The 57,671-nt window shown below is 40.8% G+C and carries 59 protein-coding genes and 1 other RNA gene (2 of these 60 cut by a window edge); 39 read left to right on the plus strand and 21 right to left on the minus strand.

Annotated elements, in window-relative coordinates; translation table 11 throughout:
• From J7338_RS05625 to J7338_RS05650, 6 genes are all read left to right on the plus strand, one after another.
• Window positions 1-958: the 3' portion of an alkene reductase gene (locus tag J7338_RS05625; RefSeq protein WP_210796138.1), read on the plus strand. Its footprint begins 143 nt before the window's first position; 958 of the gene's 1,101 nt are visible here — the last part of the coding sequence; its start codon lies off the left edge, out of view; its stop codon occupies window positions 956-958.
• 31 nt (window positions 959-989) lie between these two features.
• Window positions 990-1,529 (plus strand): YbhB/YbcL family Raf kinase inhibitor-like protein, encoded by a 540-nt coding sequence (locus tag J7338_RS05630; RefSeq protein WP_210796139.1) that lies wholly within the window; start codon window positions 990-992, stop codon window positions 1,527-1,529.
• 48 nt (window positions 1,530-1,577) lie between these two features.
• A complete protein-coding gene (locus tag J7338_RS05635) occupies window positions 1,578-2,480 on the plus strand; it encodes a polysaccharide deacetylase family protein (protein WP_338052504.1) in 903 nt (300 codons plus the stop codon).
• A gap of 11 nt (window positions 2,481-2,491) precedes the next feature.
• Window positions 2,492-2,713: a DUF3955 domain-containing protein gene (locus J7338_RS05640; RefSeq protein ID WP_145238621.1), complete on the plus strand. Its 222-nt coding sequence runs from the start codon at window positions 2,492-2,494 to the stop codon at window positions 2,711-2,713.
• 89 nt (window positions 2,714-2,802) lie between these two features.
• Window positions 2,803-3,372 (plus strand): DUF2799 domain-containing protein, encoded by a 570-nt coding sequence (locus J7338_RS05645; protein ID WP_210796141.1) that lies wholly within the window; start codon window positions 2,803-2,805, stop codon window positions 3,370-3,372.
• Between the two features lie 30 nt (window positions 3,373-3,402).
• Complete coding sequence (locus tag J7338_RS05650) at window positions 3,403-3,651, plus strand: hypothetical protein (RefSeq protein WP_182767977.1); 249 nt, start codon at window positions 3,403-3,405, stop codon at window positions 3,649-3,651.
• A gap of 71 nt (window positions 3,652-3,722) precedes the next feature.
• On the opposite strand, the gene J7338_RS05655 is transcribed toward J7338_RS05650, so the two are convergent.
• Complete coding sequence (locus J7338_RS05655; RefSeq protein ID WP_210796142.1) at window positions 3,723-4,559, minus strand: mechanosensitive ion channel family protein; 837 nt, start codon at window positions 4,557-4,559, stop codon at window positions 3,723-3,725.
• Window positions 4,560-5,103: 544 nt separating this feature from the next.
• Between J7338_RS05655 and rplM the strand changes: the two genes are divergently transcribed.
• The 7 genes from rplM (at window position 5,104) to J7338_RS05690 (ending at window position 10,233) form a co-directional block, all read left to right on the plus strand.
• Entirely contained in the window at window positions 5,104-5,532 is a 429-nt protein-coding gene (gene rplM / locus J7338_RS05660) for a 50S ribosomal protein L13 (RefSeq protein WP_002957960.1), read from the plus strand.
• 11 nt (window positions 5,533-5,543) lie between these two features.
• Entirely contained in the window at window positions 5,544-5,933 is a 390-nt protein-coding gene (rpsI, locus tag J7338_RS05665) for a 30S ribosomal protein S9 (RefSeq protein WP_016710054.1), read from the plus strand.
• Between the two features lie 558 nt (window positions 5,934-6,491).
• On the plus strand, window positions 6,492-7,082 hold the full coding sequence (gene petA, locus J7338_RS05670) for a ubiquinol-cytochrome c reductase iron-sulfur subunit (RefSeq protein WP_210796143.1): 591 nt from the start codon (window positions 6,492-6,494) through the stop codon (window positions 7,080-7,082).
• A complete protein-coding gene (locus J7338_RS05675) occupies window positions 7,082-8,347 on the plus strand; it encodes a cytochrome b (RefSeq protein ID WP_210796144.1) in 1,266 nt (421 codons plus the stop codon). The genes petA and J7338_RS05675 overlap by 1 nt, the downstream gene beginning before the upstream one ends.
• Window positions 8,344-9,087, plus strand: coding sequence for a cytochrome c1 (locus J7338_RS05680; protein WP_210796145.1), 744 nt, complete (start codon window positions 8,344-8,346; stop codon window positions 9,085-9,087). Before J7338_RS05675 ends, J7338_RS05680 begins: the two co-directional genes overlap by 4 nt.
• 79 nt (window positions 9,088-9,166) lie before the next feature.
• Window positions 9,167-9,793, plus strand: coding sequence for a stringent starvation protein SspA (gene sspA, locus J7338_RS05685; protein WP_210796146.1), 627 nt, complete (start codon window positions 9,167-9,169; stop codon window positions 9,791-9,793).
• A complete protein-coding gene (locus J7338_RS05690; protein ID WP_210796147.1) occupies window positions 9,793-10,233 on the plus strand; it encodes a ClpXP protease specificity-enhancing factor in 441 nt (146 codons plus the stop codon). The genes sspA and J7338_RS05690 overlap by 1 nt, the downstream gene beginning before the upstream one ends.
• 469 nt (window positions 10,234-10,702) lie before the next feature.
• Here the strand turns inward: J7338_RS05690 and dolP are convergent, their stop codons facing one another.
• The 4 genes from dolP to J7338_RS05710 are packed head-to-tail and all read right to left on the minus strand — an operon-like array spanning window position 10,703 to window position 14,137.
• Window positions 10,703-11,269: a division/outer membrane stress-associated lipid-binding lipoprotein gene (dolP, locus tag J7338_RS05695; protein WP_210796148.1), complete on the minus strand. Its 567-nt coding sequence runs from the start codon at window positions 11,267-11,269 to the stop codon at window positions 10,703-10,705.
• Window positions 11,269-11,856, minus strand: coding sequence for an SIS domain-containing protein (locus J7338_RS05700; protein WP_149980605.1), 588 nt, complete (start codon window positions 11,854-11,856; stop codon window positions 11,269-11,271). Before J7338_RS05700 ends, dolP begins: the two co-directional genes overlap by 1 nt.
• Before the next feature lies 1 nt (window position 11,857).
• Window positions 11,858-12,229, minus strand: a complete 372-nt coding sequence (locus J7338_RS05705) for a YraN family protein (RefSeq protein WP_145236829.1) — start codon at window positions 12,227-12,229, stop codon at window positions 11,858-11,860.
• Between the two features lie 30 nt (window positions 12,230-12,259).
• A complete protein-coding gene (locus J7338_RS05710; RefSeq protein ID WP_210796149.1) occupies window positions 12,260-14,137 on the minus strand; it encodes a penicillin-binding protein activator in 1,878 nt (625 codons plus the stop codon).
• Between the two features lie 61 nt (window positions 14,138-14,198).
• Here J7338_RS05710 and rsmI point away from each other — a divergent pair, with 61 nt between their 5' ends.
• The 6 genes from rsmI (at window position 14,199) to J7338_RS05740 (ending at window position 20,645) form a co-directional block, all read left to right on the plus strand.
• Window positions 14,199-15,056: a 16S rRNA (cytidine(1402)-2'-O)-methyltransferase gene (gene rsmI, locus J7338_RS05715; protein ID WP_149980608.1), complete on the plus strand. Its 858-nt coding sequence runs from the start codon at window positions 14,199-14,201 to the stop codon at window positions 15,054-15,056.
• A gap of 43 nt (window positions 15,057-15,099) precedes the next feature.
• Window positions 15,100-15,478, plus strand: an RNA gene (rnpB, locus tag J7338_RS05720) — RNase P RNA component class A.
• A 667-nt stretch (window positions 15,479-16,145) separates the two neighbouring features.
• Window positions 16,146-17,120: an AAA family ATPase gene (locus J7338_RS05725; RefSeq protein ID WP_210796150.1), complete on the plus strand. Its 975-nt coding sequence runs from the start codon at window positions 16,146-16,148 to the stop codon at window positions 17,118-17,120.
• 39 nt (window positions 17,121-17,159) lie between these two features.
• A complete protein-coding gene (locus J7338_RS05730) occupies window positions 17,160-19,520 on the plus strand; it encodes a S8 family peptidase (RefSeq protein WP_210796151.1) in 2,361 nt (786 codons plus the stop codon).
• A 171-nt stretch (window positions 19,521-19,691) separates the two neighbouring features.
• Window positions 19,692-20,231: a Panacea domain-containing protein gene (locus J7338_RS05735; protein ID WP_210796152.1), complete on the plus strand. Its 540-nt coding sequence runs from the start codon at window positions 19,692-19,694 to the stop codon at window positions 20,229-20,231.
• Window positions 20,232-20,240: 9 nt separating this feature from the next.
• A complete protein-coding gene (locus J7338_RS05740; protein ID WP_210796153.1) occupies window positions 20,241-20,645 on the plus strand; it encodes a hypothetical protein in 405 nt (134 codons plus the stop codon).
• A 217-nt stretch (window positions 20,646-20,862) separates the two neighbouring features.
• Here the strand turns inward: J7338_RS05740 and J7338_RS05745 are convergent, their stop codons facing one another.
• The 7 genes from J7338_RS05745 to J7338_RS05775 form a co-directional block, all read right to left on the minus strand.
• Window positions 20,863-21,453, minus strand: coding sequence for a hypothetical protein (locus tag J7338_RS05745; RefSeq protein WP_210796237.1), 591 nt, complete (start codon window positions 21,451-21,453; stop codon window positions 20,863-20,865).
• Window positions 21,438-22,136, minus strand: a complete 699-nt coding sequence (locus J7338_RS05750) for an AHH domain-containing protein (protein WP_210796154.1) — start codon at window positions 22,134-22,136, stop codon at window positions 21,438-21,440. Before J7338_RS05750 ends, J7338_RS05745 begins: the two co-directional genes overlap by 16 nt.
• Window positions 22,137-22,549: 413 nt before the next feature.
• Window positions 22,550-23,218 carry a YoaK family protein gene (locus J7338_RS05755; protein ID WP_210796155.1) on the minus strand — a complete coding sequence of 223 codons (669 nt, stop codon included), beginning with the start codon at window positions 23,216-23,218 and terminating at the stop codon, window positions 22,550-22,552.
• Window positions 23,219-23,324: 106 nt separating this feature from the next.
• Window positions 23,325-26,423: a bifunctional diguanylate cyclase/phosphodiesterase gene (locus tag J7338_RS05760; RefSeq protein WP_210796156.1), complete on the minus strand. Its 3,099-nt coding sequence runs from the start codon at window positions 26,421-26,423 to the stop codon at window positions 23,325-23,327.
• Between the two features lie 137 nt (window positions 26,424-26,560).
• Complete coding sequence (locus J7338_RS05765) at window positions 26,561-26,827, minus strand: hypothetical protein (protein ID WP_210796157.1); 267 nt, start codon at window positions 26,825-26,827, stop codon at window positions 26,561-26,563.
• Complete coding sequence (locus J7338_RS05770; RefSeq protein ID WP_210796158.1) at window positions 26,827-27,276, minus strand: hypothetical protein; 450 nt, start codon at window positions 27,274-27,276, stop codon at window positions 26,827-26,829. The genes J7338_RS05765 and J7338_RS05770 overlap by 1 nt, the downstream gene beginning before the upstream one ends.
• Window positions 27,277-27,282: 6 nt before the next feature.
• Entirely contained in the window at window positions 27,283-27,627 is a 345-nt protein-coding gene (locus tag J7338_RS05775) for a DUF883 domain-containing protein (protein ID WP_210796159.1), read from the minus strand.
• A gap of 506 nt (window positions 27,628-28,133) precedes the next feature.
• Between J7338_RS05775 and mraZ the strand changes: the two genes are divergently transcribed.
• The 16 genes from mraZ to lpxC all read left to right on the plus strand — a co-directional run bounded on the left by mraZ (window position 28,134) and on the right by lpxC (window position 45,918).
• Entirely contained in the window at window positions 28,134-28,592 is a 459-nt protein-coding gene (gene mraZ, locus J7338_RS05780) for a division/cell wall cluster transcriptional repressor MraZ (protein WP_145236856.1), read from the plus strand.
• 29 nt (window positions 28,593-28,621) lie between these two features.
• On the plus strand, window positions 28,622-29,560 hold the full coding sequence (gene rsmH, locus J7338_RS05785; protein ID WP_210796160.1) for a 16S rRNA (cytosine(1402)-N(4))-methyltransferase RsmH: 939 nt from the start codon (window positions 28,622-28,624) through the stop codon (window positions 29,558-29,560).
• The gene (ftsL, locus tag J7338_RS05790) at window positions 29,557-29,883 is read left to right on the plus strand and encodes a cell division protein FtsL (protein WP_210796161.1); all 327 of its coding nucleotides are present in this window, start codon (window positions 29,557-29,559) and stop codon (window positions 29,881-29,883) included. The genes rsmH and ftsL overlap by 4 nt, the downstream gene beginning before the upstream one ends.
• Window positions 29,880-31,697, plus strand: coding sequence for a penicillin-binding transpeptidase domain-containing protein (locus tag J7338_RS05795; protein ID WP_210796162.1), 1,818 nt, complete (start codon window positions 29,880-29,882; stop codon window positions 31,695-31,697). The genes ftsL and J7338_RS05795 overlap by 4 nt, the downstream gene beginning before the upstream one ends.
• Entirely contained in the window at window positions 31,690-33,195 is a 1,506-nt protein-coding gene (murE, locus tag J7338_RS05800) for a UDP-N-acetylmuramoyl-L-alanyl-D-glutamate--2,6-diaminopimelate ligase (RefSeq protein WP_210796232.1), read from the plus strand. The genes J7338_RS05795 and murE overlap by 8 nt, the downstream gene beginning before the upstream one ends.
• Window positions 33,192-34,580 (plus strand): UDP-N-acetylmuramoyl-tripeptide--D-alanyl-D-alanine ligase, encoded by a 1,389-nt coding sequence (locus J7338_RS05805; RefSeq protein ID WP_210796163.1) that lies wholly within the window; start codon window positions 33,192-33,194, stop codon window positions 34,578-34,580. Before murE ends, J7338_RS05805 begins: the two co-directional genes overlap by 4 nt.
• Window positions 34,574-35,656: a phospho-N-acetylmuramoyl-pentapeptide-transferase gene (mraY, locus tag J7338_RS05810; RefSeq protein ID WP_210796164.1), complete on the plus strand. Its 1,083-nt coding sequence runs from the start codon at window positions 34,574-34,576 to the stop codon at window positions 35,654-35,656. The genes J7338_RS05805 and mraY overlap by 7 nt, the downstream gene beginning before the upstream one ends.
• Window positions 35,657-36,982, plus strand: coding sequence for a UDP-N-acetylmuramoyl-L-alanine--D-glutamate ligase (gene murD, locus J7338_RS05815; protein ID WP_210796165.1), 1,326 nt, complete (start codon window positions 35,657-35,659; stop codon window positions 36,980-36,982). It begins immediately after the preceding gene.
• Window positions 36,979-38,154 (plus strand): cell division protein FtsW, encoded by a 1,176-nt coding sequence (gene ftsW, locus J7338_RS05820; protein ID WP_210796166.1) that lies wholly within the window; start codon window positions 36,979-36,981, stop codon window positions 38,152-38,154. The genes murD and ftsW overlap by 4 nt, the downstream gene beginning before the upstream one ends.
• The gene (gene murG / locus J7338_RS05825) at window positions 38,151-39,260 is read left to right on the plus strand and encodes an undecaprenyldiphospho-muramoylpentapeptide beta-N-acetylglucosaminyltransferase (protein ID WP_210796167.1); all 1,110 of its coding nucleotides are present in this window, start codon (window positions 38,151-38,153) and stop codon (window positions 39,258-39,260) included. The genes ftsW and murG overlap by 4 nt, the downstream gene beginning before the upstream one ends.
• 9 nt (window positions 39,261-39,269) lie before the next feature.
• Window positions 39,270-40,709 (plus strand): UDP-N-acetylmuramate--L-alanine ligase, encoded by a 1,440-nt coding sequence (gene murC, locus J7338_RS05830; protein WP_228732926.1) that lies wholly within the window; start codon window positions 39,270-39,272, stop codon window positions 40,707-40,709.
• A complete protein-coding gene (locus J7338_RS05835) occupies window positions 40,706-41,626 on the plus strand; it encodes a D-alanine--D-alanine ligase (RefSeq protein WP_210796169.1) in 921 nt (306 codons plus the stop codon). The genes murC and J7338_RS05835 overlap by 4 nt, the downstream gene beginning before the upstream one ends.
• Window position 41,627: 1 nt before the next feature.
• Window positions 41,628-42,407, plus strand: coding sequence for a cell division protein FtsQ/DivIB (locus J7338_RS05840; RefSeq protein WP_210796170.1), 780 nt, complete (start codon window positions 41,628-41,630; stop codon window positions 42,405-42,407).
• A complete protein-coding gene (gene ftsA / locus J7338_RS05845; protein WP_210796171.1) occupies window positions 42,404-43,636 on the plus strand; it encodes a cell division protein FtsA in 1,233 nt (410 codons plus the stop codon). The genes J7338_RS05840 and ftsA overlap by 4 nt, the downstream gene beginning before the upstream one ends.
• Window positions 43,637-43,657: 21 nt before the next feature.
• A complete protein-coding gene (ftsZ, locus tag J7338_RS05850; protein ID WP_210796172.1) occupies window positions 43,658-44,902 on the plus strand; it encodes a cell division protein FtsZ in 1,245 nt (414 codons plus the stop codon).
• A gap of 104 nt (window positions 44,903-45,006) precedes the next feature.
• On the plus strand, window positions 45,007-45,918 hold the full coding sequence (gene lpxC, locus J7338_RS05855) for a UDP-3-O-acyl-N-acetylglucosamine deacetylase (RefSeq protein WP_210796173.1): 912 nt from the start codon (window positions 45,007-45,009) through the stop codon (window positions 45,916-45,918).
• A 90-nt stretch (window positions 45,919-46,008) separates the two neighbouring features.
• Here the strand turns inward: lpxC and yjjG are convergent, their stop codons facing one another.
• From yjjG to J7338_RS05870, 3 genes are all read right to left on the minus strand, one after another.
• Window positions 46,009-46,683 carry a pyrimidine 5'-nucleotidase gene (gene yjjG, locus J7338_RS05860; RefSeq protein WP_210796174.1) on the minus strand — a complete coding sequence of 225 codons (675 nt, stop codon included), beginning with the start codon at window positions 46,681-46,683 and terminating at the stop codon, window positions 46,009-46,011.
• On the minus strand, window positions 46,683-47,228 hold the full coding sequence (yjjX, locus tag J7338_RS05865; protein WP_210796175.1) for an inosine/xanthosine triphosphatase: 546 nt from the start codon (window positions 47,226-47,228) through the stop codon (window positions 46,683-46,685). Before yjjX ends, yjjG begins: the two co-directional genes overlap by 1 nt.
• Window positions 47,229-47,295: 67 nt before the next feature.
• Window positions 47,296-48,195, minus strand: coding sequence for a phosphoribulokinase (locus tag J7338_RS05870; protein WP_210796176.1), 900 nt, complete (start codon window positions 48,193-48,195; stop codon window positions 47,296-47,298).
• A gap of 137 nt (window positions 48,196-48,332) precedes the next feature.
• Between J7338_RS05870 and J7338_RS05875 the strand changes: the two genes are divergently transcribed.
• Together J7338_RS05875 and J7338_RS05880 are read left to right on the plus strand one after the other, a co-directional pair.
• Window positions 48,333-49,202: a TolB-like translocation protein gene (locus J7338_RS05875; protein ID WP_210796177.1), complete on the plus strand. Its 870-nt coding sequence runs from the start codon at window positions 48,333-48,335 to the stop codon at window positions 49,200-49,202.
• Between the two features lie 77 nt (window positions 49,203-49,279).
• A complete protein-coding gene (locus tag J7338_RS05880; protein WP_145236916.1) occupies window positions 49,280-49,645 on the plus strand; it encodes a hypothetical protein in 366 nt (121 codons plus the stop codon).
• A gap of 50 nt (window positions 49,646-49,695) precedes the next feature.
• On the opposite strand, the gene J7338_RS05885 is transcribed toward J7338_RS05880, so the two are convergent.
• The 6 genes from J7338_RS05885 to J7338_RS05910 all read right to left on the minus strand — a co-directional run bounded on the left by J7338_RS05885 (window position 49,696) and on the right by J7338_RS05910 (window position 55,076).
• Entirely contained in the window at window positions 49,696-52,266 is a 2,571-nt protein-coding gene (locus J7338_RS05885) for a M1 family metallopeptidase (protein ID WP_210796178.1), read from the minus strand.
• 97 nt (window positions 52,267-52,363) lie between these two features.
• Window positions 52,364-53,044: a site-specific integrase gene (locus J7338_RS05890; protein WP_210796179.1), complete on the minus strand. Its 681-nt coding sequence runs from the start codon at window positions 53,042-53,044 to the stop codon at window positions 52,364-52,366.
• 77 nt (window positions 53,045-53,121) lie between these two features.
• Entirely contained in the window at window positions 53,122-53,472 is a 351-nt protein-coding gene (locus tag J7338_RS05895; RefSeq protein WP_145236925.1) for a DUF2750 domain-containing protein, read from the minus strand.
• Between the two features lie 17 nt (window positions 53,473-53,489).
• Window positions 53,490-54,068, minus strand: coding sequence for a glutathione S-transferase family protein (locus J7338_RS05900; RefSeq protein WP_210796180.1), 579 nt, complete (start codon window positions 54,066-54,068; stop codon window positions 53,490-53,492).
• A 68-nt stretch (window positions 54,069-54,136) separates the two neighbouring features.
• Complete coding sequence (locus tag J7338_RS05905; protein WP_145236931.1) at window positions 54,137-54,418, minus strand: peptidylprolyl isomerase; 282 nt, start codon at window positions 54,416-54,418, stop codon at window positions 54,137-54,139.
• A gap of 85 nt (window positions 54,419-54,503) precedes the next feature.
• Window positions 54,504-55,076 (minus strand): glutathione peroxidase, encoded by a 573-nt coding sequence (locus J7338_RS05910; RefSeq protein WP_210796181.1) that lies wholly within the window; start codon window positions 55,074-55,076, stop codon window positions 54,504-54,506.
• 124 nt (window positions 55,077-55,200) lie between these two features.
• Here J7338_RS05910 and J7338_RS05915 point away from each other — a divergent pair, with 124 nt between their 5' ends.
• Window positions 55,201-55,689 carry a GNAT family N-acetyltransferase gene (locus tag J7338_RS05915; protein WP_210796182.1) on the plus strand — a complete coding sequence of 163 codons (489 nt, stop codon included), beginning with the start codon at window positions 55,201-55,203 and terminating at the stop codon, window positions 55,687-55,689.
• Between the two features lie 75 nt (window positions 55,690-55,764).
• On the plus strand, window positions 55,765-57,671 hold the 5' portion of the coding sequence (locus J7338_RS05920; protein ID WP_210796183.1) for an ATP-binding protein. It continues 70 nt past the right edge of the window; 1,907 of the gene's 1,977 nt are visible here — the first part of the coding sequence; its start codon is at window positions 55,765-55,767; the stop codon falls past the right edge of the window.

Genomic DNA, 57,671 nt, shown 5'->3' on the forward strand with positions numbered 1-57,671 from the left:
GCGTGCTACTGCAGGGCTGATTATTTCTGAAGCAACACAAATTTCTGCTCAGGGCAAAGGTTACTCATTTACGCCAGGTATTTACACGCAAGCACAAATTGAAGGTTGGAAGCAAGTAACACAGGCCGTGCACAAAGAAGGTGGTAAAATATTTTTACAACTTTGGCACGTTGGTAGAATGTCGCACTCTTCATTTCATCATGATGGAACGCCAGTTGCCCCATCTGCACTTGCTCCAGATGCACAAGTTTGGGTGGTAGGCGATGATGGAGAAGGACGGATGCTTGACTGCCCAACCCCACGAGCACTAAGTGTTAAAGAAATTAAAGAAATAGTAAATGATTATAAGCAAGCGGCAATTAACGCGATTGAGGCTGGTTTCGATGGCGTTGAAATACATGGAGGTAACGGGTATTTAATTGATCAGTTTTTAAGACGTTCAGCGAATAAGCGCACAGATGAATATGGCGGTAGCCAAGAAAACCGTATTCGTTTTGCCTGTGAAATTATTGGCGCAATTAGTAATGCCATTGGAGCTCATAAAGTGGGTATTAGATTAGCGCCTTTTATCACTCAGCGTGGTATGGGTGATAGTGAAGCAATTGACACTATTTTATTAGCAGCAAAGCAATTTGAGCAAATTGGTATTGCGTATATTCATCTTGCCGAAGCGGACTGGGACGATGCGCCCAGTGTAACACCAGAGTTTAGAGTCGCACTTCGTCAGTATTTTAGTGGCGCGATTATTGTTGCCGGTAATTATACCGAGCATTCAGGTGCGCAGCTTATTGAACAAGGTCTTGCCGATTACATTGCATTCGGTCGTCGTTTTATTGCCAACCCAGACTTACCGTATCGTATTCAAGAGCAACTGCCACTAAACACGATTACCGATGGGAGTACATTGTTTGGCGGTACAGCCAAAGGTTATACCGATTACCCAGCGTATCAAAAGTAACTTTTTTTAACTGAAAATATAAGGGCTAAAAATGGTTAATTTTTCAAACTCAGTAGTTACTTTACTGATCAGCGGGCTGTTTAGTAGTGCCAGTTTTGCGGCTGAATTTAGTTTATCGAGCCCTGATTTACAGCTAGGGCAGGCAATAAAGAGTGAGCAATATTGGAATAGCTTTGGTTGTCAGGGGAGTAATGTTAGGCCACAACTTAAATGGCAAAATGCGCCTAAGAAAGCCAAAAGCTTTGCCGTGACAGTGTATGACAATGACGCACCAACTGGCAGTGGTTTTTGGCACTGGGTAGTACATGATATTCCTCTTACTAGTAACTCACTATCTTCAACGATCTTGCCCAAAGGAGCCATTGAAGGTAATACAGATATGGGGAAGCCCGGATACCTTGGGCCATGTCCACCAGAAGGACGCAAGCATAGCTACACCTATAAAGTGTATGCATTGGATGTAGAAAAATTAGCTGTTCCACAAGGGGCAACAAGTGCACTTACAGGGTTTTTCTTACACCAACACTCTTTGCAAACAGCCGAGATCACAGTAACGGCAGGACCGCGTTAATTAGCTTAGGAGATAAAAATGAAGGCTTTACCTTTACTCATTCTTTTAATGGCACTGTGCAGCAGTAAGCTATTAAATGCAGCCCCACTACCTGAGAAATCAGGTTATTGGCCTGATGATGCACAATTAGTGATTTCTATTTCAATGCAATTTGAGGCCACAGCACAAGATAGCTCTGATGCAGGGCCGTTTCCTCAAATAGAGCAGGGTTATCGCGATACGATTTCGCCTACTTGGTATCAGTATGGGATGAATGAAGGGATCCCGCGATTACTTGATCTATGGGATAAACATAATATTAAAGTTACCTCTCATATGGTGGGCAGGGCTGTGGAATTAAATCCAGCACTTGCTAAAGAAGTGGTTTCGCGAGGGCATGAAGCATCGGGTCACGGCCAAACATGGACACCACAATATTCGATGAGTGTTGAACAAGAGCGCGCTTCATATATTAAAAGTGCAGATATTATCGAAAAAGTGACAGGCATGCGGCCGGTTGGCTTTAATGCATTTTGGATGAGACACTCAAAAAATACACTTACGCTTTTGCAAGAGCTGGGGTTTATTTATCATATTGATGATCTATCGCGTGATGAGCCTTCTTTTACACCAGTAAATAATAAGCCTTTTGTGGTTGTACCTTATACTTTTCGTAATAACGACATTGTGCGCTATTCAGGAAGCACCGCTATGACGGCTCGAGCCTACTTGCAAGAGTTAAAGGATGAGTTTGACGTGTTATACGCTGAAGGAAAACACAGAAGACGAATGATGTCGATAAGTGCTCATGACCGTATTGCAGGAACGCCTGCACGGGTAAAAGCGCTTGATGATTTTATCCAGTATGCAAAACAGCATACTGGTGTTAAGTTCATGCGAAAAGATAACATAGCCCGTTGGATAATGAAGCAAAATAATGTGCCTACTAATCCGGCACGTACATTTAAATAGAGGAGCCTGATATGTGGTCATTTATTAAACGTTATAAATATGTGGTTGGTTGTTTGTTTTTGAGTCTATTGTGCGCTATTAGTTTCTATTTACAAGGTGGTTACATTGATGAGAATGGCATGTTAGTGGAAGCGTTTTTCTTAATACCATTATCTTGGCTTTTTTTTGTACTTTCTGTAATTGTATTTTTAATCATGAAGTTACAAGGAAGGAAAGTGATAATTAAAAGGTAAAACATCTAGTTACACTTATATTGTTCACTTTATTTAAAAAGTGCTACAAAGTAGGTACTTGAATAACCCCTGATACTTTAGGAAGTGAAATGTCTCATCGTTTTTTATGTTTGTTGCTTTTGATATTGTTATCAGGGTGTACTTCTTTATCTCAACAAGAGTGCGCAGAAGCTAATTGGCAGCAGTTAGGTTATAGCCATGGCCAACAAGGCTATACATATGAGCGAGGCAAAGAAATCATAGCCACTTGTCGTGAATTTGGTATTACCGCGCAGTTAAATGAGTATCAGGCAAGTTACCAGCAAGGCCTTGCTGTGTATTGTGAACCTGAAAATGGCTTTACCCTAGGTTTACGAGGCGATGCGTATAACGGGGTTTGTAATGACACACAGTTTAGAAAAGCATGGCAAGAGGGTAACGAGCGTTATCAATTTGAAGCAAGGAAAGCCGAGATAGATGATCGACTTAATAATATTAATTGGCGGTTGCAATCTATTAGTAATGAATTAGCGAGTGATAAACCGTCAAGTAGTCAAAATAAAGAGTTACGCCGAGAAAGAGAACAGTTGGAGAGAGAGCGTCGTGATTTAAGAAAAGAAAAAGCACTTCAGCCATTACTCAACAAGTTTCCTTCATGGCATTTTGAGTATGAACTATAATTTATAACGTATTCTTTTACGGTGATTAATATGAAAGTAATGTCAATTTTAATAACACTTCTGCTCCTCAGTGGGTGTGCGTCACAGGAAATGCCAGACGGATATAGCAATGAGGTGTTTGCTGAGCATGAGTGCTTAGGTGGTGAAGTTGAGACTGACTACAACTATACAATCTTTAGTTCTGACGAAGATGAAAGTAATAAGAGCACGGTTCAATCAACTTGTCAGCCAGTAAAAACTGAAACTGAGTTTGAGCGAGATATTAGATCGGGAGGCTAGCGTTAAAAGCTTAACTCACTTCAGTTTTAATCAAGTGAGTTAAACTATGTCCATATAGTGGCATATTCTTATTATATGTGAGAGTTACTGCTTTGTTGTTTTGCAGCTTCACAGTACCAAAGCTCCATAAAAAAGGCAGTTAGCTTATGCTCTATTCCCAGCGCCTTGTCAGTGGGACAGAATAAAGTGAAGCTGGCTTTAAACTCGCCTAATTCGGTGGTGCTAAAGTGTATTTCAGGCTCAGGGCCAGATATTTTTGCATCTAGCTTTCTTTCGATAATCGAATTATAACGACCAGCCACATCTTGAAACTCTTCACAATACTGTTTCGCTTTCGTGGTCAAAGTTTCGTAAATTGGATACGGATTAAAACTTTCTTTACGCACAATACTAAAGTGATGTGTGGTAAAGCGTTTTACAAAGTTCAAGTTTTTAATAGGACTAGTGATCAGCTTATTATTCGGAATATAAATGGTTTTGCGAGAAAATTGATAAGTGTGCATGTCAATTTCATGCATGGTGGTTTTGATCCAATCTGTTTCAGCAATTTCACCATAGTACTCACCAACCTGTACCCAGTCACCAACCCGAAACGGGCGCGTGGTAACTAAATAGAAAAAGCCAATTATACATTGAATAAACTCTCTGGTCGCAAATACAATAGCCACTGCAAATGCTGCGATCGACAGCGCAAAGTTCTGGATTTCAGTAGACCATACAAATAGCAGTAATAGCACTGTTGCTAAGTTAATAAAGTGCTTAATATTGTGCGAAATATAGCGAATATCTTTTTCTTTTTTTTCTGCTTTATGGCGCGCAAATTTGTCAACCAGCGCTTTAAGAGTAAACGCAATAGTGATCATTGCTAATGAAATAAGTACCGGATGGAGCAGTAAATCTTTGTTCATAAATTCCTAATTGATGGAGCGTTAATAAAAAATAACACCCGCCCATATTAGCTAAATTTTGTAGATTTAACCACGACAGAAAAGTAATAAAGTAGCATGACTGTGATGATGGCAATAAAAAACCGTAATAAGGTGATCGCTAATATCGCTAAGGTGGACACATGAAGCACATTATCATCCGCTAGTTTAATACAGTGTCGAGTTTTTACGGAAAGTGGGGTCGAACCGTGATCTGCAAGTTATACAAATTCATAGCTTAATTTTTTACTATTAGCCCATGAATAATATAGAAAGGAAACTTGTGTATAAGTGATAAGCAGAACACTGAAACTTTCTTGTGGAAAAAACAACCGTCGAGTAGCAATATGATAAAAGTGCTGGTATACTCCCGCGTCTGCCACGTTGCGTTCTATTGCCTTCATTAGATTAGCCTCTTTTGAATGGCGCAAAAGTCTTAAACTCGAAGGGGTTGGAGCAAACATTTAGAGCGGTAATTAATAATAATTACCTGTGGTTTTAATTGAAAAACATTGGATTTTTATAAATGAAAACGTTTGTTGCTAAACCAGAAACAGTAAAACGTGACTGGTACGTAGTTGACGCTGAAGGTAAAACTTTAGGTCGCATCGCTACTGAAATCGCTCATCGCCTACGCGGTAAGCACAAAGCTGAATACACTCCACACGTAGATACTGGTGATTACATCATCGTTATCAACGCGGAGAAAGTTACTGTAACTGGTAACAAATTCAAAGATAAAGTGTACTATGCACACTCTGGTTTCCCAGGTGGTCTTAAGTCTACTACTTTTGATAAACTTCAAGCTGCAAAGCCTGAAATGATCATCGAGAAAGCTGTTAAGGGCATGTTGCCACGTGGTCCTTTAGGCCGCGCAATGTACCGTAAACTTAAAGTTTACGCAGGTACTGAGCACAACCATGCTGCACAACAGCCTCAGGTTCTAGACATTTAAGGAGCACTACCATGGCAAATCAATACTACGGTACAGGTCGTCGTAAAAGTTCAAGTGCTCGCGTATTCTTACGCCCAGGCACTGGTAACATCGTAATCAACAATCGCTCTTTAGAAGAGTATTTTGGTCGCGAAACAGCACGTATGGTTGTTCGTCAAGCTTTAGGGCTTGTGGATATGACTGAGAAGTTTGATCTTTACATCACCGTTGCTGGTGGTGGTACTACTGGTCAAGCTGGTGCTATCCGTCACGGTATCACTCGTGCACTTATGGAGTTTGACGAATCACTACGTCCACAACTTCGTAAAGCAGGTTTCGTTACTCGTGATGCACGTAAAGTTGAGCGTAAGAAAGTGGGTCTTAAGAAAGCGCGTAAGCGTCCACAGTTCTCAAAACGTTAATATTTACGTTATCAAGAATTTCAAAAACCCAGCTTATGCTGGGTTTTTTGTTTATGGAGTTATAAGCCATCAGCCGTCAGCTAAAGATAAGATCTTCTAGACTCTTAAGCTGATAGTGATAGCTGTATTCTTTTTTGCTTGATTATTAACCTGCTACTGCCTTTGTTGCGTATAACTTTAAAAAAAGTTCAATAATTATCGTAATAAGTGTAAATCCGTCAGTTAATTGATGAATTTTTTTGCTACAATTGTCAGGCAAGTAATGTGAGTGAGTTCAACAGCACCATGTGCAGTTTTCTGCTTCCTCTTAGTGAGGTTGATCTTGGTCAGTATATTGTTTTTTAAATTCGATATCATAGTAAACGGCTTTATACTCGAGCCGACCCTATTAATAATTTAATTAAATCGGGTTTATTCGAGCATGAAACTGTGAATAACCTTGTTTTAATCAAGGGTTTTAATTATGATCGCGTCTATTTTAAAATTTCTAAAAATTAACCTGCTGTAACTGATGTTCTCAATATAGCAAGTGTTGGGAATCATAGTGGAGATAAGTGGATGAGCAATGCGCCTGTAGACAATGGCCGACGTCGCTTTTTAACCATAGCTACCTCTGTTGTAGGTGGTGTTGGTGCGGCTGGGGCTGCTGTTCCTTTTATTGCGTCTTGGAATCCAAGTGAGCGAGCTAAATCTGCGGGTGCGCCTGTAGAAGTAGATATCAGCAAGCTTGAGCCTGGGCAATTAATACGTGTCGAGTGGCGTGGTAAACCTGTATGGGTTGTATCACGTACCCCAAAAATGCTTGAGCAGATGAAAGCTCACGAAGGTCAACTTCGTGATCCAGCATCTGAAGAGCCTCAACAACCTGAATCGGCTGCAAACGAATACCGTTCAAAACGTCCGGAAATTTTCGTTGCTGTTGGTATTTGTACGCATTTAGGGTGTTCACCTGGCTTTTTTGAAGGCAACTTTAGTGAGAAAGTTGAAGGAACCGATGATGGTTTCTACTGCCCGTGTCACGGTTCTAAATTTGATATGGCTGGTCGTGTATTCCAAGCGGTTCCGGCACCATTAAACTTAGAAGTACCGCCTTACACCTTTATCGATGACACCACTATAATAGTGGGCGAAGAAGAAGGGGCTGCCTAATGTTTGGTAAGATTATTGGTTGGATCGACGACCGTATCCCAATGACCCGTGTTTGGAACATGCATATTGCACAGTATCCAGCACCTAAAAACTTTAACTTCTGGTATTTTTTTGGCTCATTAGCCATGTTAGTACTAGTAAACCAAATTCTAACCGGGATTTGGTTAACGATGAACTTTGTTCCGTCTTCTGAAGGCGCATTTGCTTCAGTTGAATACATTATGCGTGATGTAGAATACGGCTGGTTACTTCGGTATTTGCATTCAACGGGTGCATCCGCTTTCTTCATCGTTGTCTATCTGCATATGTTCCGTGGCATGATCTACGGTTCTTACCAAAAGCCACGTGAATTACTGTGGTTATTCGGTATGTTTATCTTCCTAGCGCTAATGGCAGAAGCTTTCATGGGATATTTATTACCATGGGGTCAAATGTCATTCTGGGGTGCTCAGGTAATCATTTCACTGTTCGGAGCTATTCCGGTTATTGGTGATGACTTAACACTTTGGATCCGTGGTGATTATGTAATCTCAGGTGCAACGCTTAACCGCTTCTTTGCATTACACGTTATTGCTTTACCATTGGTTATCGTAATTTTAGTATTCTTACACATTGTGGCACTGCACGAAGTGGGTTCAAATAACCCTGACGGTGTTGAGATCAAGCGTAAGAAAGGCTCTGTTGCTGAAGAAGATAAGCCTAAATTTAAATTCCATGAGTACTACACCGACAAAAAAGACATTGTCGATGCTATACCGTTCCATCCTTACTACACAGTTAAAGATATTGTGGGTGTGGTTGGTTTCTTAATCTTGTTCTGTTGGGTGGTATTCTTTATGCCTGCAATGAATGGCTTCTTCCTTGAAGGGCCAAACTTTGAAGCGGCAAATCCACTTAAAACACCTGAACATATCTTCCCTGTTTGGTATTTTACGCCATTCTATGCAATCTTACGTGCAATCCCAGATAAGTTAATTGGTGTTGCAGCAATGGGTGCATCGATTGTAGTGCTGGCGTTATTACCTTGGCTTGACCGTGGCACAGTAAAATCGGTTCGTTACCGTTGTGGCTTCCATAAATGGAACATTGCAGGGTTTGTGGTTACTTTCGTTCTACTTGGTTGGGTGGGTGCAACTCCACAAACTGACTTTAAAACGATTGTCTCGCAAATCTGTACTGTGACTTACTTTATGTTCTTCGTACTGTTGTTTGTATACAGTAAGAATGAAAAAACTAAGCCATTGCCTGAGAGGTTAACGAAATGATGAAAAAGCTTATTATCGGTTTATTTGCTTTATCAATAAACGTATTGCCGGCAATGGCGGCAGGTCCATCGGTTCCATTAATGGAAGCCGGTAATGACCTAACTGATCAGCCTTCGTTGCAACGTGGTGCAAAGTTGTTCATGAACTACTGTCTTGGTTGTCACCAAATGCAGTACCAGCGTTATGAGCGTACTTTTCGTGATATCGGTATTCCTACAGAAGTCGGCCTTGAACAGTTAATTTTTGACGGTTCAAAAGTCGGTAGCCATATCACCAATTCAATTGAAAAAGATGATGCAGCAAAATGGTTTGGTGCGGCTCCGCCGGATCTAACTCTAATTGCGCGTGTTAAATCTCCGGATTATATTTACACGTACTTAAAGTCATTTTATAAAGATGAATCTCGTCCGTTTGGCGTTAACAATATTGTTTTCCCATCGGTAGGTATGCCTCACGTTCTACAAGAACTACAAGGTTTACCAACGCCTATAACTGAGGAAGTAGAAGAACATGGTCACACTGTGACTAAAGTTGTTCGTACTGAAACAGATGGGACTGGCGAAATGAGTGTAGACGAGTACGATCAAGCGGCTCGTGACTTAACTAACTTCCTTGAGTACGTGGGTGAACCTTCACGTCTTGAATCAGAAGCGTTAGGTATCAAGGTTATCGGATTCTTAATTATCCTATTTATCTTGGCATTCATGCTGAAGAAAGAATACTGGAGAGATGTTCATTAATTTTGAACATATTTAAAGGTAATTTTGCAATAGGGGCTTAAGCCCCTTTTGCTGTTTTTGTTATTTAATGGAGGTAGGCATGGCCGTAGCTGCCAATAAGCGCCCTGTAATGACCCTTTTTTCTGGTGCTAACTGTATGTATAGCCACCAAGTACGCATTGTACTTGCTGAAAAAGGCGTAAGTGTAGATATTCATCTGGCTGAAAAGGACAACCTGCCAGAAGCACTTCATGAAATTAACCCTTACGGAACAGTGCCAACACTGATCGACCGTGAGCTTGGTTTATATCAGGCAAACATCATCATGGAATACCTTGATGAACGTTTTCCTCACCCTCCACTAATGCCTGTTTATCCGGTAATGCGTGGCCGTAGCCGTTTAATGATGCATCGCATCGACACGGATTGGTACAGCCTTGCTGCAAAAATTTACGCAAATGGTGCAGAGTCTGTACAAGCGCGTAGAGAACTAACAGAAGCTTTACTTGCTGTTTCAGCCATTTTCACTGAAGCGCCATATTTTATGAGCGAAGAGTTTAGTTTAGTTGATTGTTACTTAGCACCACTGTTATGGCGTTTACCAGAGCTTGGTATTGAGCTAACTGGTGCTGGTTCTAAAGAGATGAAAGAATACATGATCCGTTTATTTGAGCGTGAATCATTCCAAGCTTCTCTTACTGAAACTGAGCGCGAGATCCGTTTGTAATGACGCCTAATCGTCCTTATTTACTTCGGGCTTTCTTTGACTGGATTGTTGATAATCAGTGTACACCGCATTTAGTGGTTAATGCTGATTTCCCAGCAGTGCAAATACCAACGCAGTTTGTCCAAGATGGGCAAATCGTATTGAATATTAGCCCATCAGCTGTCACACAATTCTCAATGGATAATCAGCAGTTAAGCTTTAGTGCCCGCTTTGGTGGCCAGCCAATGCAAGTATACGTGCCAATTGGTGCCGTGCTTGCTATCTATGCCCGCGAAAACGGTGAAGGCACTGTGTTTACTGCAGATGAGTTTTTAGAAGATGAAGACGAGTTTGCAGCTGAGTTAGGAAGTGTTGATATCGCAGATGAATTATTATCTGACGAACCTGCACCAACTAAGCCAGAAAAGAAAAAAGGCTCGCACTTACGTGTTATTAAATAATATGTAATTGTTTGATAAAAACCGCTGATTAAGCGGTTTTTTTATGTCTGTATAAAAGTAGCTAAAAGGTAAAAGGCCGAGATGAAGCCAAGTAAAGTGTTTGGTTTCAGCGTAGGCGCGGCTTTATGCCGCGCAAATTGATTTATAAAATTCATGGCTAAAGCCATTTCCTACGTCGTGAGCTTGAGGTTGCTTTAAATCGGGGCTTAGAGCTGCGTAAGTTGCTGTGGTCAGCTAATTCCGCCTAAGGAGTTAGTATTGGTGTTTATGTTTGCGTAGGCGGGGCTTTATGCCGCGCAGGTGTAGTTAAAGTTCACGGGCGACGAGAGGCGGGTTAAGGTTGATTTTTGTAGCAGCGGGTTTACCCCGCGTTTTTTAGTGAAGATGCGCGAGATAAGCTCCCGCCTACAGGTATAGAAAACCTTGCGATATCAACTGCAAGGCTTTTAATTCCTAGAACCTGATACCTTTACAAATATTCAAACACTTTAATAACGCGTTCTACGCCCGATACATTACGTGCAACACTTACAGCTGTGTTTGCTTCAGCATCTGATACTAAGCCCATTAAAAATACTTCACCATTCTCAGTCACTACTTTGATGTTGTTGCTACTGACGTTGTCGGTGGTGAGTAATTGTGTTTTTACTTTAGAGGTTAACCAAGAATCATGGGTCTGGGTGCTAATGCTAATGTTAGAACCAATACGAATTTGGTTATGTATTTTGCGTATAGCAGGTAAGCCTTCAATCGTGCGCTGAGCTTGGTCTTTCATTTCTTGAGTTGCAACTTGGCCTATTAGCAATACAATGCCGTTAACGCTAATCACGCTCAGATTGGCATGATCGGCAAGGCGAGGAATATCGTTTATTGCCACCTCAGCTTTGATTTCGATATTACTATCATCGATTTGCGAACCAAGAGTACGACGATCGTTGGCTGCGGTAACGGCACCAGCGGTGCCAGCGACAACAGCAGCAGCGCAGCCTTGTAATAATAGTACCGTACTAATAACAATTAGAGATTGTTTCAACATTAGCTTTCTTCCTGTGGGAATAGGGTCAAGTCGACGAGTTCACTCAAACAATGAAGATTAACCAAGTGAGATTCTATGATGCGGCTCGGACGTTTTGACGGGACACGAATTTCGACATCATTGGCACCGAGTAAACCTACTAGTTCACCGCCATCATCACCAACCATAACAATAACTTTCATGTCTTTGGTAAGCGCGGCTTCGACTGCCGATATGATGTTTTTTTCGTTGCCATTGATTGCTAAAACCAATAGTAAATCACCTTGTTGAGCAAACGCTCGTACTTGACGGGCAAAGGTTTCTTGGTCGTCACTTTGGTTACTTGGACCAAGATTGATATGTTCTTGTGACAGCGCAATTGCCGGTAAACATGGACGTTCGGTTTCGTAGTAGTTGATCAATACGCCTGCCATATGTTGAGCCAGCATGTGGCAGCTGGCAGTACCGCAACAAATCAATTTATTACCATTGATTAGGCTTTGCGCTATAGTAAATGCAGCGGCTTCTAAGGCGCTAGGAAGTACTTCACCGGCGGCTATTTGCACCTGAATGCTTTCTGTAAAAATCTCTTTTATAGTATCTTGCATATTAAAATACGTTTTTTATCCAATTAAGTTGTTGCGATGTGCCGCCAGTTATTGCGACAAAGTCGATTCTTATTGCTTGATCACTAAGCTTTTTCGTTGCTAAATAATGGTAAATAGAGCGCTTTAAACGTTCTTGCTTTTGTTTACCTAAAGCGTGGATTGCTCCACCTTTAACATAGCTACTGCGAAATTTCACTTCCACAAACACTAGCGTATTGCCATCGCGCATTATTACATCTAGCTCCCCGTAGGGGCAGTTATAGTTACGCTCTAGCGGGATCAACCCTTGCGTCACTAAGTATTTTTGCGCTTGAAGCTCGTAATACTGGCCTTTCTCTCGGCTATTTTGCCACAGTTGTTTAAACCACGACATCACAACATCCTTGTTTTATATTGCTTTTAGCTACTCACTGTATGATCGGTTGGTAGCTGATTGCATAAATAATGGTAACGGCGCTGATGTTGCTAGCTGTACCGCTTGGATTTGTCTATTTTTGTATTGCGCCCAATTAAGTTGGCGATTAATTTGCCCATCACTGGTAATACTCAATTGACCGGTTAAACCATTAAATCGCTTACCGGGGAGCATGCTCAATTGTGTGATATTACTTAGCATAGCAACTGAATCATAGGCCATCGCAAATAAACGCTGACTTATATCTGCCTGCTCTGGCCACAGCGAATTATATTGCTGACGCAAGGCATGATCTTTTATTTGCCCACTCAGCATCCATGGTAACTCGGTAAAATACAAACCATCAAGATCGCCTTTATCGGTGCTATCGATTTGTTTGCTATGACTTTTTGAGCTGGCATATAGTGGAATGCGATCAGCAAAGGTGCTCACATTTACATCTAAATAAGGTTTAATCAAGCGAGTTTCAATCGCATCACCAAGAATATAAATAACATCAATATCGCGACGAGAACGGGTTTCACTCTCTACTTCTTGTTTAAATAATGACTTAACGGTCGCAATGCGTTCTTTTGATTTATCAACTTCTAACAAGTTAACAATGGTTGTTGGCATATCTTTTTTATTATTATAAAGACCAACTTCAGGTGTGGTTTCACTATAGCGTTGCCATTGTCGGTTGAAGAAATCCACTAAACGCTGGCCTGAACTATTATTCGGCGCCAGCAGCATAGGTTTTTGATAACCAGCCGTTAAAAAGTGCTCAAGAGCTTGCTGTACTTCGTGTTCTGGATTAAGCGCGAAGAAGTAATGCTGTGGATACTGGCGCTCACCATCAAAAGTATTTAAGTGCAAAACCGGATAATCTTGTAATGTTTTGCTTGCAACTAGCTTATCAATACTCGTTTTGAGTAACGGCCCAATTATAAAGTCAGGATTAATTTCGAGTAGTTTTTCAGAAAGCTCAGCGGAGCTAAGCATTTCATCAATAAAAATGGTTTCACCAATAGATGCACTATCTAGTGCTGCTAACACGCCAGCTTTTAAGGCATCACCTAAGCGTTCATTAGCACCTGATTGGGGTAATAAAACAACTAAGCGCTCAATATTCAGTGGTTCAGCAGCAATTAACTCAGCGGATTTTTTTGGCAGCACGGCGATTGCTGGATGGCCAGGATAACGGCGTTGCCAATTATTAATTGCTTGATCAAGCTCAACTGGAGCACTTAAATATACTTGGTGATAAAGTGCTAAGTTTACCCAGCCTTGTTGTACCACAGAGCCGCGATTAAAGCGTTCCAAAGCATACGACGATAATTGTTGTAAATTTTGCCACAGGTCTTTGTTGAGCTGTGAAATTGTTAAGTTATTTTTACTGGCTGTTTCAGAGGCGCGAAAAAAATATGGCATTGCTTGTTTTGGTAAATTTTGTGATGCGTAAATACTAGCGGTTAAATATTGATGCCAAGCAAAATGCTCGGGTTGAGTCAATTGGTTGTCTAAACTGGCTAGCATCTCAAGAGCGAGGGGGTTCTTGTTTTGTTGCATTTGCGCAAAAGCGATGTACAGTTTATTTTGCACTTGGTCGACGCTTGGAGTGCGTTCTAATTCAGTACTAATTTGCTCTAACAGCGGCCATTGTTGTTCTGCGATCGCAGCATCACGTGCACTATAAAGAAGTTGGATTTTATCAGCGCCTTGGCGATTTAAGGCTAGTTGGTACATAGATTGTGCGTCAGTCGCTTGAATTTGTGATGCGCTATTAGCTGAACTGAGGTTTTCACTGGTTTTAGTCGGTTTTTCGGTTGTACTACAGGCCGATAACCCTGACAATATGATTAATAGACTAACAAGTTTAAGTCGCACAATGATTTCCCAATACGTTAACGCGATTTGCTTATATTACTGACTGACGCAGGAGACCTCAATGTTAAATGAGGAGAATTCACAGAAAATCGGCACTCTTTACATTGTAGCCACCCCAATCGGCAATTATGACGACTTAAGTCAGCGTGCAATCGCGACTTTATCGCAAGTTGACTTAATCGCTGCTGAAGACACGCGCCATACCGGTAAGTTGCTAAGTCACTTTGGCATTAAGGCAAAAACCTTTGCTTTGCACGACCATAATGAAAAGCAAAAAGCGCAACAAATTATTGATCAACTTAATCAAGGTTTAAATATAGCACTAGTTTCGGATGCAGGCACGCCGCTAATTAGTGACCCTGGTTATGCGGTTGTTAATTTATGCCGAGAGCAAGGCGCACATGTCACACCCATACCAGGAGCATGCGCCGCCATAACAGCTGTATGTTGTTCAGGTTTACCAACAGATCGTTTTCAGTTTATTGGTTTTACCCCAGCAAAAAGCAAAGCTCGCCAAGACTTTTTTATTGAAGCGGTTAATTCCAACATAACCAGCATTATGTACGAAAGTACTCATCGCATCATGGCAAGTTTAGATGATTTGGAGATAGCGCTTGGTAGTGAGCAACAAGTGGTGTTTGCTAAAGAGTTGACCAAAACCTTTGAAACATTTTTTAATGGCACAGTCAGTGAACTTAAACAGTTTTTAACCGACGATCCAACCAAACAGCGCGGCGAAATAGTGCTAATGTTGCCTGGTAATCCAAAGCAGGTTGATGATATTCCGCCAGAAGCACGTAAAATGTTGGCATTACTTGAGAATGAAATGCCAATGAAAAAAGCCTGCGGTATAGTGGCCGATTATTTTGGCATGAAGAAAAATGCCCTTTATAAAACAATTATTGACGAAAAAGGTTAAATCTTTACTGCACATACAATCCAGCTCAGGTATACTGCGCGCCGAGTCAGCCAAGATGATCGCTGCCTGCAACGAAAATGCGCAGGGGGAGGAAAGTCCGGGCTCCACAGGGCAGGGTGCCAGCTAACGGCTGGGGGGCGTGAGCCTACGACAAGTGCAGCAGAGAGGAGACCGCCAATCTTCGGATTGGTAAGGGTGAAAGGGTGCGGTAAGAGCGCACCGGGCCACTAGCAATAGTTGGTTGCAAGGTAAACTCCACCCGGAGCAAGACCAAATAGGGTTCTATCATTTTAAATAATGAACGCGTGGCCCACGTGAGAACCGGGTAGGTTGCTTGAGCCATAGAGCGATTTATGGCCTAGACGAATGATTATCACTTTCTTCGGAAAGGACAGAACCCGGCTTATACGGCTGACTCACTCATTCAATAAAAAGCCCGCAGTTAACGCTGCGGGCTTTTTTGTGTTAGATTTTAGCCGTCAGCCGTCAGCCGTCAGCCGTCAGCCGTCAGAACAGATAAAGTGAGTTTCTAATTAAGTAGATCAGCACTTCATCCCCGCACTTAAAATCAAACCCAACGTCTTAAAACGAACAACGCAAATAGTAAAACTCCTATCCATAAACGATTAATTGAGCTTGGTTTTTTAGAGTATGTAGATCAAGCGCAAGAACGTATTCTATATGAAATAACATCGGCTGAGAGTATTACTAGTTGGTTTGGTCGCTTGGTTGTCGAGCTTGAAATACCTAGTGTGAATGAATTAGATGAACTACGCAGCTATCACAGCTTTAGACATACGTTCATAAGTAATATAAGAAATAATCATTCGTTTGATCTTTCCCTGATTCAGCAAATAGTTGGTCATGAACTTTCAAAAGGTGGGATAACAGATAAATGCATGGTGGAGCTAGTTTAAAGAGACTCAATGAAGTAGTAATGTCGTATAGGTTTTATTAGTGTGTAGCAATTAATAAACTTTTGTGTTGTGCATGCGCTATTTTTAAGATTAGGGTAGTATATACGTATTTATTTATCTCTACAGTAGTATGAGATTTTGTCATTTATGGAAAAGTGACTCAGGGGGGGTTATGGCGAGTGGTAAACTATTAAGGTTGCTCGTTCAGTCAGGTGCTTCGGGTGATTCAAATGCATTTAAAAGTGCAACAGAACAACTTATTAAAGAAGAGAGAGCTAAGCAGCATAATTTGCTTGCAAACGATCTAGAGCGGATTCTTTACGGTGACAGGGTCAGTCCGAATACTTCGGCGCATAATATTTTACCGCAGGCGCCAATTGATAAAGAGAGCGGCGTAGCTTTAATCGATATAAAACAAGCAAATCGTTCTATTAACGAGCTCATTTTAGAGAAAAGAACATTTGAAGTTATAGAGAATGTGCTTGAAGAGCACAGAAGAGAAGATGTTTTACGAAGCTATGGGATGATGCCAGCTGAAAAAATATTATTTTTTGGTCCTCCAGGATGTGGCAAAACGTTGTCAGCCGAAGCTATCGCTTACGAATTAAATCGACCGCTTGCGATTGTTAGGTTAGATTCTCTCGTATCGTCTTTTCTTGGTGAAACAGCGGCTAATTTAAGAAAAATTTTCGACTTTATTGAAAAGCATAAATTAGTTGTTCTTTTTGATGAATTTGACGCACTAGGTAAAGAGCGTGATGATGGTTCTGAGCATGGCGAATTGAGGCGTGTGGTAAATGCAGTACTACAAATGATGGACTCATATGATGGTAAAAGCCTTATTGTTGCTGCGACAAATCACGAACAAATACTTGATAGTGCTATATGGCGTAGATTTGATGAATTGGTCGAGTTTCCATTACTCAGTAAAAATCAGCTCCAAAGCTTATTACAATTAAAATTGCGTGGTGTCAGACGAGACTTTGACTTAGATGACCCTGAGTTGAACAGTATGTTTTATGGTAATTCTCCAGCAATAATTGAGCGAATTATTAGGCGAGCTATAAAGAGAATGATACTAAAGCAGAACGAGTTCTTAACTATTCGAATATTAAAAAATGCATTTGAGCTAGAAAATAGAAAATAGAAAACAGAAAACAGAAAACTATAATCAAAGGAATGTTATATGGCTGGAGCTTACCCTCATCTTTCTTTTTCTAAAGAAGAACCTTTAAGATTGAGAAGAAGTCGTAATGGCTTTGGAACAAAAATAAAATGTGCTAATCCTGAAGCACATGCAAAGGGATTACAAAAACAACTAAAGTCTTTTCAAGACAAAAATGAAAAGCAGTTAGGCGGAGATTTATCACGTAATATTATCCAAATTAAGCTTGTTGAAAAAATGAGCTTTGAGGATATTAGCAAACACGGTATTTCGATAGTTGGTCAACAAGACGATACAGTGTATTTAGCCTTTGCCGATGAGCAGCAATTAAATGAATTTAATAGTCGGTTGGCTCAGCTTGTTGATGGAGAGTACGTCAGTTATCCTAACCTACTTTACGCAATAGATAAGATGGATGTCTGGTCTATTGAAGATAGAAAAAGTTGGGCCTTAAAGAATATAGGATTCCCACCTGAGAGTAACTTCGTACTAGACATAGAACTCTGGCCTTTAGGTACGAGTAATAGCGATGTAAGAAAAAAATTAATTACTGATTTCAAAGTATGGCTAGAGGCTGAAACTATTACTCTATTTGATACAGTTAATAGAGATAGCCTAGTAATGGTTAGAGTTCAAGTTACTAAAAGCAAGGCGTTAAAACTACTTAACCACAAAGATGTAAGGCAAGTCGATCTGCCTCCAAGGACAGGGGTTGACTTTAGTCAGCTCAATGTTGATGTCAATACTTTACCCCCAGAGTTAAATGAACTTTCTGAAGAAGCAAGTTTAATATGCATTCTCGATAGTGGTATTAATACAAATCATGTTCTATTGAGAGGAGCAATTGGTGATGCACAAAGCTTTATCTCTGGAGAAGATGAGTCTGATTTAAATGGACATGGTACAGCAGTAGCCGGTGTTGCCTTGTTTGGTGATCTCGAAGAAAGGATAGAATCTAATGATTGGACAAGAGAACTAAGAATTCTTAGTGGAAAGGTTTTATCTAAAAATGAATATGGCGAGCCAATTTTTGATGCTAAAACAATTGAAACAACTTTGATTGAAGCTATATCTTACTTTTATACTGAGTATGGTTGTAAGATATATAATCTATCAATTGGTAATCTTAATGCACCGTATAATCATAAACATATTTCTGGTATCGCCGTCACTCTGGATGAGCTTTCGCGTAAACTTGATATTTTAATTGTTGTTTCATCGGGCAACTACTCCGGTTCAGAAGTTATAAATAATTGGAGAGATGATTATCCTCATTACTTAATTAACTCGGATAATGCCTTAATTGATCCCGCTCCGGCCGTAAATGTTTTAACGATAGGTTCCTTTGCAAAGTATACTTTGACTTATAACGAAAGACGTTATCAAGGGCAAGGTGAAATTAATGAATTACATGTTGCAAACGAAGGTCAAATATCACCTTTTTCGAGAAGTAGTCAAAAGGGGAAAGCTGCATTTAAACCTGATTTTTTGGCGCATGGTGGGAATTTTGCGATAAGTGCGCGCCAAGAAGGCCAAGCTTGGAATCAAATATCTAAATACCTCGGAGTTATAACTCTAAATCATCAACCACAAGGTAAGACCTTGTTGAGCGAGTTCTGTGGTACAAGCTTTTCTGCACCTTATATCACACATTTGGCGGGGCGTTTATTGAATAACTATCCTGAAGCGTCGGCTAATCTTTTAAGAGCTTTATTGGCTAATCATGCATACTTGACTCCAGAGATAGAAGCTACTTTTCAGAATAAACAAAGTGTCAGGCAAGTAGCTGGTTACGGGATTGTAGATGAAGAGAGTTTATTTAAATCTTCTGAAGAGCATGTTGTTTTAATTAGTGAGGAGGGGATAGAAAATGACAAGCACCAGTTTTTCGAATTGCCAATTCCAGATGAATATTACCGTAAAGGAAAAGCAATAAGAACAATTACGGCTTCATTGGCATATAGTCCATCTGTTAGGACTACTAGGCTAGAATATTTAGCAACTAAAATAAAATTTCACCTTGTGAATGCTGATTCATTAGATGCTGTGGTTGATGCATTTGATAATAACAATAAAAAGAAAGTAGATTCTATTGGTGAATGCGATGGTACAAGGAGAGATATAACACAAGATGATAGGAGTAGAGGTACACTTCAATCGAGCCGGTGGAAATTTAATAAGTTTCAAAAATCAAGGAGATTATTTGTAGTCGTAACTAGGCAAGATCAACCATGGGCATCTGACCAAGTTAAAGAAATTGAAAAATATGCTTTGGTAATCTCAATAACCGATCGTGAAAACGAGGAAGCTAGGCTGTATCAACAGATTTCAAGCAAGTTACAAGCAAAAGAACAAATAAAACAACGAGCAAAAATTAGCTAAATCTTTATATTCAGTACTATATGTGTGCTAATTTATATCGTAATATTTGCAACTTTTTATTTTTTAAATCAATATTTAATCAGCTTGATAAGAGTTGTGTTAGATGTTTTATCCTATCGAATAGGTATGAGATAACTTAGTTTTGTACGTTAATAGCAAAAGGTATTTATAATGGATATTGAAAAGTCCCTTGACGTAATGCACTATTTTGTAAAGAGATTAGGCAACAAAGTAACGGATGTTAAATTGATGAAGCTAATGTACTTTTCTGACCGAAAAGCACTGCTTGAGACTGGCTTTCCTATTACTGATGATTCTTACTGCATCATGAATCGCGGTCCCATATTGTCATCTACATTGGATCACTTGAATAGTTATTCAGATGAAGTCGCTTCTCTCTTTGAAATACCAACTCTCATGCAAGATGAGGGTTATCCCGTTAAAGAAATAAGGTTAAAAGAGTTAGCAAATAGAAGCTATGAGCATCTTGCTGAGATTGAATTATCGATTTTAGATTCTATTTTCGATGAATTATCTTTTATGACGACTAATGAAATCGTTAAGCATGCTCACAGCGATATAGTGTGTCCTGAATGGAGATTCCCGAATGGTTCATCTATCCCTTTACCTATCGAAAATATCTTGATACACCATGGGGTAGAGAAAAATGAGGCTAAAGAAATAGCCCAAGAAATAAATTATTACAGGTAAGTTTTTTAAATGTATAGTCGTGGATATTCATTTCAGTGGAATAAAGGTACAAATGGTGAGCACTCTTGGTTTGTATTAACGGATGCAAAAGACTCTAAAATTATTGTGGCTAATATCAGTTCTTATAATCTAAATAAAAAGTCGCTAGATAAAACATGCATTATAAAGCCTGATGATTTAAAAAATCAGAATAATCGCTTTCGAACTCAGTCTTTTGTTGTTTATAGGCAATGCCAACTGATAGATGAAATTGATATCGATCAGATTGTAGATAATAATTCGAAAATAAATAGCCGAATCCCTGCTTGGTTGGTAGATCAAATGGCTTTCGGATTAATGAGGTCCGCCTGTACTCCCATGAGAGTTAAAAATTTTTATAGGTCAATAAAAACGCCAACAAAATTAAAGGGTTAAGTTTTTCATACTCATTGAAATACTTATTTTGACAAAACGAAACATTGAGCATTGGTTAATTTATAATTGCCTGCGTTAGAATTTATGCTTTTATGTAAATTAACCAACTAACGTTAATACATATTAACGTTAGTTGGTAAAAGCTTAATATTTTATGGATGCTTTCTATAGTCGTGAGTGAGGGCATTGCGAATTATAAAACTGCGTTTAGAGGTTGCTATGCAAAAATGCTAAGTAAGTCATTATTGAAAGTAATCCCTGTTAAATTATTTTCTTTCACAAGAGTTTTAAAAGCTGCATTACAGTAAATCGATTTACCGCCTTGCATGCTTGACTTAAAAATTAGATTTAGATCGGACTTAAAAGCTAGAGATTTTAGACCATCTTCAAATCCATCTAGAAAGGCTATTTCCGTCAGAGCTTCATCTTCTTTTTCAAAAATTAGTGGGTTGAATAAAAATAATTCTTTCTCACAATTTAATGGAATAAACTCCCCGCAACCTTGTAAATGATTACCTATGGCTGTGTAAGCTTTTTTATTTAACACCAAGTAACTCGAAAATAAGTTTATATCATAGTCTTGTTGCTCTGCTTCTTTTTCAACCTTACAATTAAACCCATTCTCTACAACATCTAATATTTTAGCTTTCCCTCTTGGGAAATCATCCATAGCTATTTTCACAGCTTCGTTAAAACTGATCTTTTTTTCTTTAGCAATTTGCTTTGCCATAGAAACAGTCGTGAGGTTGATTATGTCGTATGTTTTTGATGGCTTATGTATTTTGAAAATAACTAGATCCCTTTCCACAATTCATCCTTTTTTGCAAATATTCTAGCAGGTAACATACCTGTTCTAATAAGCATTTTTGTATTTCTAAGCTTATTTAAGAACGCTGTTTTATCAGTAGCCATATTCTCACCTAACATTGCGCCAATCCATGTTTCATAGTTATATCTATGGATTTTACGATGCGGCGGTGCATCAGTAGTTGACCAATCAATCGCTTTATTTTTTACAAAGTTGATTAACCAAATACCATTGTGTGGATCATTTATTCCTATATTCATTAAATGCAAATTTAATCTGGCATCCATCATGGCTGATGTATTATATCTCCCTTTACCAGAAATTATATGGTGAGCTTCATGTAGGTTAGTTGGTTTAGGTTCACCTACCGCAGATAAGTATTTTGCAAGATCATTAGTTGGATGGTGCTCTTCCTCTAACAGTTCATCAGCCGATGAAAGACCACATTCTTTCCTATATTCTGCTAGCGCTGTTTGAGCTATAACCACAGATTTAATTCTCTTTTTTTCATTTTTAAGATGTAAATAGTCAGCTTCTAAACGGGCCAATTCTTCTTTAGTAGGATTTTTGCACTTCGCATTGTGGTATGATTGCGCTTTAAGCTCATAGTTATAGATAGCCATTTCAAGTGCTGTTGCACCGCTCGGCCGTTCAGGTTTAGGATATTTAGTCATTGCCTGCATGGAAAGTCCTTTTTAAATTTTTCATCACAACAAAATAAACGACATAGTAACTTAATACAAGTGCGCTTGGTTGTTTTGTGAACACTACTTTATTGTTATATTCGATTAAATACATGTAGTAGAAATGGAGCCTTTCATAATCTAGATTTTTGGAGTTCATTACACTTGTCAGGTTTTACCTTGGGCAATGGTGGTAATGAAGACACCATTTAATGTTGGAAATTAAAACAAAAGATCTAGAAGTTTTAAACTCGTGATTAGAACTGTGCCAAAGTCTGTATATTCACACTTGAATAAAAAATTAACGTATTGATTTATAAGTTTATATTGGAGTCTCCCTGTTATCTTATACGGCTGACTCACTCATTCAATAAAAAGCCCGCAGTTAACGCTGCGGGCTTTTTTGTGTTTTACTAAACCTTTTTACTATTAATCGCTTTAAACACTGAGTAGCTAACGGCTAATACTAGGCAGATGGTTGCAGGGATAAAGAGGGCATTAAATTTATAAAACTGGAATGCATATGCACCTAATGTGCCACCGCAAATGAATCCTGAGATTATCAGTAAAAACAACAGTGCTTTGCGTTTATCAAAGGGTTCGCCTCTTAATTTAGCGCCAAGCATTAGCCCTAGATCGGTAAAAATACCGGTAACGTGAGTGGTGCGAATAACTGCGCCGCTGTAAGTGGTGGCTAACGCGTTTTGTAAGCCGCAGGCTGCGGATGCTAAATAGTGCCCGTTTACAGAGTCATTCGATAAAAAATACACTGAGCTTGCTAACAGAGTGGCTTCAAATAACAGCAAGCTGCTGTAGTTATGGCCGAGTTTTAATGCACCACTTTGCAAAAAAGCGCCGGAGATCGCCGCACCAGCTAAAAAACTCAGTAGGATAAGCGCTAAGTGTAATACATCAGTAACGGGGGAGGTAACAAGGCTTGTGCCAAGGAGTGTTGCAGTGCCTGATAGATGTGAAATTGATTGATGTTTGAACCCTAGTAACCCTATCGAATTAACAAGCCCAGCAACAAGCGCAAGTAAAAACGCTCCATATTCTACCCAACGAGGTAATTTTGAAATCACGGCTAACAGTTAAATTAATAAACTCTGTTTGGTAACGTATCAGTTCGTTATTTATTAAACAATAGCTAGCTAAATTTTCAGTTCATAGTGTGTGCTGGATCTGTATTTAGCTCGTTGCTGCGGATTGGTTGCTTACCAGTGCTAAAAATTCCTGCTCGGGTAGTGGCTTTGCAAACAAATAGCCTTGGCCATAATCACACCCTATACCAAGTAATAATTGCTGCTGCTCTGGTGTTTCAATGCCTTCGGCAATCACTTTTAAACCAAATTGATGTGCCATAGTGATAATTGCTTTGCATAACGCCAGATCTTGATTGTCGGCTTGAATGTTATCAACAAAACATTTATCAATTTTTAAATAATCTGCGTCCATTTGTTGCAAGTAGGCAAGCGATGAATAGCCGGTGCCAAAGTCATCTAAAGCGAGTTCCATACCGGATTTTACCAGCGCTTTCAGGCGTTGTTGAGTGAGTTGCTCTGGTGCGATCATTAACCCTTCGGTGATCTCGCTAACAATTGCACTCGGTGGTAAATTGGCGGCTTTTAGTAAGGCTGGCCACAGATCAATACCGCTATCAAGGCAACTAAATTGCACCGGCGAGACATTAATACTAAGTTGAAAGTTGGCATCAACCTGCGCTCGTAAAACCGTTAGCGTTTGTAGTGCGCGAGTAAATACAAATTGCCCTAATGGGTTGATATATCTAGACTCTTCGGCCAAAGGTATAAACTCTGCGGGACTAATTACGCCGCGTGTAGGGTGGCGCCAGCGCAATAGTGCTTCTGCTTTATGGATGTGTCCAGAATCAAGGTTAACGATTGCTTGGTAATAAAGATCAAATTGTTTTTGCTCAATGCCATAGCGCATGTTTTTGAGTAAATCCATACGCGCTTGTGCTTGCTCACGTAAGTTGTGATTAAAAAACTCAAAACAGTTACGACCACTTTGTTTGGCTTTATACATGGCTTGATCGGCGGCTTTTAATAATAGCTCTGAGCTATCGCCATCGGTTGGTGCAATAGCGATGCCGATGCTGGTTGCTATGTGTAGTTCTTCACCTTCGAGTATAAATGCTTTTGTCATGGCATTGAGAATATCGTTGGCTACTTTTTTAATGTGTTCTTCAGTAACAAGCTTGGCATGCACAATGACAAATTCGTCGCCACCAATACGTGCAATAAACTCAATATCAACAATTTCTTGTTGCAAACGAATTGCGATCAATTTAAGTAACTCGTCACCATAAAAATGGCCTAAGGTGTCATTTATGTCTTTGAAATGATCAAGATCAAGTAGCATGATCACCAGTGGCTCATTAGGATTTAAACTGTTGTTGAGGCGCTGATTTAAGCGCTCCTTAAGCTCAATTCGATTGGGGAGATTGGTTAAATGATCAAAGTGAGTTTGATGCCAAATGAGTTCTTCGGCTGCTTTTTTAGCGGTAATATCGGTAAAAATCGCGACTCTGCGCTGCGCTTCAGAATGTTCATTGTATACAGTATCGATAGTCAACCACTCTGTGAATAACTCGCCATCTTTACGACGGTTAACTATTTCACCTTGCCAACGACCCGTTTTTTGTAATTGCAGCCACATTTCTTGGTAGAACGCTTTACTGTGTTTACCTGAAGCTAAAATAGCGGTGGTATTGCCCTGGATTTCACTTTTACTGTATTGGGTTACTTCACAAAAAGCCGGGTTAACATCTAAGATAACGCCATTTGGATCGGTAATGGCCATACCTTCACTGCTATTTGAGTAGACTAATGAGGCCAGGTGAGAGGCTTTTTCAGCGTTCTTTCGCTGGCTGATATCTTGCAATACAATGGTGTACTCGTTGCTATTATGCTTGGCACTGATCCGCGCTTCAAATACTTGCTCGATTATGCTGTTATTGATTGTTAATTCAAATTGGCTGGTTTTATTTTTACAGGGTAAATGCCTAAGTAACTGTTTACTTTTTTCTTCACCAAGTAACTCGCGAAGATGTAACTTTGAACGCGTGTATACAGGTAAATGTAACGGTGAAATTTGCCCGCCTAAGTTCAGTACATCACCGTGAACATTGATCCGAATATAGGTATCAGGCAAAGCGTTTAATAAACTACTTAATTCGTCATGTTGGCGTTTAACATTTGCTTCTGCCGCAAGGCGTGTTTGTGCCATTGCTTTAAAATGTTGATAGAGGGTATTTAGCTCTGGACTATTTAAAGAAAACTGCTTTGGTAATAACCCTTGCGCAAGCTCTTTAATCGTCAGTGTGAGCTGCGCTATTGGCGTTAATACGTTGCGCTTTAATTGGCTGCGGGCAAAAATACATAGTCCAATAACCATTAATGTAAAAGCAGATAATGTGATAAAAAATAGTTGGTTGGCAGCTTGAATTGCGTTATTAAATGGCATGACAACATAGACGTTTAGGCTATTTTTAGTTTCATCGGTATACATGGTTTTACTGTGTAAAATGTGATTAATACCTTGCAACTCAATCGTACTATTAAGCATAGGTAATTCTGAGCTAAACCCATAGGCGTTAATATTTTCGCCAAACAGCGATGGATCGTTAGGGTAATTCGCAATAATGCGACCGTTGTTGTCGGTCACAACTGCAATGGCATTTTCGGGTAAGTGAGAGTTGGCAAGTATTTGGCTCCACCAATCTAATGTGACAACCGTTACTACAGCCCCATATACTTGTTGCTGCTGATCAATAAGCGGATAAGCAAAATTGAAGCTGAGGGAATTGATACTGCGATCTTTTTGAAAATAACCAATGGCAAAGCTTTTAGTTGCCACAGCATTTTTAAAGTATTCACGATCGGCTATATTAATATTTTCTTTGCGTCCTTGTAATAAACACACCGCATCGCCTTGCATATTGACGATACCAATATTTGCAATTTCAGGTTGAAGCTTTTGTATTTTAGCTAAGTAATAAGGGCAGCCCGTTTGCAATGGTGCAGCAAAGTCTTTTAAGTCGGCAAGTTGAGTGGTAAATGTTTTAATTTTTTTGAGTAGGTTAGTTTGCTGCTCAACAAGCTGTTCGGCAACCGTTAAAGCCTGAAGTCGACTTTCTTGGCGCGCGGTTTCTTTGGCATGCCAAAGGCTAAATAAGATCACCAAGATGCCAGGTAAACTCAGTAATATAAATAACCGATAAAGTCGATGTTGTAACGATGAGGAAAAAATAACAATACTCTTCATACTGGGCTTTTGGTACAAAATTGTAGCCAATTAACTTAAAAATAACCATATATAATATAAGGTTAATTGTACTTTATCTAATAAATATGGGAGTAACGGCTCAGAAGAGTAAGATTGTGCTGAGCAAAACTCAGTATCTATGAGGGGTATAGCAAACGTAACAACCAGCTAAATTGACTTAATTTTATTTTATTGGCTGAATTTTGGTTATGACCATTTAGCGCTTGATAGCCTGCACCTGCTGCAAAGGCACTAGCAATACCGACATTTGATACTGCAAAGCGTTTAAGTCGGTAATTAAAAGCTTGATGATGTTGCTTTTTTAACGCATTGATACTATTTATTTTTTTACTTAAGTGGCTAACTTTATAAGCTGGTTTCTGAATAAAATAATCAATTAGCATTATTCCCCCCTATTTATATTGAGTAATTGTTTAATGCTGTGTGCGGTTTTATCAAAGCCAATTTTACTGCTGATATAACCAATGTTTTTCCACAGCCACATTAAACAGAGCAATTGTAAGCTAATTAGACAGACAGCACTGAGCCATATTGATTGGCTAAAAGAAAAAATAGCTAAGCCAAATGTGATCAGTAAACCTGCCCATAGCAATACTAAGCCACCGGCAAAACTTACCAGCAAAATAATAGTTAATGCCAAAGAGCGGGTTGATAATCGCCACTCGGCACTCGCTAATTCTTTACAAATACCAGCCTGTTGGCGATAGTCTTGATAAAGCTGCTCACCATATTGAGATAATTTAGCAAGGTGATCTTGCCACTGATCGGCACCATGGGGTGCAGGATCAGCGGCTTGATGGCGTTTATCTTTAGGAGCGGTATATGGTTGCATAAGCGCTTACTTACTACGGCGAAATAGCGCAGTCACTAGCATACCGGCAGCAAACGCAATACCAGCTGTAGCAAGTGGATTTTCAGCGGCTAATTGACGAGTTTTACCACTGTATTCAGACAGTTTTTCACGGGCAATTTTTTGCTTTTCAGTGAGTGTTTCAGCTGAACTGGAAGCACCATGACGAATACTTTGCTCTGCTGTTGCAGCCTTCGAAGACAGCGAATCAACAGCGAGATGAGCGGCTGAGGTTGCTTTATCTGTTAATGGCGATTCAGTGTGAGTAGCAATATCATCAATTTTTTTACTGGTTTTCGCGGCTGAATTTGAGCTTGATGTTGACGTAGTCATAGTAATCGTTCCTTAAATATTAAAACTAAATTGTGTAATGCTTGTTGCAGCCTTCATACCACGTTGACGATGTTAACTTAATTATCTACAAATCAATGGTTTACTCTAATTTATTGAATGGCACTGGTCGAAATAACAGCGATTTGAGTAACTATTGCAAAAAGATCGCGTAAATTTTACAGGATCTAGAAAACAGCAATAGACTACTAATATTTTGTAACTGTTCATTGATTATTCATTAATCATTTAAGTCTGTTTATTTTGTTTTATCTCAGAATAAAATATTTTTTTTAATGTAATCCACTTTTTCTCACGTAATTCAGTAGCTTTGCGCTAGGCCTTATTTTTTCTGGCTTTAACACGCCATTATAGGTTTTTGCTGACTTGACAAAACCGCTTGTCAAGCCCTAAACTGGAGCACTGTGGTAAAAAGTGGTAGTAAGTGGATCAAATTGGATCAAATTAATCAAAACGGATTAATTACAAACTTTTAAAGTAGGCTTTTTATGTTTCGTGGTGCGAGTTCACTGAGTTTGGATGACAAGGGGCGATTTGCGGTACCGACTAAGTACCGAGATTCTTTGTTGTCTGAAGATCAGGGTACGGTGATCTGTACCGTCGCACTTAACGAGCCTTGCTTGTGGTTGTATCCACTGGCGCAATGGCAGGATATAGAAGATCGATTAGCTAAAATTTCCAATATGAATCCACGCGCTCGCCGTATGCAACGGATGTTGTTAGGTAATGCAACAGAATACCAATTAGATAAAAATGGCCGAATATTGCTGGCACCGTCGTTACGGTCTCATGCTGATTTAGGCAAAAAAATCATGTTGGTCGGTTTGATGAATAAATTTGAGATCTGGGATGAAGAACGTTGGCATGAACAAATGCGCCAAGATACCGAAATTGAACGACTCGGTGAGTTTGAATCAACCCCAGACTTAGATAATTTTTCGCTCTGATCACACAATAAAAAGGCAAACAATAGCTAATGACAGCGCAATTTGAACATATTTCCGTACTAATGGACGAAACCATCGAGGGTCTAGCAATTAAGCCAGACGGTATTTATATGGATGGTACATTTGGCCGTGGCGGACATTCTGGACAAATCTTGGCGCGCCTTGGTGAACATGGCCGATTACAGGCCATTGATCAAGATCCACAAGCGATCAAGTCTGCCGAAAAGTTTGCCGACGATAGCCGTTTTGCCATTGCCCATACTCGCTTTTCTAATCTATACGAAGTGGCAGAGCAAAACGATCTATTAGGAAAAGTAGATGGTATTTTATTAGATATCGGAGTGTCATCACCACAACTAGACGATGCCGAGCGTGGTTTTAGTTTTATGAAAGATGGCCCGCTTGATATGCGTATGGATCCTACCAGTGGCCGCAGTGCTGCGCAGTGGTTAGCCGAAGCTGAGCTGGAAGACATTGTTCACGTGATCAAAACTTATGGCGAAGAAAAGTTTGGTCGTCGTATTGCACATAAAGTACTTGAAGTACGTGCTCATACGCCGATTACAACAACTAAGCAACTTGCTGATTTAGTTGACGAAGCTGTGCCAGTAAAAGATAAATTCAAACATCCTGCGACGCGTACTTTCCAAGCTATTCGTATTTATATCAACAGTGAATTGGAAGAGATTCAAACAGCATTACAGGCTGCGCTGGGTGTATTAAAGCCCGGTGGCCGATTAGTGGTGATTTCGTTTCATTCATTAGAAGACCGTATTGTTAAACAGTTTATTAAAAAACAGAGTAAGGGAGCGGCGTTACCCAGAGGTCTGCCTTTAACTGATGCACAAATAAATCAAAATCTGACGTTAAAAGCAGTGGGTAAAGCTATTAAGCCAAGCCAAGCTGAAATAGACCGTAATCCACGTTCACGCAGCTCTGTACTTAGGGTGGCACAGAGGTTGGGATGAAGGCTAAAGCGAATCATCGACAACCCAATTTATTTTTAGAAATAATCAAAGGCCTAGGAACAAACAAGTTAACCTCGGCCTTGTTGGTTGTGATATTCGTATCTAGCTTGAGTGTGGTACAGGTCACTCACTTTGCTCGCCAAGAGCTGATAGAGCAAGATCAGCTGCTACAAGAGCGAGATGAACTCGATTTAGAATGGCGTTATCTATTAGTTGAAGAAGAGTTTTATTCGCAACATGCGCGCATTGAAGAAATTGCTATTGAGCAACTGCAAATGAAACGGTCCACAAGCCAAGATGAACAGGTGATAATACTGCCATGAGAAGTAGAGGAAAAAAACCAGTAAATAGTTTGATCACATGGCGTTTTATGCTGGTGTGCTCTGTGGTGCTGCTGGTTTTTGTGACTTTAGTGTCTCGTGCTGCTTATTTGCAAGTTATCGAGCCTGATAAAGCCCGTTCAGAAAGTAATAAACGTACCGTGCGCGTTGAAAAGTTGCATGTGCAACGCGGGATGATTTTTGACCGTCATGGCAAAGAACTTGCTGTTAGTGTGCCCGTTGTAAGTGTATATGCGGATCCTAAAGCATTACACAAATCACTGCGTGCTAAAGTACTCAAGCAGGCGCGTAAAAATGGCGAAGATGAGCATGCTCTTGCAGAAAATACCGCGCTACTTGAACAACGTATTGCGCTGTACTACAAAAATGATTTACGTTGGCGTGAGCTTGCCGATGTACTGCGTATTGAACCGAAAAAAATTAATGCTCGCTTGCGGGATGATGCCAGTCGTCGCTTTGTATATCTAAAACGCCAAGTAACCCCTGCCGTTGCCAATTATATTGGCGATTTACGTCTGCCTGGTATTCATTTATTAGATGAATCAAAACGCTATTATCCTGCTGGCGAAGTCACTGCACATGTACTTGGTTTTACCAATATTGATGGTAAAGGTATCGAAGGCATAGAGAAGCTTTACGAAAACGCATTAACTGGCGTTGAAGGTCGTCGTACTATTCGTAAAGATGCACAGGGGCGCGAAGTTGAAGTGCTTGATGAACGTGAACGGATTGAACCCGAAAACATCCAGCTTAGTATTGATCAGCGTATTCAAGCTATAGCCTATAAAGCGGTTAAATCAGCAGTTCTTACCTACAAAGCAACGTCTGGCTCTGCGATGGTGGTCGATGTGAGAACTGGTGAAGTGTTAGCGATGGTTAACAGTCCGTCTTTTAATCCAAATAATTTAAATGATGCAGCGCCGCATAAGCGCCGTAACCGAGCGATCACGGATTTGTTCGAACCAGGTTCAACCGTTAAGCCTCTAGCCATATTAGCTGGGTTAGACTACGGCTCAATCCAACCGGATGATAAAATTGATACTTACCCAGGCTGGATGCGCATCGGTGGCACGTTAGTTACAGATACGCGTAACCATGGTGAAATGACCTTACGTGAGATTTTAAAGTACTCCAGTAATATGGGGGTGACAAAAATAACGCAAGATGTACCGAAGGATTACTTTGTTGGCTTGTTCCAAAAAGTTGGTTTTGGTTCAGATACTGGCACTGGCATGGTTGGTGAAAGTAGCGGCTTATTTTATCCGAATCGACGCTGGTCTGACCATGAAATTGCAGCACTTTCTTTTGGTTATAACGTAGCTGTAAGCACCGCACAAATGGCGCGTTTTTATGCCATGTTAGGTGCTGGCGGGATCAACAGACCATTGACCATCCTCAAACAAGATTCAATCCCTGAAGGCGAGCGTGTTTTTCAACAACAAGATGTTGAAGCGGTTGTACATATGATGGAAAGTGTTTTTGAAGAAGGTGGAACAGCGAACCGCGTAAAAGTTGATGGTTATCGCGCTGCGGGAAAAACAGGTACTTCTAAAAAAGCTGCCGCAGGTGGTTATGGTGATGAGTATGTTGGTTACTTTACTGGTATAGCACCAGCGAGTAACCCACGTTTAGCTGTTGTTGTAATGATCAATGAGCCCGGTGGAGATATTTATTATGGCGGTGCAACTGCAGGCCCTGTGTTTGCAGAAATAATCTCCAATGCGTTAAGAATTTTAAACGTGGCACCAGACAAAGGCTCGGTTGCCTACGTGAAGGGCATAGATGATGATGCGTGATTTAAAAATAATTTTACAACAAATAGAAGTAGCAGCAACAAGCTTACTAGTAAAGCACTTGCGTTTGGATAGTCGAGATGTCACCCCTGGGGATGTCTTTGTAGCAATTAAAGGTCATCAATTAGATGGCGGACAATTTATTGATAAAGCGATTGCAAATGGTGCAGTCGCAGTGATTGCTGATCGTTTATGTGAGTTTGAATGTGATTTTGAACCGCTTTATTTAATTTCCGATTTGAATAAGAAATTGCCCGCATTAGCGAGTCATTTTTATCAGCAACCAAGTAAACAATTAGATGTGGTGGGTATTACTGGCACCAATGGTAAATCAACTACCACCGCGATGATTGCACATTTAGCTAAGTTTTGTGATACCCAATCAGCGATTATCGGTACGCTTGGATATGGGCAGCCAGAAAATTTAACTGAGTTAATTAATACCACACCGTCATGTGTTGATTTACAAAGAATATTAGCGCAACTGGCTACTGACAATAACAAACTGGTGGCGATGGAAGTGTCATCACATGGTTTGGTGCAGCAGCGTGTTGCGAAAACGCACTTTAAAGCTGCTGTGTTTACTAATTTATCGCGCGATCATTTAGATTACCACGGTGATATGGCCAGTTATGCCGATGCAAAGTTAATGCTAATGCGAGATTTTGACGCGCAGCTGGTGGTACTAAATCAAGATGATAATCAAGTAGAACAATGGTTAGAACAATACGCTTTTAATAACTTAGTGTGTTATGGCCATAAAAACTTGCAGCCAAAAGGTGCTAAGTTTGTGTACTTTACTGATGTTTCTTACCACAAAACCGGTATATCGGCACAATTGACTACAAGTTGGGGTGATATTGCTATTACCTGCCCACTGTTTGGCGAATTTAATTTATATAATTTAGCGGCTGCAATCGCCACTTTACTTGGTTTAGGTTACCCATTAGATCAGCTGGCAGCGGGTTGTGCAAGCTTGCAACCAGTTGCTGGACGCATGCAAGCATTTAGCGCGCCAAACCAACCAACCTGTATTGTTGATTATGCTCACACACCAGATGCGTTAGCTTTAGCATTGCAAGCACTGCAACAGCATGTGCCCGGTGGCGTAAGTTGTGTATTTGGTTGCGGCGGAGACCGTGATAAAGGCAAGCGACCAATGATGGCCCAAGCGGCTGAGCAAAATGCTGATAAAGTAATTATTACCAGTGATAACCCGCGTAGCGAAGATCCATGGCAGATCATTAAAGAGGTTGCTGCTGGTTTAAGCCACCCTGAACGTGCGCACTTAGAAGCTGACCGTGCTGGCGCTATTGCCTTTGCAATAGATAACGCAAATGCCAATGACGTAGTGCTTATTGCAGGTAAAGGACATGAAGATTATCAAATAATTGGTACGCAACGGATAGATTTTTGCGACCGTAAATTTGTCCAGCAGCACTTACAACACAAGCAAAAGCTAGACCCACAAGAACAACAAATAAGAGGATCGCAGTTATGATCCCAATGGATTTTGATTGGCTAGTAAATGTGTTAGCAACTGATTACCAAGGTGATAATCAAACAGTAAAAAATATTAATACCGATACTCGCACCGTATGCGAAGGAGAAGTATTTTTAGCGCTACAAGGCCCTAATTTTGATGGCCATCAGTTTTTACAGCAAGCGAAAGATAAAGGCGCAATAGCCGCTATTGTTAGTCAAAAAGTTGCTGTTGATATTCCACAGTTTTTAGTTACGGATACGCGTATTGCGCTAGGCGAAATTGGTGCTGCGGTAATGGCCAGTGTGGCACCAAAAACTATCGCAATTACAGGTAGTGTCGGTAAAACCACAGTAAAAGAAATGTGCGCAGCTATTTTAGCTCCTCACGGTGAAGTGCTTGCAACCAGTGGCAACTTTAATAATGATATTGGCGTCCCATTAACCTTGTTACGCCTAGAGCCACAACATAAGTACGCAGTTATCGAGTTGGGTGCTAATCATATTGGCGAAATTGCCTATACCGCTGCTATGACCAAGCCTGATGTGGCTGTGGTCTGTAATGTGGCAGCTGCGCATATTGAGGGTTTTGGTTCACTGGAAGGCGTAGCCACCGCTAAAAGTGAAATTTACGATGGTTTGAAAGAGCATGGTATTGCACTAGTTAACTGTGACAGCGAATTCAGTGATGGTTGGCTTACTAAGTTACAAGGGCGCAATGTAAAACGTTTTTCAAGCACTGAACAACTAGATATTTGGGCAGAAGAAGTCAATCTCGATGAGCAAGCTCATGCGTCTTTTTATATTTGTACCAAGCAGCAGCGAGTAGCCGTTAAGCTTGCATTGCCAGGTCGTCACAATGTTACAAACGCCCTTATAGCAGCTGCATTAACCTGTGAATTTGGCGTTAGTCTTGAGGCGGTGGCAACGGCACTCGCAACCATGGCTGAAGTAAAAGGCCGAGTAAATATTATTCCTGTTACTGACATCTTAACCGTGATTGACGACACATATAACGCTAACGTGCAATCAGTTAAGGCTGCAATTGACTTATTACGCGACCTCCAAGGTAAGCGCATTTTGGTCTTAGGTGATATGGGCGAACTTGGTGAAGAAGCTGCGCTTTATCACCAACAAGTTGGCGCCTATGCCAAACAACAAGGTATTGATGAGTTGTATAGTTTAGGTTTATTGAGTCAATACGCCAGTGATGAATTTGCTAAACCACAGCGGCATTTTTCAAGCCGTGAGGAACTGTTGCAACAATTGCAAACACAGTTAACTGACTCAGCACAAAAAACCACCATAGTCGTGAAGGGATCGCGCAGTTCTCGCATGGAATTATTAGTACAAGATTTAGTTAACAGCCAGCAAATTGGCCGCAATGGAGTATCTCAATGTTAGTTTGGCTGGCCGAGTATTTAACACAATATTACAGTGCATTTAATGTGTTCTCGTATTTAACCGTTCGCGCTGTATTTGGTATTTTAACGGCATTATTAATTTCTTTATATTTTGGCCCTAAGTTGATCCGGGCATTGCAAAGAATGCAAATTGGTCAAGTAGTTCGTAACGATGGCCCGGAGTCGCATTTATCGAAAAAAGGCACCCCAACTATGGGAGGCTTGTTAATTTTAGCGTCTATTTTTACCAGTACTTTGCTGTGGGCTGATTTAGCGAATAAATATGTATGGGCTACCTTGTTTGTGATCGGCTCATTGGGAATTGTGGGCTTTGTTGATGATTACCGTAAAGTGATCCGCAAAGATCCAAAAGGGTTAATTGCTAAATGGAAGTATTTTTGGCAGTCAATGATTGCCTTAGTGGTTGCCTGCGCATTATTTTTTACTGCTAATCATGCCAATGAAACATCATTAGTAGTGCCGTTTTTTAAAGATGTATTACCGCAGCTAGGTTTGTTTTACATAGTTATGACTTACTTTGTCGTGGTGGGTACGTCAAATGCTGTGAATCTGACCGATGGCTTGGATGGTCTGGCCATTGTACCGACTATTTTAGTGGCAGCAGCACTGGCTATTATTGCTTACTTAACAGGTAACGTGAATTTCTCAGCTTACTTGCATATTCCACATTTACCATTGGCCAGTGAGTTGGTTGTGGTATGTACCGCCATTGTTGGTGCCGGATTAGGCTTTTTATGGTTTAACACTTACCCAGCACAAGTATTTATGGGCGATGTTGGTTCATTAGCGCTTGGTGGAGCATTGGGTATTATTGCTGTATTAGTTCGCCAAGAGTTAATTTTAATCATTATGGGCGGTGTATTTGTGATGGAAGCACTGTCGGTTATCTTGCAAGTTGGCTCTTATAAATTACGTGGCCAACGGATTTTTAGAATGGCACCAATTCACCATCATTACGAATTAAAAGGCTGGCCTGAGCCACGAGTTATCGTGCGTTTTTGGATAATTTCTATCGTGCTAGTGTTAGCTGGCCTAGTAACATTAAAGATCAGGTAAATGACGTATTTAAACGAGATGAAAAACAAACATATTACAGTGCTCGGACTCGGTGTAACCGGTCTGGGCATTGTGCGTTTTTTATTATCTCAAGGTTTGACGCCTAATGTAGTTGATAGTCGCCAATCCCCCCCCGGTTGTGATTGGTTACAACAACATGCGCCAAACTTAACGACGCAGTTTGGTGATTTGGCAACTGCACAGCTTGAAAGCGCCGATATGATCATCATCAGCCCCGGTTTAAGTTTAACACTTCCAGCAGTTGCACAAGCAATGCAAGCGGGTGTTGAAGTGATTGGTGATATTGAGTTATTTGCCCGTTTAACAGACAAGCCGGTGGTGGCTGTAACAGGCTCTAACGGTAAATCGACAGTCGTTACGTTGGCTTATGAAGTATTGAAAACGGCTGGCTATAAGGTCGGACTTGGCGGAAATATTGGTACTGCCGCACTGGATTTATTAGCGGATGATTTTGATGTTTACGTATTAGAGCTATCGAGTTTTCAGCTCGATACGATGCACAGCTTAAAACCGGTTAGCGCTACGGTACTCAATGTGTCGGAAGATCATTTAGACCGTTACCCGAGCTACCAAACCTATATTGATTCAAAACAAACGATTTATGCTAATGCCGCGCTGGCTGTAGTAAATAAGACTGACCCAGCAACGTATACACAAACAATGCCTCAATTAAGCTTTGGCTTAGAAAATGCGGATTATTGTTTAATGACGTATCAAGGTGGCAGTTACTTTAGTTATCAAGGCAAAGCTCTATTGCCTGTTAGTAGCTTGGCCGTAGTTGGTCGTCATAATCAGCTAAATGCGTTAGCGGTTATGGCATTATTGAGCCCATTTGATATCAGTGCTAGTCAGTTTGCACAAGCTTTTAGCCAATTTACTGGCTTGGCGCATCGTTGTCAGTTTGTTACCGAGCAAGCGGGTGTTAAATATTTTAATGACTCTAAAGCTACGAATGTCGGGGCCACCATTGCGGCGATAGAAAGTTTAGCCGCTCAGGCCAAGCAACTAGTGGTGATTGCCGGAGGCGATGCCAAAGGCGCCGATCTCGATAGCTTAAAGCCGTATTTACAACAGCAAGTTAAAGCGCTTATTTGTTTTGGTAAAGATGCCAAAGCACTGGTTGCGTTGACTGACAAAGGCCACTTAACAGAAAATATGCAGCAAGCGGTGATGCTTGCCAAGCAACTTGCCACTGTGGGCGATATTGTGTTGCTTGCACCTGCATGTGCCAGTATCGATATGTATAACAATTATATGCAACGTGGCGATCATTTTAGCCAATGTGTTTTAGCGGAGGCAGTATGATCGCATTTGCTGATATCCGCGACTCTTTAACTCCTAAGCCTTCGGCGCAGTTATACGATGTGCCACTGTTATATTGTGTGATCATGCTAATTGGTTTGGGGTTTGTGATGGTGACCAGTGCCTCGATGCCGACTGCTGATCGCTTATTTAACAATCCCTATCATATTATTATTCGCCACAGCATGTTTTTAGCGATGGGCTTTGTGTTGTTTTGGATCACCTGCTGTGTGCCTATGACGTGGTGGAAGCGCTCGAATCCTTACTTATTACTGTTAGGCATGGTGTTACTGATAGTGGTGTTAATCATCGGGCGTGAAGTGAATGGTGCAAAGCGTTGGATCCCAGTCGGTCCAGTGGGCTTTCAAGTTGCTGAAGCGGCTAAATTATTCTTTTTCAGTTATATCGCCGGTTACTTAGTGCGTAAACGTGAGGAAGTTCAAGAAAATATCAAAGGCTTTGCTAAGCCAATCGCGGTGTTTGCAGTATACGCATTGTTGATTTTATTACAGCCCGATTTAGGTACTGTGGTGGTGATGTTTGTAACTACTGTGGGCTTATTGTTTTTAGCTGGAGCTAAATTATGGCAGTTTTTTGCCTTGATATTAACGGGTGTTGGTTTAGTCGTATTGCTCATTATTGTTGAGCCATATCGGATGGCGCGGGTGGTTGGTTTTCTAGAGCCATGGGATGACCCATTTGGTAAGGGCTACCAGTTAGTACAATCGCTGATGGCTTATAGCCAAGGTGGTTGGTTTGGCCAAGGCTTAGGGAACAGTGTGCAAAAATTGCAATATTTACCTGAAGCCCATAATGACTTTATTTTTGCGGTGATTGGTGAAGAGTTAGGTTTTATCGGTATCGTCAGTATTTTAATGGTGTTTGGTACTTTGGTGTTTAGAGCATTGTTGATTGGTCAGCAAGCACTTAAATGTGGCAAAGAATATGAAGGTTACTTTGCATTCGCAATAGGTATTTGGTTTGCATTTCAAACCATGGTTAATGTGGGGGCGAGTGCCGGTATTTTGCCAACCAAAGGTTTAACCTTGCCGTTTGTATCTTATGGTGGCTCAAGTTTACTTATCATGACTATTGCGGCAGGTATTTTATTACGCGTGGATTTTGAAAGCAAAATGGCCACTAAACAAGCAACATCCCGTGGAGGAAAACGATGAATAAAAAATTAGTCGTTGTTGCTGGTGGTACTGGCGGGCATATTTTTCCCGGTATTGCTGTGGCTGATCACTTAAAGCAACAAGGTTGGCAAGTGAGTTGGATCGGCACGGCTGATCGAATGGAAGCGCAGGTTGTACCAAAGCATAATATTGAGATTGATTTTATTAATGTTAAAGGTGTACGAGGCAATGGCCTTGCACGTTTAGTAAAAGCCCCTTTTATGGTGATTAATGCCATATTACAAGCGCGTAAAGTATTAAAAAAACAACAACCTGATGTTGTATTAGCAATGGGCGGCTATGTTACTGGGCCGACTGGCATTGCCGCAAAAAGCTTGGGTATACCATTGGTGATCCATGAACAAAATGCGGTTGCGGGTATGAGTAATAAGTACCTAGCCAAGTTTGCCAATAAAGTGTTGGCTGCATTTCCGCAAGCATTTGCGTCTGGCTACAGTGAGGTGGTTGGTAACCCCGTACGAGCCAGCGTAGCAAATGTGGCAACGCGTACAGCAACTACGCCAGTGAATATATTGGTCGTTGGTGGCTCGTTAGGTGCGCAGGTGCTAAACCAAACTTTGCCAGCAGCATTTAAACAGCTCAGTGAAGAGTTTCAGATCAATACATGGCATCAAACCGGTAAAGGTCATTTAGGCTCAGTAACACAGGCATATCAGCAGCAAGGTTTTAGTGCTGAACAAGCTAAGGTGGCTGAGTTTATTGATGATATGGATACCGCTTACGGCTGGGCAGATATTGTAATTTGCCGCGCGGGGGCGTTAACCGTCAGTGAGATTGCTGCTGCAGGAAAAATGGCCGTGTTTGTGCCGTTTCCGCATGCGGTTGATGATCATCAAACAGCGAATGCAAAATTTTTAGTTGATGGCAAGGCGGCATTATTAATGCCGCAGGGGCAGTTCAATCAACACAGTATTGTTGAACTATTACGCCCGTATTTAGCCAAACCAGCATTAATCAGTGAACTTGCAAGCAATGCTAAGCAATTGGCGACACTAGAAGCTACTGCCAATGTCGCATGGCATTGTATGGATGCCGCAGGTGTCCCCTTGTCAGCGCTGCAAGTAACAGAAAAAAGAGATAATTAAGTGAAACAAATGTCAACACACAAGAGCACTCGCCCGGCAATGCGCCGAATTAGCACGATCCACTTTATTGGTATTGGTGGCGCAGGAATGGGCGGTATTGCCGAAGTACTCGCATTTGAAGGATATCGTATTACTGGCTCTGATATTGCCCATAGTGCAATGACCGAACGTTTGATCCAAGCTGGCGCTGAAGTGTTTATTGGCCATCATCAAAGTAATGTTAAAGATGCCAATGTAGTGGTGGTTTCAAGTGCAATTGATGAAACTAACCCTGAGATTATTGCTGCTAAGGCGGCACGTATTCCGGTTGTGCGTCGTGCAGAAATGTTGGCCGAGCTAATGCGCTTTCGCCACGGTATTGCTATCGCTGGCACTCATGGTAAAACCACCACCACTAGTTTGATCGCGAGTATTTATGCTCAAGCTGGTCTGGATCCAACCTTTATTATTGGTGGCTTACTTAATAGTGCGGGTAGTAACGCAAAAGTCGGTAAAAGTGATTTTTTAATTGCTGAAGCTGATGAGAGTGATGCGTCATTCTTGCATTTGCAGCCTATGGTATCGGTGATCACTAATATTGAAGAAGATCACATGGATACCTACGGCGGTAGCTTAGAAAAAATGAAAGACACTTATGTGGACTTCATTCATAACCTGCCTTTTTATGGCCTTGCTGTGGTGTGTATTGATTCAGAAGTGGCAGCTGAGCTTATTCCGCGATTTGGCCGTCCTGTGATCACTTATGGTGAATCGAGCGACGCCGATTACCGCATGACTGATTTTAGCCAAACGGCAAATACCAGTCAGTTTAAAGTGCGCACTAAGCAAGGTGATGAGCTCACGGTACGATTAAATATGCCAGGTAAACATAACGCACTAAATGCGACTGCTGCGATTGCTGTTGCAAAAGATCAACAAATTGCTGATCACGCGATTTTAGAAGCATTGCAACAGTTTGAAGGTATTGGGCGTCGTTTTCAGCATTATGGCGATTTTGAAAACGAACGTGGCAAAGTAATGCTGGTGGATGATTATGGTCATCACCCTTCAGAAGTTGCAGCGACTATAGCGGCAATTCGCCAAGGTTGGCCTGATAAACGCTTAGTAATGATTTATCAACCACATCGCTTTACTCGTACTCGTGATTTATATGAAGACTTTGTAAAAGTGTTAGCCGATGTTGATCAGTTATTATTGCTTGATGTATATGGCGCTGGTGAAGAGCCAATTATTGGAGCAGACAGTAAAAGTTTATGCCGTAGCTTACGTCAACGCGGTAAAGAACCACTGCATGTTGCGAATAGCTCTGAACTAGCAGGAGTATTAGCTGATACGTTACAAGATAATGATTTAGTTATAACCCAAGGTGCTGGTAATATTGGTCAATTAGTAAAAACACTCGCGGCGACATCGCTGTCGATTGAGCAACTTAAGCAGGTAAAGGTATGACGCAATTAAACACACAGTTTGGCAAAGTGGCGGTGTTGTTGGGTGGACACTCAGCTGAGCGCGAAGTATCACTAAAATCAGGCCAAGCGGTATTGAACGCATTACAAAATGCGGGCGTTGATGCAATTGGCTTTGATCCAAAAGAGCAACCGTTATGGCAATTAAAAGAACTCGGCATTCAACGAGTATTTATCGCCCTGCATGGTCGCGGTGGTGAAGACGGTACTATTCAAGGTGCACTTGAGTTTATGGGGTTGCCATACACTGGCAGTAACGTATTAGGCTCAGCATTGGCGATGGATAAAATACGGTGTAAGCATTTATTTAAATCTGCGGGCTTGAGCACTGCGCCTTATGCGGTGGTGGATAGCAAATGTGGTTTTGATGCTACAGCGATAATGAATGAACTGAAAAAAGTGATGGTAAAACCGTCGCACGAAGGTTCTAGCATTGGTATGGCGCAAGCAAATAATGCACAAGAGCTTGAAGCTGCTTTAGCAGAAGCGTTTAAGTTTGACAGCCAAGTACTGATTGAGCAGTGGATAACAGGCCGCGAATTTACCATTACTGTATTAGGCGATGAGGTACAGCCAGTAATTGAAATGACCACACCAAATGGTTTTTATGATTACCAAGCAAAGTATCAGTCAAATACCACGCAATATCATTGCCCAGCAGACTTATCAGCTGGCGATACCACGCATTTACAAGCAATGGCTTTAGCTGCATTTGATCTAGTGGGTGCCAGTGGTTGGGGTCGTGTTGATGCAATGCAAGATGCAGACGGAAACTTTTATTTGTTAGAAGTAAACACAGTACCGGGAATGACTGAAAAATCGTTAGTGCCAATGGCTGCTAAAGCAAATGGTGCAAGCTTTGAGCAATTAGTTGTTCGCATTTTGGAGCAAACGCTTTAATATGCATCCCTTTTTGGAAAAAGCGCAACAATTAAAACAACAACTAAATTGGTCGCTAATTTTAGGTGTGAGCTTTTTTTTAATCGTGGTTTTTAGTTTGGTGCACATCACCAGCGGCGTTAGACAGTGGTTGGTGGAAAATAAAGATGCGCAAATAAAGCATTTAGCGGTGTTGGGGAAACCTCAATACACAGATGAGAAAGCGATTATTAGCGCAATTAAAAAAGCCGACTTATCGAGTTTTTTTGATTTAGACGTGAAAAACATACAACGTCTAGTGCAAGACTTACCTTGGGTGGCTACTGCATCGGTACGTAAGCAGTGGCCAGATACATTACAAGTGTATGTGGTAGAGCATCAGGCTGTCGCAGTGTGGAATAGTGATTTATTACTTAACCAAAGCGGTGAAGTGTTTCAAGCTAGCAGTACAAAGCTCAGTGATGACCTGCCACAACTTTATGGCCCTGAGGGCAGTGAATTTGAAGCATGGGGAGCTTTCAAGCAGCTTGATGACATGCTTAAGGTTAATAATTTAAAGTTAACCAGCCTAGCATTGTCAGAGCGATTTTCATGGCAGTTATGGCTCGATAACGGTATTCGCCTTAAATTAGGGCGTAAAGAAAAAGCTAAACGGGTACAACGGTTTATCGATGTTTACCCGCGGATGGAAAAACGTGCAGATGCACAAGTAGATGTAGTGGATTTACGGTATGATACCGGCCTTGCAGTGAGCTGGAAGCTCCTGGAAGAAGCGCAATTACAAAATAAGAGTAAGGCATGACTAAGTCAGCAGAAAGAAACCTAGTGATTGGATTAGACGTTGGCACCTCAAAAGTGGTGGCCACGGTTGGTGAAATCACCGCAGATAACAAACTCAGCATTGTTGGGGTTGGCAGCCAAGTGTCCCATGGTATGGATAAAGGCGGTGTAAACGACCTTAACTTGGTGTCGGAGTCTATTCGTCGTGCAATCGATGAAGCTGAACTTATGGCTGATTGCCGTATTAGCTCCGTGTATTTGGGGATCTCAGGTAAACATATTCAGTGCCAAAACGAAAGTGGTGTTGTGGCAATTAATAACACCGAAGTGACTGATGAAGACATTGAAAATGTTATTCATATTGCGCGTTCTGTGCCTGTTTCAGCCGAACGTAAAATGCTGCATGCACTGCCGCAAGAATACAGTATCGATATGCAAGAAGGGATTAAAAACCCACGTGGTATGAGTGGTGTACGAATGGAAGCCCGTGCTCACATTATAACTTGCTCAAACGATATGGCTAAAAATATTGAAAAATGTGTTGAACGTTGTGGCCTGGAAGTTGATCAACTGATTTTCACTGCATTAGCGTCGTGTTATTCGGTATTAACCGATGACGAAAAAGAGCTCGGTGTTGCGGTACTTGATATCGGTGGCGGTACGATGGATATCACTATTTATATCAATGGTGCGTTGCGCCACTCTGCAGTTATTCCTGTAGCGGGCAACCAAGTGACTGGCGATATTGCAAAAATATTTCGTACACCGATATCCCATGCTGAATCACTCAAGGTACAATATGCATGTGCAAGTAGCCAAATGGCCAGCAGCGAAGAAACTATTGAAGTGCCTAGTGTAGGCGGGCGACCAGCGCGGTTGATGTCGCGTCATACCTTATCCGAGGTGGTTGAGCCACGTTTTAGAGAATTATTTGAATTAGCGATGGAAGAAATTCATCGTTCAGGATTAGCAGACCAAATTGCAGCAGGACTCGTCATTACTGGCGGTAGTGCTAAAATGGCTGGCGCGATGGAAGTGGCTGAAGACATTTTCCAGATGCCAGTGAGAATAGGCAAACCTATAGGGATAGTTGGTTTGACAGATTATGTAGATGACCCTTCATATGCAACGGCGGTTGGCTTATTACAATATGGCCGCACAATGCAGTCGATGAATGCACAAAAATCGAAACCTGAAGGCGATAATAGTTGGTGGAACCGCATAACAAAGTGGTTTCAAGGCGAGTTTTAATACTCAAGTCGGAGAGTAAACATGTTTGATATAATGGAACAACACAGCGAAGAAGCTGTTATAAAAGTAATCGGTGTGGGCGGCGGCGGCGGTAACGCTGTTGAGCACATGGTTAAGCAACAAATTGAAGGCGTGCGTTTTATTGCCGCTAATACGGATGCTCAGGCATTACGTAACTCATCAGCAGATATTACAGTGCAACTAGGTACTCAGATCACCTCTGGGCTAGGTGCGGGTGCAAACCCTGATGTAGGTCGCAAATCAGCAGAGGAAGACGCAGATACTATTCGTGCCAGCCTTGAAGGTGCTGATATGGTATTTATCGCTGCAGGTATGGGTGGCGGTACCGGCACTGGGGCTGCGCCTGTGGTTGCCAAAATTGCCAAAGAGTTAGGTATTTTAACGGTTGCTGTTGTGACACGTCCGTTTGACTTTGAAGGTAAAAAGCGCGCAGCAGCGGCTGAGCAAGGTATTAACGAATTATCAGAAATTGTAGATTCACTTATTACAATTCCTAACAATAAATTGCTTAAAGTTTTAGGCAAAGGGACTACACTATTAGATGCGTTCGCTAAAGCAAATGATGTATTGTTTGGTGCCGTGCAAGGTATTGCTGAATTAATTACTCGTTCTGGTTTAATTAACGTGGATTTCGCCGACGTACGTACAGTAATGTCAGCTATGGGTACTGCGATGATGGGCACAGCGTCTGCATCGGGTCCTGATCGTGCGCAAGAAGCTGCAGAAGCTGCAATCTCAAGCCCACTACTTGAAGACGTTGATTTGACTGGTGCGAAAGGCATCCTAGTTAATATCACTGCAGGTATGGATATCGCGATTGAGGAGTTTGAAATTGTTGGTAATCACGTTAAAGCATTAGCATCTGAAAATGCAACTGTGGTGGTTGGTGCGGTTATTGACCCTGAAATGACTGATGAATTACGTGTAACTGTAGTAGCTACAGGTTTAGGCGGCGATCGTCGTCCACAGTTTGGTGTTGTCGATAACGGCTTTAAAAAAGCATCAGGTTCTGATGTAAATGGTTCAACAAACCAAACGAACAGTATGTATGTACCAAGCTTTGCAAGCCAAGGTAGTGGTGACGAAATGAGCTCAGCTCCAGCGACTGAAAAGCACGAATCGAGCATGACAACGCAAAGCAATAGTGGTTTATCTAAAACCAATGATAGCGGTAAAAAGTCTGATAAATCAGACGGTGGCGATTATTTCGACATCCCTGCATTTTTAAGAAAACAAGCGGATTAAGCAAAAAAGTAATTGTTTTTGTTTGAAAAGCAAACGAATTTGGCAGCTGGTCGTATCTGTGATACAATCCGCGGTCTAACTGTAACTATTAAGTGAGCGAAGCTATGATTAAACAGCGTACCATTGCAGAGATAGTCAAAGCCATAGGAATTGGACTTCACAAAGGTGAGAAGGTCACTATTACTCTCCGACCTGCGAGCGCAAATACTGGGATAGTATTTCGTCGTGTCGACCTTGATCCGGTTGTTGATTTTGAAACAACACCTGAAGCCGTTGGCGATACGCAATTGTGTACCTGTTTAACCAATAAAGATGGCGTTCGCTTATCCACAACTGAGCACCTTATTGCTGCGGTAGCGGCAATGGGTATCGATAATTTGATCGTTGAATTAGATAGCTCAGAAGTACCAATAATGGATGGTAGTGCATTACCATTCATTTATTTGTTACAAAAAGGCGGCATTGCAGAGCAGAATACGGCTAAGCGCTTTATTCGTATTAAAGAAAAAGTACGTATTGAAGAAGGTGATAAGTGGGCCGAGATTGAACCATATGATGGTTTTCATATCGACTTTGAAATTGCTTTCGATCATCCGGCAATCAATGAAAGCCGCCAGCGTATCGGTTTAGATATTACTACGCAAAGCTTTACAGAAGAAATCAGCCGCGCACGTACTTTTGGCTTTATGAAAGACATTGAATATATGCATGCTAATAACCTAGCTTTAGGTGGCAGCATGGATAACGCCGTAGTATTGGATGAGTTTAAAGTACTTAATCCTAACGGTCTGCGTTATAGCGATGAGTTTGTTAAGCATAAGATTCTAGACTGTGTTGGTGATATGTTTATGACAGGCCACAACATGTTAGGAAAAATTACAGCTTATAAATCAGGCCATGACCTGAATAATAAGTTACTTCGTAAAATTATGGCGACTGAGTCAGCATGGGAATGGGCAACATTTGATACCCCAGTATACATGCCAGCACCAGGTTTAGAAGTAGCTACAGCTTAATCGGCAAACGCTTAAAACAGTTATAAAAAATGACGCTATCTAGCGTCATTTTTTTGTTTAAATATTTAAGTCGATTGGTATTAAACCTTTTTACAATCCTAACAGCTGTTGTAACTGCACCAGCTCAGTCACTTGGTATGTTGGTTCAATGCCTTCTGGTAGAACTGTGTTGGGATGCTGTAGCCAGCAGGTATCAATCCCCGCATTTTGGCCACCTAAGATATCGCTGCTTGCGGTATCACCGACCATCAAGATCTGTTCTTTTGGTGGATTACCTAACAGTTCAAAAGTGTGATAAAAAATTTCTGCGGCTGGTTTTGCAATTCCCACTTGCTCAGAGATAATTAAACAATCAAACATCTCTTTTAATCCGGTATGCTCTAAGCGACGTGCTTGTAGCTGGGTAAAACCATTGGTGATAATGCCTAATTTAGCATGCGGTTTTAGTTTATTTAGCAGTTCAATAGCACCAGGTAATGGTTCGCAGATCTCAGCCATGGCAGTTAAAAAATCATCATTAAGCTGTTGAGCTGAAACATTGAGCTTATTAGCCCACTCACTAAATCGAGTGACTTGTAGGTGAGTAGCGGAAATAGTATTGTTTTGATACTCAAGCCACAACGGTTTATTTGTTGCTTGATAATGACTGTAATCAGCGTCATTAAAATCTACGCCATAAACTGCAAACATTCTTTTTAAGCCTGCATAGGCATTAAAGCTAAATAAGGTTTCGTCGGCATCAAATAAAACATGGGTGTACTTCATTAAACTTCCTTAGAGTAAAGCGCGGGATGAAGAAAAGGCGCCATAGCGAGTGTCAGCGCTTGCGTATAGGTACTTTCTCGGGTGGCATGATGATTAGTTAATAAACCAATAGCACCGCCTTGCTGTTTGATATTGGTAGTATTAAATGCGTTATCCATTACATCGCCAAGTTCTTTGCCTTGCAATAACGCATTATACAGGCTTGGGGGTAAAGGAAGGTTACTACTACGACCGATAGCACGTTGTTGGTTATCAGCAATGACTACAAATGCAAAGGTAGCAGGGCCGTAGCTAAATTGCTCAGCACCACCTTCCATTGCAACATAAAAATCAGCTTGGTAATGCTGCTGGCAATACAAGACGCGATTTTGTGCGCCTATTCGTGTTTCATCTTCACCTATTGGCTGATCAGGTACTTGTGAAGGTGCGTCAACTCCTTGACAATCAATCGTCATATCAGGGTAATAGAGAGAGAAAATACTGCGGGCAGCATTTATTTTTACCGGATTTTTGGAACCGACGAGAATGCGTAATGGCTCTGTCATGCTGATATCTCCTTTTATGATGAAGTCAGCAGTTTACATAAGCTATATATTTCAGCAAGCGTATTTCTTAAATAGGCAAATCAACGGGGGCTAATTCGGCAAGCGCACGCTTTTTAAGGATAATATCTTTGATAAGTGGGGTTAATACTAACTCCATAGCGAGTCCCATTTTTCCACCAGGGACCACTAAGGTGTTGATCCGTGACATAAAGCTGCCTTCGATCATACGTAGATAATACGGGAAATCGACGTCATCTATGCCACGAAAACGAATAACCACAAAGCTTTCATCAAGGGACGGAATATCTTTTGCGCTAAATGGGTTGGAAGTATCAACAGTTGGTACACGTTGAAAGTTTATGTGCGTGCGTGAGAACTGTGGCGTAATGTGATTAATGTAATCATCCATACTGCGGACAATTGAGCCCATAACAGCTTCGCGAGAGTGACCACGTTCAGAGGTGTCGCGGATTAACTTTTGGATCCACTCAAGGTTAATGATAGGCACCATACCAATTAGTAAATCAACATGCTTAGCTACATCATGATCTTCATCGACAACACCCCCATGCAGTCCTTCGTAGAATAAAATATCGGTGCTGCTTTCCAGTCCTTGCCACGGAGTAAAGGTACCTGGTAGTTGATTGTATGGCACGGCTTCGTCAAAGGTATGCAAATAACGACGTAATTTACCTGCTCCAGTATCGCCATAGGTGCTGAACAAACCTTCAAGGGCTGCAAAGTCATTAGCTTCACGACCAAAGTAACTAATATGTTTACCTTCTTGCTGCGCTTCGCGAACTTTTTTATCCATCTCAGGACGAGTATAGCGATGAAAACTGTCGCCTTCTATAAATGCGGCCTCAATATTAAGACTGCGAAATATATGCTTAATAGCACTTGTCGTGGTGGTAGTACCCGCACCAGATGAACCAGTGATCGCAATAATAGGATGTTTAGCTGACATAATTTTTCTCGTTTTAAGTAGCTCTGTAGTTATAAGGCGTAGTAAGGGGGTAGGTCAAGTGACATATCAATAACAGACTTGGGAATAACTATAAAATAGCGCTATTATAAGGGCGATAAAAATAATTAGAGAATGATATGAAATTGACTTTACCTTGGCTAAGTTTTGTTGCCACCCTTGCAGTTACCCCTAATAGCGTTTTAGCTGCGATGCCAAAAAGCGAAATTTTACTTGCTAAACTTAACACAGAATATGGGTTACAAGTAAGCCGTATCACTAATAATGATGTTTATAATAATCAGCCTTTACTTACCAAAGGTGGAATTTATTTTACCCAAGAAGTGCAAAGTGAAGGGCAAAGTCAAACAGATCTAGCTTTTTATGATTTTACCAATAAGCAAGTAACTAATTTAACAAATACTGCTGTGAGTGAATACTCGCCGACTTTAACACCTAATGGTAAGGCACTGTCAGCTATCGTAGTCGAGGCGGATGGTAAGCAGAAGTTATGGCAATATCCGTTTGACGATAATGTTAAACCAAGTCGTATTTTTGAGTGGATAGAACCAGTTGGTTATCATGCTTGGGGCGCCAAAGATGATATGGTGATGTTTATTTTAGGCGAACCACATACTTTACAATATACTCAGGTTGCTGCAGCAAAGCCCAAAGTGGTTGCTGAGCATATTGGCCGTACGTTGACATTTAATCATGAATTAGCTGCTTATACATTTAGTTATAGCAAAGCACAGCAGCACTGGTTAGCAAGTTATGATCCGCAAGAAAATACCGTCACTGACCTCTTTCGTTTACCGCAGACGGTACAAGATTACGCATTTAAAGACGCTAATACGGTCATTTATGCGGTCGATAATCGTGTTTACCAGCGCCAGCTAAATAGCCCTGAGCAGGTCTCGCTATGGCTTGATTTAACGCCTTTCTGTGATAGCAATATTACCCGTATGAGCTACTTAAATGATCAACTCGCTTTTGTATGCGTTAAATAACTATAATATAAAACTTTGCAGGTTCTTGGCTGTGCTGTAGTTTACAGCTAAGAGCTTAATGAAAATCAAGGATATCCATGTCAGCTAGTCCAGAGCAAATCAACGAGCAACTTATTGCATTAGAGTGCCGTAGTAATTTTAGAATTAAGAATATCACTGAATATATGTTACCTAAGTCCAAAGAAGCAATTTATTTGCATATAGAAGGTGGCCAAGCCAAGCTTGTGCTTCGTCCTGCACTGGAAGTCTTTAGTGATGATTTTAATAAAATAGCCGGCGTTAACCGCATTAGCGGTTTTTTTCATAGTAGTGAAATGACACGGTTTCCAACGCGTATTTTTAAAAGCACGAATCCAATCCATTATGGAATTGGTTTTAAAATGACTAGCGTTGAAGGTGCAAAAGAGTTTATTTCCCAGCTAGTAAAAATTATCAATGGATAAATAACGCTGTTGATAAAAAAAAACGGCAAGCCATTGGCTTGCCGTACAAATTAACGTTTTAAGAAACTATTAACAGAAACGAGTTCACGTTCTTTAAGTGCAATACAATTATTTACGCTTTCTTCAAGCTTGCTTAAGGTACGGGCATAACCTGGCTCATCAGCAATTTTGCTCATAAAGAAAGTTTGCGTTTTTGCTAAGCTACTGGCGCTACAACCTGAGGTGGTAAAGTTAGGCAGGTTAGGCACGAAGAAAGGTGGCAAGTTTGCAACTACTTTATCGTAATTCGCGTATATCCATTCAATAAACAAAGCTTCACGGACTTTCGTGTAAGCCTGTCCTGACATAATCGTACGCATGTCAGATGCAGTGACATCGTCACTTAAACTGTAATTTAATACCTTAGTTTGTAGCTCTGGTGTGCCAAAGTAACTCATAGCCGCTAGCATTTTTGTACGCACTTGCGGATCTTTGGTTGTTTTAAAGGTATTGATATACGCATCGAGTAGATTTTTATCACCATGGAATGCAGCTAAGTTTAAGTAGATTGACGCAAGGTACGGATCAACTTTTTCTGGGTTATTTAAGTAAACACGGGCTTGTGCCTTGGCGGTATTGATCACACTTTGATCTTCACCATCAAAACCTAAACGTGCAACTACTTGAGTACGTAATTGCGAGATTGCAGCATCTTCATTAACTTTTGCGGTTAAACCATACTGTTTAGCTGCAGGCATGATGCTTTTACGAATAAATTTAGGCCACAGATCTTGGTTGCTTTCATCTTCAAAGGTACGTTTTTGTGCGGCTAAATAACCCAAAGCGGTATTTGCAACGCGTGGATGTTTGTCGCTTACAAAAACTTCTAGTGTTTGCATTAAATGTGCAGCTGAAATAACACCAGCATCTAGTAATGCATCAGCGGCAGACAATAACGCTAAACGTTCTCGTGCTGTCAATGACTGGGCGGCGTTATCAATCAATGCAGCAAATTGTTTGTCATCCATCACCCAGCGGTAATAACCTAAAGCGCCTTGATCTGGATAAATCCACTCAGCTTCAAATTCAACTTCAACAGTTTGATTGGCTTTAGTGAGTAATACATTGGCTGTTTTAACTTTATCGCCAGCACCGTATTTTATTGCAACTGGCACATTCCAAAGCTGTGCAGGAGCATCAACGCCCGCGTTAGTAAAGCGGCTTTGATTAATGGTAATCGTTTTACCTTGCTGAGTCACTTTGATTAGTGGGAATGAAGATTGTTCGATAAACGATTTTAAAACCGCTGCCACATCTTTATTTGATGCTTTACCAAGGGCTTGCCATAAGTCGGCTGCTTCGGCGTTTTTATACGAGAACTCTTTTAAATAAGCGCGAATACCCTGCTGGAAAGCCTCTTCGCCAATCCAGTTTTCAACCATAGCTAATACCGAGCTGCCTTTGCTATAGGCTAAGCCTAGGCCGTCCATAATATCGGCTTCGGTTTTGATTGGTTTACGAATTGGCTTAGTACTTAAACGAGCATCTAACGCCATAACGTTATTTTGCGGCAGGTCTAAATGTGATTCAAATTCAGGGTTAAGCTGGGCTGTGATTTTAGCAGCCATCCAGCTTGCAAACGCTTCATTTAGCCATAAGTCATTCCACCATTTCATGGTTACTAAGTTACCGTACCACTGGTGAGCAAGTTCATGAGCGATGATAGATACATTGCGTTGTTTTTTATTGCGAGTCGCTGTGGCCAAATCAAGCAGCAAAATATCTTCACGGTAGGTAACTAAGCCTGCGTTTTCCATGGCACCGAATGGAAACTCAGGAACAGCGACTGAATCCAGTTTTTTATAAACGTAAGGAATACCAAAGTAGCCTTCAAGTGCGGCCAACACTTTTGGCATTGCTTGCTCGGCATATTCACCTAAGTGAATTTTACCTTGTGGCGTGATCACACGGCCTGGAATTGGCATGCCTTTGACTTCACGCTCCTCAAATGGACCGACAGCCATCGCCACTAAGTATGAAGGAATTGGCGGGGTTTTATCAAAAAAATGAGTGGTCATATCGCCATTAACGGTCGTTTTTAACTCAGGTGTATTGGCATACACTTTTTGAGAGCTAGGTGCTGTAATCGTTAATTGGAATGGGATTTTATAACTTGGTTCATCAAATACAGGGAATGCGCGGCGGGCATCGCTCATTTCAAATTGGGTAAATAAATACGGCACACCCTGATCTAAGGTTTTATACAGGCCAACACTTTGGCGATTATAGGGGGCAGTGAAGTCGACTTTAAGCGTGTATTTACCCGGTTGAATTTGCTCATCGCAGCTAAACTTTACTTTACCTGTTTTTAGCATTTCAGCACTTAAGTCACAGTTTTCAGCCCCAAGTAGTTTGGCCATTTGGGTTGCGTAAGCAACACCATTTAGCTCGATATAGTTAGTGGGCTTAAGTACTTCAAGGGCGATTTCTGTCATGCCGCTAAAATTTTCTTGAGCTGGATCAAGCGTTAAAGATACGTATTGAGAACTTGGTTTTGCGAGCTTTTCGAGTACAAATTCATTAGCATGCGCCGAACTTACGGCAACGGCCACACTGAGTGTGAGTAGGCTTTTAATAAACATAGAGATCCCTGATACTTTCTTGTTAGAGTTGTACTAAGTTATCTTAACAGTTTTTAAACAGTGAGTAATGAGCTTGTTGAGTTGGTAACAAAGTTTGTCAAATGGTGTGACGCTGATTAAAGCGGTGCCAATTTATATGCGGGTTGATCACGCGTATTTGTTGGCAGATCTGATTAAGAGTGGTTACATTGCTAAATTCGGTCAATTCATATTCATTAAAGCCAAGCAGATAATTAAAAGCATCTTTAGTGCCTGCCTGAATTGCATAAATGCGGATTTGCTGCTCAAAATTGAGCCTTAGACTGCTGACAGCGGTTTTCATACCAAGTTGATCGATATTGGGAATATCACACTTTTGTAAATAGCCAGCACGCTCTCCTTCTCCAGAGAACCAAATGCGAACTTTCTCGCTATAACGACCTGATTTAGATGGTAAGTCAAACAATAGGCGAGCGTGTCCTTGTTGTTTAACTGCTGCGATATACTCGTTTAAGCCAGCATCAAAAAGTGCTTGATGGATAGGCACAATACGGGCTTTTATCTTGCCGTGGGTATGGAAATGAAAACAAAGGATCTGTTGATGTTCAACAATATCGCACAGCTGTAAATGGCCAATTTCGTCACTGTAAGCTCCGCTGTAATAAGCGATTAAAGGGAGCCAAAAATGCCAGTGTTTCGGCTGTTCGCGAGGTAAGCGTTGATCACCATATATATAGCCATGGTAAAGCGTATGTAATTCCATAGCGGAAAAAGGGCGGCGACCAAGATGGGATTTCAACGTAATACCCTGAAAGTAAAGATTTGCGCTAGTTTATAGCAAATAAACCAGCGCAGTAAAGCAATGTTAAATAATGCTTATTCGCTTAGTGCGCGTGCTAATCCAACCGGTTCGATTTCAACACATACTTGGTCGTCATTCCAGTTTAGACCTACCAGTGCATCATCTTCTTTTAGATCTTCAACCCAGTCATCTAAAAACTCATCCAAGGTGATTTGCAGTGGGCTGTAATCGGCCCATTCTTCTTTACACTGGGCTTTTGCTGTTGCTTCACTTTCCCACAATAATAGTACATCGGTGTTTTCAAATTGGTTAGAGTCACAAACCACAAAACCGCCATCTTCAGCACCTAGCGCCCAGATTTGTTCACTTTGACGTACTTTTTCAACAAAACTAACTAGTTCTGATTCAATTTCGATATCACTCATGTGTTTACCCTTAAATGTTAATTACGTGGATCGGTTTGCTGCACTGCCTGTTGCTGAGCAAAGGAATAATAGAACTTCATTAACTCGGTATGTGCCGTTAGATCCGTTAACTCGCGGAAGCAAATCCAATCAAGTAAGCAGTATAAACTGATGCACAGGTATTCACAGCTTTTAAATTCGGCATCTGCAAAATGGTTATTTAAATAGCTTAATGTTTCAGCAATGCGTTCATTTTGTAGATTAAAAAATAATTTATCATCCTTTGTATCGAATCCTGAACGCTGACAAAGCAACAACTCAACCAGTGAATCATTGCATGCATTAATGATTGTTAGTAGGTGCTCTTGTTGCCAATTCAGACGAGTTTGACTGTGTTGTTCGAGCAAAAAGCGGATGATGTTATTTGAATCAGCCAAAGTTTGCTGCTTAGTGATTAGCACTGGAATTTTTCGGGCTGGATTATTTTTTATCATCAGCTGACGATCAGTGTCTGAAAAAATATCTAAGTTGATAAACTCAAGACTGCATTGATTTAACAGTGCCCAAATACGAATGCGGCGTACAAATGGCGAGGTTGTTGAGCCTAATAGTTGCATGTGCTTTCCTTGGGATAAAAAGAAAGCCGCAGAGGCGGCTTTCTTTTAGGTTAGTAATAAAACCAACGTTATTCTGTACGGCTGGTCACTTCAAGTAAGTGGTAGCCAAACTGAGTTTGCACAGGACCTTGTACTTGATTAATCGGTGCTGAAAATACCACTTTATCAAATTCAGGAACCATCATTCCAGGACCAAACTCACCTAATGCACCGCCATCCTGACCTGAAGGGCAGTTTGAATGTGCCTTAGCTAACTCAGCAAAATCTTCGCCTTGTTCAATCTTGGTTTTTAAATCTAAGCACTGCGCTTCGCTGTCTACTAATATGTGTCTTGCACTTGCCACTGTCATAAAATCTCCCGTTTTAAAGTGGTGTTTTTTTAATCGAATCTTACGTTATTCTAGTTCAATAATGACTATTTGTACCAGTATAAAATTAAATATCTGAAATTGCTTGTTCTATTGCTTTAACTAATTTGTCTGAATCTGGCTTGGTTTTGCTATTAAAACGTTCAACCTGTTTGCGATCTGCAGATACAAGGTATTTATAAAAGTTCCAATTTGGTGAACTAGTTTGGGCATTTAAATGTTTAAATATAGCATTGGCATCACTGCCTCTGACTTCGCTGGTGGCAAACATAGGGAAGGTCACGCCGTAATTTATAAAGCAAATTTTAGCAGTGTCTTTTTCGTCATTTTCTTCTTGGAAAAAATCATCAGAAGGAAATCCCAGTATCACTAAACCTTGCTCTTGGTATTTTTGATATAGCGCTTCAAGCCCTTCAAATTGTGGCGTAAAACCGCAGTTGCTTGCCGTATTGACTATCAATAAGGGTTTATTCTTGAATTGACATAAATTGATACTCTCTTTAGAGCGAAGTTTGCGCATAGTAACATTAGTGAAATCATCACACGATGTAGCCTCAGCCTGCTGTTGGCTTGTTTGCTCTGGCTGTGCATAAACATTACAACTGAGTATTACGCAGCATAATAAGAATTTGTTAAACATACCGATTCCTTAACTTGTTGTGGCTGAACACCTGAGATAGCAGTCTACCGCATATTTTGCAGTAGTGTGACTTTAATTCATACGTTACTATGCAATGCATTGATCAACAACCGCTAAAAACAAAATGACAATACGATTAGCAAATAGTAATGATTTAGCCGTCATAGTTGCAATTTATAATGAAACAATAGCAAGTCGAATGGTCACAGCCGACACCGAACAAGTCAGCATAGCAGACAAACAAAGTTGGTTTAATAGCCATACCGAGCAGCGGCCTATTTACGTTTATGAGCAAGACTCTAAGGTGATAGCCTGGCTTAGTTATAAATCTTTTTATGGTCGTCCAGCCTATGATGGAACGGTAGAAATCAGTATCTATATTACAGCATTTTCACAAGGTCAAGGGCTTGGTAAACGCTTACTTACTTTTGCCCAAGAGCAAGCTAAGTCATTAAATATTAAAGTACTATTAGCATTTATATTTAGTCATAATATACCGAGTATTAAATTGTTCGAGCGCTTTGGTTATCAACAATGGGGAGAATTACCTAATGTGGCTATTATGGATGACAGTCAATACAGCTTAACTATTTTAGGTAAGCATTTGGGGTAGATATACGGCTAAAAATAATCCTTTAGATTATGTTAATGCAGAAAACTTAGACTACGCTTTTACCATCTTAAGTTGATGAAAAGCGGGGTCAAAGCTGTGCGGAAAATATTGATAATTGATAGCAATAGTATTTTAGCGATGCGGATAAAAGTATTGCTTGAATTGATTGGCTGTGAAGTTGAATTGATCCACTTTTCAATGCTACAGGAATGTACAGCGTTTAATAGTTATGATTTAGTGACTATTGCACATGGTGTTCCAGTAGCTACCGCAAAATTTTTAGTGACACAGGTGAGTCAAGATCGCTTTTTACTGCTTGCACCTAAAGTTGAAAACAGCGAACAGCTATCTTTATTTAGTGAGCTTAATCGACTGGCACCAAATGCTCTGGTGATTTATCCTTTCTTCGCGAATAAAGAGATCAGCACCTTGTTGGAGAATGTTTTAGAGCTTGGTTCTGATGGTGTTTTAGTATTACCCACGATATTACTGGTTGATCATATTCCTCAACGCCTTGAAAAGATAGAAAATAGTCTATTAGGTGCTCATATTAAAACTATTACAGCTAATAGTATTAGCTCCGCGGTTAGCCAAACGCAAGGACATGAAATTGATCTGCTATTGAGCGATTTTAGTCTGCCAGATGGCTCTGGTTTAGAAGTATTTGCCGCCCTTAAAATATTATATCCGCAATGTCGTTGCCTACTATTCACCTCAAAGCCAAATCAAGTGTCGATGATTGAAGCTATCCGTCAAGGGGTTGAAGATGTACTTGTTAAACCAATCAATGAAAATATGCTACTACAATCAGTACATAAACTTTGGCAAACGGAGTTGTTAAGACGGCATAACTCAGAGTTGGTTGAACGCCTGCAAGATACTGTTGATGCACTTATTGAAAAAGATAGCTTGTTACGCGTTATTTATAAGCATACACCTGATGCGATTATGCTATTTGAGCGTAACGGCGAGGTGATTGAAGCAAACGATGCTTGCTCTAAACTCTTTAGTTTACCCGCAAAAGTACTTAAAGGTAGCTCAGTTTTTACTTTATTAGATACGATGTCTGCTGAGCAAATTAAAGAAAAAATAGCGACGTTAAATAAAAATCGTCAATTTAGCTGTGACGTGTATCTACCCATGAGAGAAGGAGAGGCTATCCCATTAGTTGGCTCGTTTAATGAAATTGACCATCATGGTGATATTGCACTCGCGGTTATTTTTAAAAATGTTACTCACCTGAAGCTTAAAGAGGAACTATTACTCGAAGCAAAAGACATGCTAGAAGAGCAGGTACGCGCTCGAACATCGCAGCTTGAACATGCTAAAAATGTCGCTGAAGCAGCAAACCACAGCAAATCAGAGTTTCTTGCTAATATGTCCCATGAATTACGTACGCCTATGCATTCAATATTAAGTTTTGCTCGCTTTGGTTTAGACAAACTGGAGGGGGGGGATATCTTTGTCGAAAAGTTACAGAAATATTTATCTCGCATTGAGTGTAGTGGCGAGCGACTGCTCTCATTACTTAATAATTTACTCGACTTATCTAAACTGGATGTTGGTAAGTTCCCCTTTAACCCACGTCCGCATAACCTGAGCAATATCATTAAAACCAGTATTGATGATGTGTCAGGTACTGCTTTGGAAAAAGAGATTGAAGTGCAGTACTTACCACCAAAGCCGCCTATTATAATTGATTGTGATGAAGAGCAAATAAATCAATTATTACGCAATATTCTCGGCAATGCGTTGAAGTTTAGCGATCCACATAGCTGTATTGAAGTCGTTTTAACTAATCAACAAGAGCATGCAATTATTGAAGTAATTGATAGTGGTATAGGGATACCTGATGATGAACTTGAACATGTGTTCTCAAAATTCGTACAAAGTAGCAAAACCAATAGTGGTGCTGGTGGAACTGGACTTGGTTTAGCCTTATGTCGCGAGTTTGTCGCATTACATGAAGGGGTTATTTCTGC

This window comes from Pseudoalteromonas ostreae (assembly GCF_018069805.1).
Taxonomy (GTDB): Bacteria; Pseudomonadota; Gammaproteobacteria; order Enterobacterales; family Alteromonadaceae; genus Pseudoalteromonas; species Pseudoalteromonas ostreae.

Bases quoted from the DNA above. Each gene is read 5' to 3' on its own strand.
- J7338_RS05630 (WP_210796139.1), top strand. From the start codon at position 990: ATGGTTAATTTTTCAAACTCAGTAGTTACTTTACTGATCAGCGGGCTG.
- J7338_RS05635 (WP_338052504.1), top strand. From the start codon at position 1,578: ATGGCACTGTGCAGCAGTAAGCTATTAAATGCAGCCCCACTACCTGAG.
- J7338_RS05640 (WP_145238621.1), top strand. From the start codon at position 2,492: ATGTGGTCATTTATTAAACGTTATAAATATGTGGTTGGTTGTTTGTTT.
- J7338_RS05645 (WP_210796141.1), top strand. From the start codon at position 2,803: ATGTCTCATCGTTTTTTATGTTTGTTGCTTTTGATATTGTTATCAGGG.
- J7338_RS05650 (WP_182767977.1), top strand. From the start codon at position 3,403: ATGAAAGTAATGTCAATTTTAATAACACTTCTGCTCCTCAGTGGGTGT.
- J7338_RS05655 (WP_210796142.1), bottom strand. From the start codon at position 4,559: ATGAACAAAGATTTACTGCTCCATCCGGTACTTATTTCATTAGCAATG.
- rplM (WP_002957960.1), top strand. From the start codon at position 5,104: ATGAAAACGTTTGTTGCTAAACCAGAAACAGTAAAACGTGACTGGTAC.
- rpsI (WP_016710054.1), top strand. From the start codon at position 5,544: ATGGCAAATCAATACTACGGTACAGGTCGTCGTAAAAGTTCAAGTGCT.
- petA (WP_210796143.1), top strand. From the start codon at position 6,492: ATGAGCAATGCGCCTGTAGACAATGGCCGACGTCGCTTTTTAACCATA.
- J7338_RS05675 (WP_210796144.1), top strand. From the start codon at position 7,082: ATGTTTGGTAAGATTATTGGTTGGATCGACGACCGTATCCCAATGACC.
- J7338_RS05680 (WP_210796145.1), top strand. From the start codon at position 8,344: ATGATGAAAAAGCTTATTATCGGTTTATTTGCTTTATCAATAAACGTA.
- sspA (WP_210796146.1), top strand. From the start codon at position 9,167: ATGGCCGTAGCTGCCAATAAGCGCCCTGTAATGACCCTTTTTTCTGGT.
- J7338_RS05690 (WP_210796147.1), top strand. From the start codon at position 9,793: ATGACGCCTAATCGTCCTTATTTACTTCGGGCTTTCTTTGACTGGATT.
- dolP (WP_210796148.1), bottom strand. From the start codon at position 11,269: ATGTTGAAACAATCTCTAATTGTTATTAGTACGGTACTATTATTACAA.
- J7338_RS05700 (WP_149980605.1), bottom strand. From the start codon at position 11,856: ATGCAAGATACTATAAAAGAGATTTTTACAGAAAGCATTCAGGTGCAA.
- J7338_RS05705 (WP_145236829.1), bottom strand. From the start codon at position 12,229: ATGTCGTGGTTTAAACAACTGTGGCAAAATAGCCGAGAGAAAGGCCAG.
- rsmI (WP_149980608.1), top strand. From the start codon at position 14,199: ATGTTAAATGAGGAGAATTCACAGAAAATCGGCACTCTTTACATTGTA.
- J7338_RS05725 (WP_210796150.1), top strand. From the start codon at position 16,146: ATGGCGAGTGGTAAACTATTAAGGTTGCTCGTTCAGTCAGGTGCTTCG.
- J7338_RS05730 (WP_210796151.1), top strand. From the start codon at position 17,160: ATGGCTGGAGCTTACCCTCATCTTTCTTTTTCTAAAGAAGAACCTTTA.
- J7338_RS05735 (WP_210796152.1), top strand. From the start codon at position 19,692: ATGGATATTGAAAAGTCCCTTGACGTAATGCACTATTTTGTAAAGAGA.
- J7338_RS05740 (WP_210796153.1), top strand. From the start codon at position 20,241: ATGTATAGTCGTGGATATTCATTTCAGTGGAATAAAGGTACAAATGGT.
- J7338_RS05750 (WP_210796154.1), bottom strand. From the start codon at position 22,136: ATGCAGGCAATGACTAAATATCCTAAACCTGAACGGCCGAGCGGTGCA.
- J7338_RS05760 (WP_210796156.1), bottom strand. From the start codon at position 26,423: ATGAAGAGTATTGTTATTTTTTCCTCATCGTTACAACATCGACTTTAT.
- J7338_RS05765 (WP_210796157.1), bottom strand. From the start codon at position 26,827: ATGCTAATTGATTATTTTATTCAGAAACCAGCTTATAAAGTTAGCCAC.
- J7338_RS05770 (WP_210796158.1), bottom strand. From the start codon at position 27,276: ATGCAACCATATACCGCTCCTAAAGATAAACGCCATCAAGCCGCTGAT.
- J7338_RS05775 (WP_210796159.1), bottom strand. From the start codon at position 27,627: ATGACTACGTCAACATCAAGCTCAAATTCAGCCGCGAAAACCAGTAAA.
- mraZ (WP_145236856.1), top strand. From the start codon at position 28,134: ATGTTTCGTGGTGCGAGTTCACTGAGTTTGGATGACAAGGGGCGATTT.
- rsmH (WP_210796160.1), top strand. From the start codon at position 28,622: ATGACAGCGCAATTTGAACATATTTCCGTACTAATGGACGAAACCATC.
- ftsL (WP_210796161.1), top strand. From the start codon at position 29,557: ATGAAGGCTAAAGCGAATCATCGACAACCCAATTTATTTTTAGAAATA.
- J7338_RS05795 (WP_210796162.1), top strand. From the start codon at position 29,880: ATGAGAAGTAGAGGAAAAAAACCAGTAAATAGTTTGATCACATGGCGT.
- murE (WP_210796232.1), top strand. From the start codon at position 31,690: ATGCGTGATTTAAAAATAATTTTACAACAAATAGAAGTAGCAGCAACA.
- J7338_RS05805 (WP_210796163.1), top strand. From the start codon at position 33,192: ATGATCCCAATGGATTTTGATTGGCTAGTAAATGTGTTAGCAACTGAT.
- mraY (WP_210796164.1), top strand. From the start codon at position 34,574: ATGTTAGTTTGGCTGGCCGAGTATTTAACACAATATTACAGTGCATTT.
- murD (WP_210796165.1), top strand. From the start codon at position 35,657: ATGACGTATTTAAACGAGATGAAAAACAAACATATTACAGTGCTCGGA.
- ftsW (WP_210796166.1), top strand. From the start codon at position 36,979: ATGATCGCATTTGCTGATATCCGCGACTCTTTAACTCCTAAGCCTTCG.
- murG (WP_210796167.1), top strand. From the start codon at position 38,151: ATGAATAAAAAATTAGTCGTTGTTGCTGGTGGTACTGGCGGGCATATT.
- murC (WP_228732926.1), top strand. From the start codon at position 39,270: ATGTCAACACACAAGAGCACTCGCCCGGCAATGCGCCGAATTAGCACG.
- J7338_RS05835 (WP_210796169.1), top strand. From the start codon at position 40,706: ATGACGCAATTAAACACACAGTTTGGCAAAGTGGCGGTGTTGTTGGGT.
- J7338_RS05840 (WP_210796170.1), top strand. From the start codon at position 41,628: ATGCATCCCTTTTTGGAAAAAGCGCAACAATTAAAACAACAACTAAAT.
- ftsA (WP_210796171.1), top strand. From the start codon at position 42,404: ATGACTAAGTCAGCAGAAAGAAACCTAGTGATTGGATTAGACGTTGGC.
- ftsZ (WP_210796172.1), top strand. From the start codon at position 43,658: ATGTTTGATATAATGGAACAACACAGCGAAGAAGCTGTTATAAAAGTA.
- lpxC (WP_210796173.1), top strand. From the start codon at position 45,007: ATGATTAAACAGCGTACCATTGCAGAGATAGTCAAAGCCATAGGAATT.
- yjjG (WP_210796174.1), bottom strand. From the start codon at position 46,683: ATGAAGTACACCCATGTTTTATTTGATGCCGACGAAACCTTATTTAGC.
- yjjX (WP_210796175.1), bottom strand. From the start codon at position 47,228: ATGACAGAGCCATTACGCATTCTCGTCGGTTCCAAAAATCCGGTAAAA.
- J7338_RS05870 (WP_210796176.1), bottom strand. From the start codon at position 48,195: ATGTCAGCTAAACATCCTATTATTGCGATCACTGGTTCATCTGGTGCG.
- J7338_RS05875 (WP_210796177.1), top strand. From the start codon at position 48,333: ATGAAATTGACTTTACCTTGGCTAAGTTTTGTTGCCACCCTTGCAGTT.
- J7338_RS05880 (WP_145236916.1), top strand. From the start codon at position 49,280: ATGTCAGCTAGTCCAGAGCAAATCAACGAGCAACTTATTGCATTAGAG.
- J7338_RS05885 (WP_210796178.1), bottom strand. From the start codon at position 52,266: ATGTTTATTAAAAGCCTACTCACACTCAGTGTGGCCGTTGCCGTAAGT.
- J7338_RS05895 (WP_145236925.1), bottom strand. From the start codon at position 53,472: ATGAGTGATATCGAAATTGAATCAGAACTAGTTAGTTTTGTTGAAAAA.
- J7338_RS05900 (WP_210796180.1), bottom strand. From the start codon at position 54,068: ATGCAACTATTAGGCTCAACAACCTCGCCATTTGTACGCCGCATTCGT.
- J7338_RS05905 (WP_145236931.1), bottom strand. From the start codon at position 54,418: ATGACAGTGGCAAGTGCAAGACACATATTAGTAGACAGCGAAGCGCAG.
- J7338_RS05910 (WP_210796181.1), bottom strand. From the start codon at position 55,076: ATGTTTAACAAATTCTTATTATGCTGCGTAATACTCAGTTGTAATGTT.
- J7338_RS05915 (WP_210796182.1), top strand. From the start codon at position 55,201: ATGACAATACGATTAGCAAATAGTAATGATTTAGCCGTCATAGTTGCA.